We start from the raw sequence: 56,590 nt of genomic DNA on the forward strand, positions 1-56,590 counted from the left end.
AGAACATCCAGCGCCACATCGAGAAGGGCAGGCCCCGGATCGAGGCGGCGCTCCTCGGCTCGCGCGAGGTCGGCTTCACCGTCATCTCCATGAGCCTGTCGCTCGTGGCGGTGTTCCTGCCGATCCTCCTGATGGGCGGCATCGTCGGGCGCCTGTTCCAGGAATTCGCCGTCACGCTCTCGCTGGCGATCCTGATCTCGCTGGTGCTCTCGCTCACCACCACGCCGATGATGTGCGCACTGCTCCTGCGGCGCGAGGCCCCCCACGAGACCGTGCGGCCGAACGGGTTCGTGCGCGTCCTGGAGGCCGGGTTCGACGGGATGCTGAGGGGCTACGAGCGCACCCTGCGCATCGCCCTGCGCCATCGTCGGCTGGTCGCCCTCTCGCTGCTCGCAACCGTGGGCCTGAACGTCTACCTCTACGTCATCGTGCCGAAGGGCTTCTTTCCCGAGCAGGATACGGGACAGATGATGGGCGGCATCCAGGCCGACCAGCGCATCTCGTTCCAGTCGATGAAGCAGAAGCTGGAACAGGCCACCGCCATCGTGCAGGCCGACCCCGCCGTCGACAGCGTCGTGGGCTTCACGGGCGGGCGCGGCACCAACTCGGCCAACGTCTTCGTGGGCCTCAAGCCCCGGGGCGAGCGTGAGTCGATCACCGCCGTGATGGCACGCCTGCGCCCGAAGCTGTCGCAGGTCGCCGGCGCCCGCCTCTACCTGTTCCCGCGCCAGGACCTGCGCATGGGCGGCCGCCAGAGCTTCGCCCAGTATCAGTACACCCTCCAGGGCGACACGGCGGAGGAGCTCTACGCCGCCGCGCCGAAGCTGGTGCAGGCGCTGCAGAAGAACCCGATCTTCGCCGACGTCACCTCCGACCAGCAGGAGGGCGGCCTCGAGAGCCGACTCGTGATCGACCGGGCCAGCGCCTTCCGCTACGGCCTGACCCCAGACAAGATCGACAACACGCTCTACGACGCCTTCGGCCAGCGCCAGGTCTCGACAATCTACAACCCTCTGAATCAGTATCACGTCGTGATGGAGATCGCGCCGCGCTACCTCCAGAGCCCCGACACCCTGAAGATGCTCTACGTCTCGACCTCGGGCGGCAAGGCGCGGGGCTCGGCCACCACCAACGCGGTGGCCGGCACGGTGGCGGGCGCCCCGACCGGAGCCGCGGCGACCGGCGCCGTCGGCGCGACGGCGGCCGCCGACGCCAGTGCCGCCTCCATCGCCACCGATTCGGCCCGCAACGCCGCCGCCAACGCCATCGCGGGCGGCAAGGGCGGCGCCTCGTCGAGCGCGCCGGTGTCGAGCGCCAAGGAGACGATGATTCCGCTCTCGGCCTTCGCCCGCCTGGAGACCGGCAACGCGCCCGTGCAGGTCAGTCACCAGGGCCTGTTCGTCGCCACCACGATCTCGTTCAATCTCGTGCCCGGCAAGAGCCTGTCCGATGCCACCGCCGCCATCGAACAAGCCATCACCGACCTGCGCCTGCCCGCCACCATCCACGGCGAATTCGCGGGTTCGGCCAAGAGTTTCCAGGAATCGTCCTCACGCCAGCCCTTGCTGATCCTGGCCGCGCTGCTGGCGGTCTACACGATCCTCGGCATCCTCTACGAGAGCTTCATCCACCCCGTCACGATCCTCTCGACGCTGCCCTCGGCCGGCATCGGCGCGCTGCTGGCGCTTCTCGTGTCCGGCACCGAATTCACCGTCATCGCACTGATCGCGGTCTTCCTGCTCATCGGCATCGTCAAGAAGAACGCCATCATGATGATCGACTTCGCCCTGGATGCCGAGCGCACGCGCGGAGCCTCCCCGAAGGAGGCGATCTTCGAGGCCTGCCTCTTGCGCTTCCGCCCGATCATGATGACAACGCTCGCCGCGATGCTCGGCGCCTTGCCCCTCATCCTCGCCGGCGGGGAGGGCTCCGAACTGCGGCGGCCCCTCGGCATCGCCATCGTCGGCGGCCTGATCGTGAGCCAGATCCTGACCCTCTACACCACCCCCGTCGTGTACCTGTATCTCGACCGGCTGCGCCGCCGCGCGCCGGCGGCCGGCGCGGCCCTGAGCCCGGCCGAATGAGGCTGCGCCCCGGACTCTTCGCCCTCTTGGGCCTGCCCGGGCTCGTGTCCGGCTGCATGGTCGGGCCGGACTACGCGCGTCCTTCGGTGGAGACGCCCCTGGCGTTCAAGCAGGGGGGCACCCGCGAGGACAGCGCCGCCTACGCGGCGAGCCGCAAGGGCTGGCGTCCGGCCGCGCCCAACGACGGGGCCGAGCGCGGCGACTGGTGGCGGGTGTTCCGCGATCCCACCCTCGACCGCCTAATCCGCCTCGTGGATGTCGACAACCAGAGCCTGCGGGTCCAGGTGGCCGCCTACGAGCAGGCGCGCGCCTTCGTCGCCCAGGCCCGCGCCGCCCTGTTCCCCACGGTCACCGGCGCCCCCAGTGTCTCGCGGTCCCGCTCCCTCGGGATCGAGCGCACCAACGTCTCGCTCCAGGGTCAGGCCAGCTGGGAACTCGACCTGTTCGGCCGCATCCGCCGCAACATCGAGAGCGAGGTCGCCACGGCCCAGGCCAGCGCCGCCGAACTCGCCCTGGTGCGCCTGACGCTCCAGTCCGAGGTCGCGACCAATTACCTGACGCTGCGCTACCAGGATTCGCTCCAGCGCGTGCTCAACGAGAACATCGAAGGCTACAAGAAGAGCCTCGCGATCACCGAGAACCAGTACAATGCCGGCGTCGCCGCACGCTCGGACGTGATCACGGCCCAGACGCAGCTCCAGACCACGCAGGCCCAGGCCATCGCCATCGGCCTGCAGCGCGCCACCTTCGAGCACGCCATCGCGCTCCTCGTGGGTCGGCCGCCGTCGGAGCTGAGCCTGCCGGTGGCGCCGCTCGCCGCGCGCCCGCCCGCCGTGCCGGTCGGCATTCCCTCGACGCTTCTCGAGCGGCGCCCCGACGTCGCGCAGGCCGAGCGCAACGTCCAGGCCCAGAGCGAGCAGATCGGCGTCGCCGTGGCGGCTTTCTACCCCACCGTGACGCTCTCGGCCTCCGGCGGTATCTCGGGCAACCCGGCCAACGGCCTGCTCTCCGCCGTCAACCAGGTCTGGTCGGTGGCGGCCGCCGGCACGGAGGTGTTCTACGACGGGGGCGCCCGCGCGGCGGCCCTGCGCATCACCCGCGCGGCCTATGACGCCAGCGTGGCCAATTACCGCCAGACCGTGCTCACCGCCTTCTCGGAGGTCGAGAACGGCCTTGCCGGCGTGCGCATCCTTGCCCGGCAGCAGGTGGCCCAGGACGAGGCCGTGGCCTCGGCCCGCCGCGCCGTGGAGATCACCCTGAACGAGTACCGGGCCGGAACGCAGAACTTCACCACCGTGGTCACGGCCCAGGCGCTCGCCCTGAACAACGAGGTCGCCGCCCTGCAGATCCGCCTCAACCGTTTCACCACCGCGGTCTCGCTGATCCGCGCGCTGGGCGGCGGCTGGGACGTGCGCAGCCTGCCGAGCGGGGAGGACCTCAAGGAAGCCCGCCTGCCGGTGGATTCGGGCCAGGCCATCCGCACCGACGAATAGGGACCGGCCCCGCGTCCCGGTCGGGTCAGCCCACGCGATCCGGCACGACCTTGGCCGGAACGTCGCCGGGGCGCCGCAGGTTGACGAGCGGATTTTTCCGGCGCGCCGCGCCGCAACCGTGAGTGGAGGCCGTGGGCCATGGACCAGATACCCCCCGCCAAAGCACCCGCCGCGACACCCGAGCATCAGCCCGTTCCGGCGGCCCCCCCCTGCACGCTGGTGATCTTCGGGGCCGCCGGCGACCTCACGAAGCGGCTGCTGATGCCGGCGCTCTACAACCTCGCGGCCGGCGGCCTGCTCGACCCGGCGTTCCGCATCATCGGTGTCGACCACAACGCCAACACCGACGAGGGTTGGCGCGATGCCCTCTCCGAGACGATGCAGTCCTTCACCACGGACCGGACGTCGGAATTCCACCCCGACCACATCGATTCCAAGGCCTGGGGCTTCATCAGCGAACGCCTCAGCTTCCGCCAAGGGGACTTCACCGCCGCCGAGACCTTCACGGGCCTCGCTCAGGCGCTGTCCGGCAACGTCATCTTCTATCTCGCGGTCTCGGCCCGCTTCTTCGGCCCGATCGTCGATGCCCTGGGGGAGGCGGGCCTGCTGAAGGAGCAGGCGGGCGTCTTCCGCCGCGTCGTCATCGAGAAGCCGTTCGGCAGCGACCTTGAATCGGCCCGCGCCCTGAACGCACGCATCCTCGAGCAGGGCACCGAAAGCCAGTTCTTCCGCATCGACCACTTCCTCGGAAAGGAGACGGTTCAGAGTATCCTGGCGATCCGGTTCGGCAATGGCCTGCTGGGGCCGGTCTGGCATCGCGACCACGTCGATCACGTGGAGATCACCGCGGCGGAGACCATCGGGGTCGAGGCGCGCGGCGCCTTCTACGAGCCCACGGGCGCCTTGCGCGACATGGTGCCGAACCACCTGTTCCAGCTGCTCTGCATGGTGGCGATGGAGCCGCCCAGGAGTCTCGACGCCGAGGATGTCCGCGACGAGAAGGCCCGGCTCATCCAGGCGGTGCAACCGGTCCAGCCCGCGCAGGCGGTTCGCGGCCAATACGCGGCGGGTCAGGAGCACGGGCACGCGGTGCCGGCCTATCGCAATGAGCCCGACGTCGCCCGCGATTCCCACACCGAGACCTACGTCGCCCTGAAGCTCGCCATCGACAACCCGCGCTGGAAGGACGTTCCGTTCTACCTGCGCACCGGCAAGCGGATGACCGACCGCGTCACCGAGATCGCCCTTCATTTCCGGCCGCCGGCGCACTCGCCCTTCGCGACGCCGGATGCGCCCGTAACCCCCGACGTCCTGCGCTTTCGCATCGACCCCGAGCAGGGGATGGACATCGAGATGAACGCGAAGCGGCCCGGGCCACGCCTGGATCTCGGCCGGGTCACCGCCGCCTTCGACTACGGGGATTTCTTCCGCGAGACGCCGAGCGTCGGTTACGAGACGCTGCTCTACGATTGCCTCATCGGCGACGCGACCCTGTTCCAGCGGGCCGACAGCATCGAGGCAGCCTGGGCGGTGGTGGATCCGCTGCTCAAGGCCTGGACCGATGCGCCGGTGGAGCCCTACGCCGCCGGAAGCGACGGGCCGGAGGGCGCCACCGCGCTCCTGGCCGCGCAGGGCCATCGCTGGCTACCGCTCGGCGAGGGATGATCGCGGGGGACGAACCGCGCGCCGCTTGGCGCCGGGCGGCGGGGCGACCGGCGGCGCGGGCTGCAATTCGGCGAGGGCGTCGTGGTGCAGCAGCCGGACGCCGGTGGCGGCGGCGAGCTTGCGCGCCGCTGGGGTGAACCCGGCATTCGAGACGACCGCCGCCATGTCGGCGGACCAGTAGCGCATCGCCGCAGCGATCTCCTGCACGGCGCCGTTGCCCACCGGACGCCCGTAGCGCTTGCACTGGACCACGAGACGCGTCCCGGCCTGCTCCGCGACGATGTCTGCGCCCTGATCGCCGCTGGCCTGGGTGGCGCGCGCGTTCCAGCCTGCCTCGCGCAGACGTCCCGCGCAGTAACGCTCGTAGGCGATGCCCTCCTCGGGCGCCTCGCTCTCGTCCGGCAATTGCACTCCATCCGCCACCCGTTCGATGATGGCGAGGATGTCGTCCCAGGCTCCGTCGATCTCGTCGCCGCGGCCACGGGCCTCCAACTGCGGCACCACCGTGCGCTCGGCGAAGTAGGTTCGCTCGCGCTCCCAGCCGTCGCTGATCAGGTTGCCGTAGGCATCGACGAAGCATTCCTGTCGCCGCCGCAGGGCCAGAGTCGGCGCATGGGGGCGTGCGATCCTCCGGATCAGCCGGCGCAGACGCCGCGGCCGGTCGAGATGGTGAAGGACGACACCGGCCCATGCCAGTCCGGCTCCGATGGCGCCGGGCTGCCCGAACCAGAGGGCGCAGCCCCCTCCGAGCACGGACGTCCAGAACAGGCGCGCCACGAGCTGCGATCGACCCGACATGTGGTGGTCCCAACCGGAAGAGGGCCGGGATCGTTCGACCCTCGACCGCGGTGGACCCGACCGTGGCAGCGGAGGGTTGCGCGTTCTCTAACGCCGTCCGGGTCGCGGAGGGGAGAAAGTGCTCCGGATGCTCGGAGATCTTGCGGGTTAGCGCGCCGGATCGACCTTCCCGCGGCATCGTGCCGGTTCGAATACCGACCCGATCTGTAAAACGCGTTGTTTCACCGGATCTGCCAAGATCAGTGCAGGAGCAGTCGACAAGCTGTGGACAAGACGAACGAGGCCGAGGCGATGCGCCTCGGCCTCGTTCGTCATCCCTCCGGCGTCAATCGCGTTCCGGCGCCAAGCCTGCGCGTCCTGGCGTCAGGCCTGAGCCGCCACCTTGGGCCGACGCCCGCGCGGAGCCGACTCCGCCTTGGCCTCGGTCTCGACGGCCACGCTCTCCTGCTTCCGACGCTGCTGGCCGAGACCCATGTTCTTGGCCAGCTCCGAACGGGCGGCCGCGTAGTTCGGGGCGACCATCGGATAGTCGCTCGGGAGGTTCCACTTGGTGCGATACTGCTCGGGCGTCATCTCGTAGCGCGTCCGCAGGTGACGCTTGAGAGACTTGAACTTCTTTCCATCCTCGAGGCAGACGACGTAGTCCGGCGTGATCGAGCGCTTGATGGACACGGCCGGAGTCAGAGGCTCCGCCTTCTCCTCGGTCCCGACCTGGTTGAGCTTGCTCAGAGTGGCGTGCACCGAGCCGATCAGCGCCGGCAGGTCAGCGATCGGAACCGAGTTGTTGCTCACGAATGCGGACACGATGTCGGCCGCGAGCTCGATGTAGTCCGGCAGGATTCCGTTCTCGGTGCTCATTCTGAATCTCTCGTTGCGTTCTGAATACCACCCACCCCGAGGGCGTCGTGCCGGTTGGGAGGTTTGGCTGCCGCGTCATGGTTGTGACTTGCTGCTTGCTATGATGAAGCAAAGCAAAAGGCAAGAGCCTCATCAGGTCTCGTATAGGTCGCATCCGGTCGATGTCTGGTGAACTGGAATAGACCAGCAACCACTGCCATTCCGACGAACTGGACTAAATTTGCGCGATTTTGCCTGTTCCTGCACGGACTGGGCGACTGGGCGCCCTAATGCCTCACGGTTCAGATCGGGGAACCGGAAAAATAATTTTCTACGGGAGGAAATATGATCTCTTACAGACCAGGTCTGCATCGAAATTTGAGCTAAAGCGGACCTCTAGGGCCGATTACCGGCAGAGTCGGCCGGAGCGCTAAAATGGCTCTTGAATACAAAATCTAGACGCGAACCGGCTCGTACAGACTGTGGAGGCCGCGTGTTTTTATCCGCGGCCACGCACGGACCTGCGTAAAAATTTACGCAGGTCCGCCCGAAAAGGTCCGGAACGGACGATTTCGACACCTGTCCCGGGCCGTGCGAGACCTGATCACCCGTCCGTTCGGCTGCGCGGACCGTAAGATTTGAACCGTTCCACCGTTCTCCAGATCTCGTCGTCTGGCAGCACCACGGGATTTCCGACCTGAAGCGCCACCGCATATTGGCGGCAGAGCGCTTCCACCTCCACCGCGAGCCAGAGGGCCTTTCGAAGATCGGTTCCGACGGCAATCATGCCGTGATTGGCCAGGAGGCAGGCCATCCGTCCCTCCAGGGCGTTGAGGGCCGCCGCCGACAGGGCTTCGGTGCCGTAGGGCGCGTAGGGGGCACAGCGCACGGTCGGTCCGCCGGCCGCCGCGATCATGTAGTGCACCGCCGGAATGTCCTGCCCGCAGATCGCGAAGGCGGTGCAGTGGGTCGGATGCGCGTGGACCACCGCGTTCACCTCCGGACGTGCCGCGAGGATGTCGCGGTGGAATCGCCACTCGGAGGAGGGGGCGAGCGGGTGCGCGAAACTGCCGTCGAACCGCATCGCCACGAGATCCTCCGGCCGCAGCGTCTCGGCCGGAATGCCGGACGGCGTGACGAGGAAGCCGTCGCCCGCCCGCACCGACACGTTGCCGGAAGTGCCCTGGCTCAGACCGAGCGTGAGAAGGTCGCGCATCGCGGCGACGATGTCGGCACGGATCGCTCCGTCCGTCGATTCGGTGGCGGGAGAGGGAGGCTGGGACGGCATGCGGGTCTCCGGACGCGAACGCCCTACCGGTCGGGCGCAGGCGGTCTATAACACCGCCTGCCGGACGCGTTCGCGATCCGACCCGGTTACCAAGCCGGCGACGCTCCTGCTGCCGGGACGGTTCAGGAGCGACCGCCCCGTCACCCGAGCAGAGGCAGGTCGGCCGATGAGTACGTACCGCTTCGAGGCGTTGGTCGCCCCGCGCGCGATCGCCCTGGTCGGCCTCCGGGCCGGGCCGGATGGGCTGGCCGAGGCGGCCCTGGCCAATCTCCGTCGCGGCGGCTTTCCGGGGCCGATCCATTGCCTCGGCTCCGATGCGGCCGCCGGTCAGATTCCGCGCTTCGCCGATCTTCCCGAGGTGCCGGACCTCGTCATCCTGGCGACCCCGGCCGAAGCGATTCCCGAGCAGATCGCGGAGGCCGGGCTGCGCGGCGCGGCCGGTGCCGTCATCCTGACGCCGGATGTCGGCGATGCGGTCTGCGAGGCGGCTCGGGCGGAGGCGCGCCGCCACGGCCTGCGCCTCCTCGGGCCCGGCAGCATCGGCCTCTCCGTTCCCGGCGCCCACCTCGATGCGAGTCTCCTGGCCCGGCCCCCCAAGGTCGGCGACCTGGCGCTGGTCTCGCAGTCGGGCACCGTCGCCGCCGGCATCGTCGAATGGGCGGCGCGCCGGGACGTGGGCTTCTCGGCGGTGCTGTCCCTCGGCATCGCCTGCGATATCGACGTCGCGGATTGCCTCGACCACTTCGCGGCCGACATCCGCACCCGGGCGATCCTGCTCTCCCTCGATGCGGTCGTGGATGCGCGCAAGTTCATGTCGGCGGCGCGGGCGGCCGCGCGCGCCAAGCCGGTCGTGGTGCTGCGAGCGGGGCGCCACCGGGCCCCGGCCCGGCACGCCGCAACCCATACGGGCGCGCTCGCCCGGCCCGACACCGTCTACGAGGCGGCCTTCCGCCGCGCCGGACTGCTCGCGGTGGAGAGCCTGGATGCGATGTTCTCCGCGGTGGAGACGCTCGGGCGCCAGCGCCCCTTCCCGGGGCATCGCCTCGTGATCCTGGGCAACGGACGCGGGATCGGCGCCCTGGCGGCCGACCGGCTCGCGGATCGCGGCGGCACCCTGGCGGCGGCCGGGACGCTCGGCAATCCCGTGGATCTCGGCGTCGCCGCCGGACCGGAGGCCTATGCCGACGCCCTCGCGCCGCTGCTGGCGGATCCGGGCAACGACGCGGTGCTTGCCGTCCACGTGCCCACGGCCCGCTCGGACGGCACGGAGGTCGCCGGAGCGATCGCCGACACCGTGACCCGGATCCGTCGGAACGGCGCACGCAAGAAGCCGGTCTTCGCCGTGACCATCGGTGAGGAGGCCGAGGCGGTCGGACGCCTCGCCGCCGCGGGCATCCCACGCTTCTCCACCGAGGACGCCGCCGTCGAGGGTTTCCTGCACCTCGTGCGCTATCGCGAGGCGCAGGACGACCTGATGCGCACGCCGGATTCGCTGCCGCGCGACTTCTCGCCGGACGTCGAGGCGGCCCGCGCCGTCGTCGCACGCGCCGTGGCTCAGGGGCAGACCTGGCTCGACCCCGTCGCCGTGGCCGACCTCCTCGCCGCCTACCGCATCGACAGCGTGCCGCTGGCGCTGGCGCCCGACATCGATGCGGCCGCGACGGCCGCATGGCCCATCATCGCGCAGGGCGGCGCCGTGGCGCTCAAGGTCGTCTCGCCCGACATCGTGCACAAGTCCGACGTCGGCGGCGTGCGCCTCGATCTCACCAGCGAGGCCGACGTGCGGGCGGCCGCCGCCGACATCCTCGCCCGGGCCCGGCGGCTGGCGCCGGAGGCGCGGATCACCGGTTTCGCGGTCCAGCCGATGATCCGGCGCGGCAAGCAGCGCGAGCTGATCGCCGGGCTCGCCGAGGACCCGACCTTCGGGCCGGTGGTGGTGTTCGGGCGGGGCGGCACGGCGGTGGAGGTCATCGACGACCGGGCCCTCGGCCTGCCCCCCCTCGACCTGCGCCTCGCCTCGGAGCTGATCGACCGGACCCGCGTCGCCCGGCGTCTCGCCGCCTATCGCGACGTGCCGGCGGTGAACCGCCACGCGGTGGCGCTGGTCCTGGTGAAGCTGGCGCAACTGGCGGCCGACTGTCCCGAGGTGCGCGAGCTCGACATCAATCCGCTCCTCGCCGATGAGACCGGCGCCCTCGCCCTCGATGCCCGCGTGATGGTGGCGGCCGAGACCGCGGCCGGCCGCCGCGCCCGGGGCGCCTACCATCCGCGCTTCGCGATCCGACCCTATCCGGTGGAGTGGGAGCGCACCCTCCACCTCCGGGGCGAGACCGTCACGGTGCGGCCGGTGCGGCCGGAGGACGAGGCGCTGTTCCTCACCTTCTTCCAGTCGGTCAGCGCCGAGGACCTGCGCTTGCGCTTCTTCGCACCGGTGCGGGACTTCAACCACGCCTTCCTCGCCAAGCTCACGCAGCTCGACTACGCCCGCGCCATCGCCTTCGTGGCGATCGACGCGGCCACCGGAATGATGCTCGGCGCCGTCCGTCTCCACGCCGATGCCAACCATGAGAGCGGCGAATACGCCATCCTGATCCACGGCGACCGGAAGGGAACAGGCCTCGGCCACGCCCTGATGAGCCTGATGATCGACTGGGCCCGGGTCGAGGGGCTCTCCCGGGTCGAGGGGACGGTCCTGCGCGAGAACCGACCCATGCTCGCGGTCTGTCGCCAGCTCGGCTTCACGGTCCGGCCCGACACCGAGGATGGCGCCGTGGTCAAGGTCGCCCTCGCCTTGTAGCGCGTCCGCCGATCCGCTTCACGCCCGCTCGCTGATCCGCCGGACGCCGCCGGGATCGGCCCTGGCGCTGAACTGCGACGGCGTCATCCCGTAATGCTGCCGGAACAGCCGGCTGAGCTGGGCCGAGCTGCGAAACCCGACCGCCTCGGCGAGCACGGCGATGGGGTGCGGTTGCGCCGGCGCGCTGAGCGCCGCCTTGATGCGCTCCAGCCGGGCGGAGCGGATGAAGCACTCGACGCCGCCGACGGGCTGGAACATCGCGAAGAGCCTGGAGCGCGAGGCGCCGATGCTGCGCGCGACCTCCGCGGCGCTCAGGTCGGGATTGCCCAGATTCGCCTCGATATAGAGACGGGCCTTCTGGTGCAGCCGCGCCGGATCGTTGAGGGACGTGCCGTGACCCAGGGCGGCGGTGATGGCCTGGGCCATCAGGGTCGCGGTCTGGGCGACGGCCTCGGCGTCGAGGGCGGTCCAGTGCGGCAGGCGGTCGCGCAAGCGCAGGAGATGGGCGGTGTAGGGCGCGGCGATGTCCGGCGGAATGACGAGGCCGTGGATCGCATCCAGGGGGCCGAACCAGCGGCGGGCGAAGGCGCGCGGCATACCGACGAAATTGCGGCGTTGCCGGGGGATGTCCGGAGCGTCGCGGATGAGTACGGGCCGGGAGAAGTCGATGGCGTAGACGGACCCGGCGCCGGTGCGCACGTCACGGCCATCGAAGTTGGCAACGATATTGCCGGTCTCGACATGTTGGAGAACGATCGCGTCGAGGCCATCGAAGCCGAGCTTCTGCGCCGTCCGGTGAAAGAGGAACGGAACGCCATCCATGAAATGAAACCGCAGGTGTTCCGACCAGAAACTGGTGATTTCCACGTGGAAGGGCGTCGCCAGGGGCGTCACCAGCGCAGAGCTGGCAAACATCAATTGATAGATCTGAGCGGCGTCTTCCTGGGGGTAATCGCCGCTTGAGAACTGCACGCTCCGGAGTGGGAAAGTCCCGTCTGGAGGGTGTTGGACGGATGGCGAAGCGTGCAAGGCCGGGTCACGACTGTTGGGCGCGGGATCGATGTCGTTAATAGGAATGGCGTCATCTGGTTCCGCCCCGGCGGCCGGATCGTACGGCAGGCCGCGGACCTGCCGGAGGCGCTGCGGTCGGCACGACCCGCGCCCACGGATCTGGACCGCACGGACCCCATGCGAACGATGCCCCTGGACCAGAATCTCGAGGGGGTATTCCGCGAAGAAAGCGAGAGATACACCCGGCCGGCACAGATATTTCGGCTGCGGGATTTGCGTCCCGTGCCGCGGGATTTGAAATTCGATTTGCTAATCGGCCGCGAAGCGCGTAGAGATTAGCGATCAATTCAACGGCTGAACCTCGATGGCGCGGTTTCGTTATGAAATCGTGTGCCAGAGAGCTCTGTCTTGAACTGATGACGGAGACGGCCGCGCATGATCGCGTGGACCTCCGGTAGATGAAGCCCGCAAGGGCGAAGGAATACGATGGCTGTCGGTACTGTTAAGTGGTTCAACGAGACAAAGGGTTTCGGTTTCATCCAGCCGGATAACGGCGGAAGCGACGTGTTCGTGCACATCTCGGCCGTCGAGCGCGCCGGCATGCGCGGCCTCGCGGAAGGCCAGAAGGTCTCCTACGAGATGGAAACCGACAAGCGCAGCGGCAAGCAGTCCGCCGGCAGCCTCCAGACCGTCTGATCACGGCGGGCTCCCGTGTGGAGCCCAACCTGTTTCGAGAGCCGCTTCCCGGATGGGAGGCGGCTTGCTTGTGTTCTGAGACCCGATTCCAGGGGAGCGCGCCGTCGGCGGCCTCCCGCATGACAGGATCCTGTGTGAGCCAATTCAACCCGAACTCGATGACCGACCGCCTCAAGGCCGCGACCGAAGCCCGTGCCGCGGCGCTGGCCCGCTTCCGTGACCGCCCGGCCGCGGATGATCCGGTCGTGGTCGCCCGCAAGGCCGAGCGGGCTCAGATCGCCCGGGAGCGCGAGATTCGCGTCGCGGCCCGCGAGCAGGCCCGGCTCGAGGCCGAGGCGCAGCGCGCCGCGGAGGCCGAGGCCGAGCGCGAGCGTCAGGCCGCCGAGGAAATTCGCGCCGCCGAGGAGAAGGTGGCGCAGGCCGCTGCCGCACGCCTGGAGCAGAAGGCTCAGCGCGATGCGCGCTACGCCGCCCGCAAGGCCAAGGCGCGCCGCTGACGGTTTCCGTCGTCGGGATCGTTCGATCCCGCGACCCCACGGCGGATTCGGCGCGGATCCGCCCGACGGTTCCGTCCCTCGGGACGAGACCGCATCACCGGGGCCGCCGCGACGGGCGGGCCCACCTCAGGCGCGACGTCAGTCCGCCGAACCTCCACCGAGGAGACAAGCGCCATGTCCCACAAGTTCAAGATCGGCCAGCGCGTGCGTCGCGCCCAGATCGGCTACACCGCCCCGAAGAGCGATATCTCCGACGTCTTCGAGATCGTCCGCCTCGTCCCCGAGGATCAGACCGGCGAGCCGTTCTACCGGATCAAGTCCGGGAGCAGCGAGCGCGCGGTGCGCGAAGGCGAGATCACCGAGGCCTGAGCGGCCCGCCTCCGCGCCCGGCGCGGAGCCCGCACCGTCAGGGCGAATATGCAGGCCGCGGCCTCCCCCTTCACGACGTGAGGGGGAGGCCGTTTTCCGTCAGCTCAGCACCACCACGCGTGAGCCGATCTCGACGCGGCCGTAGAGATCGATGACGTCCTGGTTGATCATCCGGATGCAACCCGACGAAACGCTCTTGCCGATCGACTCCGGCTCCAGCGTCCCGTGAATGCGGTAGAGCGTGTCCTTGTTGCCCTGCCACAGGTAATGGGCCCGGGCCCCGAGGGGATTGTGCGAACCGCCGGGCACGCCGAGACCGCTCTGGAGCTGGGAGACGGAACGCGCCAGCTTCGGCGTGCGGGCGATCATCTCCTTGGGCGGATACCAGTCCGGCCACATCTGCTTGGAGTTCACCGTCGAGGCGCCGGCCCACGAGAAGCCCTGCTTGCCGACGCCCACGCCGTAGCGACGCGCCCGGCCATTGGGCTGGACGAGGAAGAGGTGATGGGCCCGCGGGTCGACCACGATCGTGCCCGGGGTTTCCGAACCCGTATAGGCGACCTCCTGGCGCAGGAAGGACGGGTTCGCCTTGCGCCAGTTGAAGGCATAGACGGGGAAGGGCTCGTCGGTGACCGCCGCGTAGGCGCGGTTGAAGTCGATGGGACCATCGTCGACGGGCTTGGCCGGAGCGGCCTGCTGCACCGAGGCGGGCGGCACCTGCCGCGGGGCGTAGAGATCCGCATCCGGATCGTCCGCCACGGCGCGGCCGCGCTGGCTGCGCGCCGGTTCGAACCCGCGGTCCGATCCACGCTCGGAATAGGGCACGTACTGGCCGCCCCGGCGACGGTAGAGCCGTCCCTCCTCGTCGCGATAGAGGCGCTCATCGTCGTAGGGGCCATTCCCATCGATGGCGCCGCCGAAGAGGCCGCGCCCCTGCGCGAGGGCGGACCCGACGGGCGTGAGAAGCGCGAGGCTCGTCGTCGCCCCGGTGAGAAGCGTGCGGCGGGTCGTCTGAGGCATGGACGTTGCTCGGGAAGTCGTCGGAGATGGGTCGTTCGAGCCCGGGCCTAGCAAGTCGACGCAGAGCCGTCACGTCATCTGAACGACGGGCAGCCCTGCAGGGGCACCAAAGTTCGGGGGCGATGCAGTGCGGGCACAATCATAGGGGCTGGAAACCATCCGGAAAACCTTCCGAAGACCCGCGCGAATACGCCGGCATCGTGCTTTCACCATGTCTATGAAAAAGCGGTGATCAGCCCCCGGCCGGGATGGGCGATCGATTGCAATGTGCCGCGTCGTGCCGACATAGGTGATCCTCCGCCAAGCCCCCTCTCGAATACATGGAACGCGACCCGTGCCGGTCCCCCCGCGTCCCCGTCACCGCGCGCGCCCTGCGGCGCTCGCGGTCCTCCTGCTCGTCTTCCTCGTGCCCACGGACGGGCAGGCGGCCCGCAGCCGAACCGCGCGCGTCGCGGAGCCCGCCGCTCCGGTGACGAGTTGGACCTCCAGCGAGCCGGAGAACCCCACCTGCCAGCGCACCCGGCGCAAGCTCTGGCAGGCCGACGAGGGCTGGGTGGTGCGCAGCATCACGGTCTGCCGGTAAGGCGTCCCGCGCACCGCCCGAATGCATCCGTGCAAAATTCATTTGCGCGAAATTGATGATCCGCCGGCGGTTGAACGTAGGACAATCGCCCGCGCTTCGCTAAAGCTTGCGGGGCACGGGTCGGATCGACCGTCGTCGGTCCTGTGCGAGGATCAAGGGTGCAGGATCGTCCGAGCCGAAGGGCATCGGGGGGAGCGTGGCCGGAGGGACGATTGAGTAGGACCGGCGATGCGCCCGAGACGGGGCCCGAGGCTCTGGCGCGCTACGACATCCTGGATACCGCGCCCGAGGACGCGTTCGAGGACATCGTGACGCTCGCATCCCGGCTGCTGGAGATGCCGGTCTCCCTGGTCTCCCTGGTGGATACCGATCGCCAATGGTTCAAGGCCCGGGTCGGCTTCGCGCGCCCCGAGACCGCGCTCACGGAGTCGATCTGCGCCCACGCGGTGCGGCAGGACGGGCTCTTCGTCATCCCCGACACGACGCGGGATTCGCGCACCGCGGAAAATCCCCTCGTCACCGGCGAACCGCACGTCCGGTTCTACGCCGGCATGCCCCTGCGCACGCCGGAGGGGACGGCCCTGGGGACCCTCTGCGTCCTCGACACGCGGCCGCGCGAGCTTTCCGAGGCGCAGGGCTTCATCCTGCGCACCCTCGCCGGCCAGGTGATGACCGAGCTCAACCTGCGGCGCGCCTTGAAGGAGCGCCGCGCGAGCGACCGACACAATGCGGCGATCATCGGGAGCGCCATCGATTACGGCATCGTCACCCTGGATCTCGCCGGCCGTGTCACGAGCTGGAATCCAGGCGCCGAATGCGTCCTCGGCTGGAGCGAGGCCGAGATTCTGGGCCAGCCCGCCGACTTCTTCTTCACGCCGGAAGACCGGACGCGCGGAATACCCGATCACGAGATGCGCGTCGCCCGCGATCTCGGCCGGGCCAACGACGAGCGCTGGCACATGCGCAAGGACGGCTCGCGCTTCTGGGGCATGGGCGAGATGATGCCCCTCAAGGATGAGGCGGACCGGCAGGTCGGCTATCTCAAGATCCTGCGCGACCGCACGGCCCAGCGCCAGGCCGACGAGGCCCTGCGCAAGCAGACGGCCCTCCTGCAGACCGTCACCGATCACCTCAGCGAGGCGGTGTTCCGCCTGAACGAGGACGACGTCGTCATTTTCGCCAATCCGGCCGCCGAGGCGATGCTCGGCTGGCCCCGCGGCAGCCTGATCGGCCGCAACCTCCACGACACGGCCCATCACCACCATCCCGACGGGCGGCCGTTCCCGCGCGAGGACTGCGAGGTCGTCCGCTCCCTTCGCAGCGGCGTCGCCCTGCGCGACCGCGAGGCGACCTTTTTCCGACAGGACGGGTCGCCCATCGACGTCATCACCAGCAACGCCCCCATCGTCGAGGACGGGGTGGTGCAGGGCGCCGTCGTGACCCTGACGGACATCACCGAACGGAAAACGGCCAATGCCCGGCTGCGCCGGAGCGAGGAGCGCCTGAGCCTCGCCCTCAACGCCTCAGGCATGATCGGCACCTGGGACTGGGACCTGCGCGACGACGTGGTCTATGCCGATCCGAACTTCGCGCGGATCTACACCGTGGATCCGGAGCGCGCCGCCCTGGGCGCGCCCCTAGCGGACTACATCCGGAACTTCCACCCGGACGACCTGCCGCGATTCCAGGAGGAGCTCGACCGCCTCTTCGCGGGGGCCAAGGAATTCGCCTGCGAGTATCGGATCCTCCAGCCGGATGGCTCCCACCGCTGGGTGATCGCCCGCGGAAGCCTGGTGCGCGCCGCCGACGGGACGCCGCTGCGGTTTCCGGGCGCGTCGGTGGACATCACCGAGCGCAAGCGCGCCGAGGAGCGTCAGGCGGCCCTGGTCGAGCTCGGTGAGCGCCTGCGGGAGTTGCAGGATCCCGGCGAAATCGCGTTCGTGGCCGCCGAGATCGCGGGTCGGACCCTCGGCTTGACCCGCGCCGCCTACGGTGTCCTGGACGATTCGGGCGTCTATCTCGACATCATCCGGGACTGGACCGTGCCGGGGGCGAGCTCCCTCGTCGGGCGCCACCGCTACGCCGATTACGGCTCCTACCTGTCGGAGCTGCGCCAGGGGCGCGACGTCGTCATCGCGGACGTGGAGACCGACCCCCGCACCGCCGACCGATTCGAGGCTTTCCGCGCCCTCGACGTGCGCACCGTCATCAACCTGCCGCTGATGGAGCGCGGGCAGCTCGTGGCGGTGTTCTGCCTGCACGATTCGAAGCGGCGGGACTGGACGCCGGACATCCTCGATTTCGTGCGCAACGTGGTCGACCGCACCCGCGCCGCCGTGGCCCGCCTGCGGGCCGAGGAGCAGCAGGAGCTGGTCAACCGCGAACTCAGCCATCGGATGAAGAACCTGCTGGCGATGGTGCAGTCGATCGCGACCCAGACCATGCGCAGCGCCATCGATGTGGACACGGCCAAGGAGGTGCTCGCCGGCCGCCTCATCGCCCTGGGCCAAGCCCATGACCTGTTGATGGGCGGCGCCCTCGGCAGCACCCTGATCGGCCCGGTGGTGCGTGGCGCTTTGAAGCTGCACGAGGATCGCGCGGGCCGTTTCCGCCTCGACGGGCCGGACCTGGAGATCGGTGCCAAGCCGGCCCTGTCCCTGGCGCTGATGCTGCACGAGCTCGCCACCAACGCGGCCAAGTACGGGGCGCTCTCGGATGAGGATGGCCACGTGGCGATCCGCTGGGAGGTCCGCGACGAGGCCGGCGAGCCGACCCTCGCCTTCTCCTGGGCCGAGATCGGCGGCCCCCCGGTGACGCGGCCGATCCGCAAGGGGTTCGGCTCGCGCTTCATCGAGCGTGGGCTCGCCGGCCAGGTCGGCGGCACCATCGCCCTCGATTTCCCCGCCGACGGCGTCACCTGCGCCATCGCCGCGCCCCTGGCGGCCTTCCAGGCCGACGGCTGAGACGGGCTGCGCTCGATCGAAGCGGTCCCCGGATCGGCACGCCTGCGCGGCGCTCGAGCCAAGCCCGGATCCGCCCTCCGGAAGGGATCGAACGACTTTCGTATGAGTCGCCGCATGCCTGCGCCTCGACCCTGGACATTTCCTGGGCAGTGCCGTCTCGCGCGGCAATCCGGCGCCGTGGACCGCCGCAGGCGAAGGCCTGCGCATCGGGTCGGCGTGGCGAGGAACGGCATTCCGAAAAACTGGCACGTTCGGTGCTTGGCTCGATCCGTCGCCGGTCGGCGACGCGCGGAGCAAAGGCGCTCCGCATGCGGACGGCGTGAGTCCGGATCCCTTGGCATGAGCGGCCGCCCTGCAGCCGCGAACCTCGAGACGCACTCCATGGCCAGCTTCAAGACCGTGATGAAATCCGGTCATCCTCCGACCCTGTTCGCCGCCTTCCTCTACTTCGATTTCTGCTTCGCGATCTGGGTGCTCAACGGCGCCATGGGTCCGTTCATCACCGAGACCTACAAGCTGACCCCGGCCCAGACCGGATTCATGATCTCGCTGCCGATCCTGGCCGGTGCGATCATGCGCTTCCCGCTCGGGGTGCTGGCCCAGTATATCGGCCGCAAGAACGCCGCCATCACCGAAATGACGGTGATCATGTTCGCGATGGCCTTCGGCTTCTTTTACGTGAACACCTACGACGAGGTGCTCGCCATGGGCGTGCTCCTCGGCATCGCCGGGGCCTCCTTCGGCGTCGCCCTGTCCCTCGGCTCGGGCTGGTTCCCCAAGGAGCACAAGGGCCTCGCCATGGGCATCGCCGGGGCGGGCAATTCCGGCACCGTGCTGGCCGTGCTGTTCGCGCCGCCCCTGGCCCAGGCCTATGGCTGGCAGACCGTCTACGGCTTTGCCGGCTGCGTCATGGCGATCCCGCTCATCGTCATGATCGTCTTCGCCAAGGAGCCGCCGGACGCGGAGCACCAGTCCTTCCGGGAGCACGTCTCCTGCCTGTTCCAGAAGGACGGCTGGGCCTTCAACCTAATCTACATCATCACCTTCGGCGGCTTCATCGGCCTGTCGAACTTCCTGCCGACCTTCTTCTACGAGCAGTTCGCCGTGACCAAGGTCGAGGCCGGCCGGTTGACCATGCTGGCGGCGCTGATGGGATCCGGCATCCGCGTCGCCGGCGGCTACTTCGCCGACCGCCTCGGGGGCATCCTGGTGCTGTCCGTCGTGCTGATCGCCGCGGTGGGCTCGTTCCTGCTCCTGACCGCGTCGCCCTCCCTGGCGCTGACCACCGCCCTGTTCATGCTGTGCTTCGCCGCCCTCGGGGCCGGCAACGGCGCCCTGTTCCAGCTCGTGCCCCTGCGCTGGCCCGCCAACACGGCGGTGGCCGGCTCGATGATCGGCGAGGTCGGGGCCCTCGGCGGCGCCATCCTGCCCAACGTGATGGGCCTGTCGAAGCAGTATACCGGCTCCTTCGCCCTCGGCTTCGTCGGCTACGCCGTCTTCGCCGCGCTCGTGCTGGTCTGCCTGTTGGTGTGGCAGCGCAAATGGGTCGGCACCTGGGTCGGCCCGCGCGGCAAGGTGCTGACGCCGGGCACGCCGGAGCCCGCCGAGGCCGGCCGTCTCGGCCCGCTGACGGCCTGAACCGCGCCCCTCAGCCGATCTCCTCCGCCACCAGCGCGAAGGTCAGGACATCCACCGCCGCCGCGCCACCGCGCAGGAGCGCCCGCGCGGCGGCGTTGGCCGTCGCGCCGGTGGTCATCACGTCGTCGATCAGGAGAATGCGCCGCCCCTGAAGCCGGGGGCGCATCGACTCCGGCACCTGGAAGGCGCCCTGGAGGTTCGTCGCCCGGGCCACCCGGCTCAAGCCGACCTGCGGGCGCGTCGCCTTCACGCGCGCGAGGGCGCCCGGCTCGAAAGGCCGCCCGGCGAGCCGGCCGATCCGGCGCGCCAGGAGCGCGGCCTGATTGAAGCGGCGGCGCCACAGGCGCCAGCGGTGGAGCGGCACCGGCACGAGGCAATCCGCGCGGGCGAGGAGCGCCGCGCCGGCCCCCGCCATCATCCCGGCGAGGACGGGGCCGAGATCCAGGCGGTCCTCGTATTTCAGCCGGTGCACGAGGTCGCGGGCGACGCCCTCGTAGAGCGCCACCGCCCGCGCCTGTGCGAAGACCGGGGGATCGGCGATCGCGCGGGGGGACAGCAGGGCGCCGGTTCCGTGATCGACGGCGAAGGGGGTCCCGAAACGATCGCAGCAAGGCGGCGCGATCAGGCGCAGCCCCGACCAGCAGCGGGCGCAGAGGGCGTGCGGGTCGGCAATGGCGCCGCCGCAGCCGGGGCAGGTCGGCGGATAGACGAGGGCGAGGCCGCCGCGGAGGGCGGCCCGCAATCCCGTGGTGACGGCGCGGGCGGCAGGAGCCATGACGGCCACCCTACCACCCGCACCAAGCGGATGCGACCCCTGGTTGTTTTCAGCGGGTCTGCGGCTGCGGCTGGGCCGGGTTCTGCTCGCGGTCGCGCTTGTTGGCCTGGTGGCGGCCGACGGCGCAGCCGGCCGCGGCGCCGAGGACGCCATGACCCGCCACGTGGCCGGCGACGCCGCCCACGAGGGCGCCCTTGATGCAACCCTTGGCCTCGGCTCCGGTGGTGGCAAGGCTGATGCCCGCGAGGGTGAGGGCCGCGCCGAACAGGATGGACTTCATGGCGTCTGATCTCCTCGATTCGTCGTTGAATCGCTGGGCCTCAACAGCGAGGGACGGAGACACGTTCCGTCCCGGTAGCGGCTGGCGCCCGCGCCGTCGGCGCTCCATCTAGATCGTGATGACCGCGCCTCCGCTGTTCGATACGGGCCTCGCCCGCCGCCGCCTCGCCCGTGCCCACCGGGCCGGCTATGCCGACTTCCTGCTGCGCCGGGTCGTCGACGATCTCGACGACCGCCTCGGCGCGGTGCTGCGGACCTTCACGGAGGCCGTCGACCTCGGCACCCCCGCGTCCCTCGCCGCCGAGCGCCTGCGCGTCTCCGGCCGGGTCGGGCACGTCACCCGTCTGGCACCCCGGGCGGAGGCCGGCGCGGTGCTGGCCGACCCCGAAGCCCTGCCGCTGGCGCCCGCCCGGTTCGACCTCGCCGTCTCGCTCCTCGCCCTGCAGCACGTCAACGACCTGCCGGGTGCCCTGGCGCAGCTGCGCCGGGCTCTGCGCCCCGACGGGCTGTTCATCGGCTGCCTCCTCGGCGGCCGGACCCTGACCGAGCTGCGCCAGGTCTTCGGGCAGGCGGAGAGCGAGGTGGAGGGCGGCGTCAGCCCGCGCGTGGCCCCCTTCGCCGAGGTCCGCGAGATGGGCAGCCTGCTTCAGCGGGCCGGTTTCGCCCTGCCGGTCACCGACGTCGAGACCGTCACGGTGCGCTACCGCGACCCGTTCGCGCTCATGCACGACCTGCGTGCCATGGGGCTGACCAACGTCCTGGTCGACCGCCGCCGGACCCCCCTGCGCCGCGACACGCTTCTGCGGGCCGCCGCGCTCTACGCCGAGCGCTTCGCCGATCCGGACGGGCGCCTGCGTGCCAGCTTCGAGATCCTGTGGCTTTCCGGCTGGGCTCCGCACGAGAGCCAGCAGAAGCCCCTGAAGCCGGGCACCGCCCAGACGCGCCTCGCCGAGGCCCTGGGCACCACCGAACGCAAGACCGAGGGACAGGAATCATGAGAGAGCCCGGACCCGACCATCCGATCACCGTCGCGCCGCATCCGGGGAAGTTGCGTCTCCGGCTCGCGGGGACGCTCATCGCGGAGACCGAGTCCGCCCTTGTGCTCACCGAGGCGAACTATCCGCCGGTCTTCTACATTCCGCGGGCCGATGCCCGATGGGCGCACTTCACCCCGAGCACCCGCCGCAGCCATTGCCCCTACAAGGGTGACGCCCGCTACTTCACGCTGACGACGCCGGACGCCACCCGGCCGGACGCGGTCTGGAGCTACGAGGCACCCTATCCGGCGGTGGCCGCCATCGCCGGGCATCTCGCGTTCTATCCGGACAAGATCGACCCGATCGAGCAGGACTGAGCAGGCTCGGCCCTCAGTCCCGGACCTGGGACCAGAACGCGGCCTTGCGCCCGTGCAGCCGGCGCAGCGTGCCGCGGTAGGCCTCCGGATCCTCCGTCAGGCCGTCGAGGGCCTGGAGGTAGCGGGCGGCGTGGCCGTAGGCGGCGCTGCGCCCGTGCTCGAGGATGGAATCGATGAGCAGGCGGTAGAGCTCGGCCGCCGCCTCCGGCTGCGTCCGCTCCAGGGCCTCGGCGGCGGGTGCCAGGATCTCGTAGCGGCTCCCGTCCCAGCTGCCGCGATGGGCCATGACCAGACGAGCGGCGCGGGTCGAATTCGGCCAGTGGGTGAGGAAGGCGAGCGCCCGGTAGCGATCGGGATGAGCCTGCGCCTGATCGAAGGCCCGATCCAGCGCCGCGTCGTCCTCGAAGTCGGGCAGCTTGGCGAGGTAGGCCCGCAGCATTGCGGGGTCGAGGTTGCGCCCGAAGGCCTCCCAGCGCAGGGCCTGCGCGGCCTGCGTCTGGCCGAGGCTGTCCAGGATGCGGATCTCCACGGCCTGTCGCGCGCGTTCCGGGGCATCGGGGTCGAAATGCCCGGTGAGCAGTGCCTCCCGGGTGACCACCACCGGTCCCCGCTTCTGCGGACGGCGAATCCAGTCCAGGGCCTCCGGGGTCCGGCCCGCCGCCAGCAGACGCTCGGCGATCCGCACCCGGTCCGGCTGTTCGGGCGACACCGCCTGCTCGAAGGCGATGAAGGCGTCGACGTCGCCGGCCCGGTCGGCGAGGGCTTGGCGCATGCGCACGAGGCGGCTGCGAGCGAGCTGAGACGCCCACGCCTTCTCGCCGCCGGTCCGGACTTCCGAAGCCGGGGGCGTGGCGTCCGCGAGGGCCGCGTCGAGGGGGGGCAGGGCTGCCTCCGGCAGCCGCGGGATCAGGTCGTGCAGCAGGGTCTCCACGAAGCCGTACCCGTCGGCGCCGAGGCGGATCACCAGCCCCGTGGCGACCCCGGCCGCCGCCTCCGCGGGGAGATCGACGATGAGGGAAGCGGCCGCGTCGACCGCCCGTTCGTAGACCCCGTGGATGCGCCCGCTCGAATCCTCCGCGCGTCCGAGGACATCGTTGGCCCCGCCGAGGAAGCGGATCAGCCGGTCGAGGGCCGCCCGCGGGTCCAGGGCGGCGAGCTCGGTCACCACCGTGGTGAGCATGGCGTCGAGATCGGCGGCGAAGGCCCGCTGCTTCTGCCAGTCGATGTAGCCCTGGCCCCGCTCCAGGGCGGTGAGCCGCCGGTCGATCAGCGCCGCGATGGCGTCCGGCCCCTGCAGGCTCGCCACCGCCGCGGTCACCAGCTTTTTGAAGGTCGGGTTCCGCGCCGTCTCCGACAGGACGAGGCCGATCAAGCGCTCCAGTCCGAGCGCGGTCAGGGTCTCGGGGCTCGGCGTGGTCTTTCGCGAGGCGCGCTTAGGCTTGCTCGCGGCGCGCTTGGGCTCGCTCGCGGCGCGCTCGGGCTTGCTCGCGGCGCGCTCGGGCTTGCTCGCGGGGGACGTGTCCGCAACGGGCGGCCGAACGGCCGCCGCCTTCGTCGCCGGTTTCGCCGCTGCCCTGCGTGCCATGCACCGTTCTCCCTCTCCCGACGGGACAAGTCGTTTCCCGACAGGGCAGATCGCGCCGGACGGGATCTGCCCGTCAGAACTGGATCAGGGTCCGAGCAGATCCAGCAGGAAGGGAATCAGCGGCGCATCGGCCGGCGGCATCGGCTGGTCCTTGAGGTCGCGCGGACGCACCCACTTCAGCGCCTGCCCCTCCATGGAGCGCGGCAACCCGTCCCAGCGCCGGCAGATGTAGAGCGGCATCAGGAGGTGGAAGTCCGGATAGGCGTGGCTCGCGAAGGTGAGGGGGGCGAGGCAGGCTTCCTGCACGGTGATGCCGAGTTCCTCGGAGAGCTCGCGGATCAGGGTCTCCTCCGGCCGCTCGCCCGGGTCGACCTTGCCGCCGGGAAATTCCCAGAGGCCGGCGAGCTGCTTGCCGGGCGGGCGCTGGGCGAGGAGCACGCGTCCATCGATGTCGACCAGCGCGACGGCGACGACGAGGAGGAGGCGCAGGGGCGCGGGCGTCGCCGGCGTCATGGGGCGATCGCGAAGGTCGCGGCGACATCCGCGGCGGTCTCGATGGTGCCGGCGACGAGGGGCACCGGCGTGCCGCCGCGCTTGGCGCGCATCGGCGCGGGCGCCGCGAAGGCGATCGGCGGCCCCGAGGCCGTCGCCGGGGACTGGATCGACACCACCCGCCCGAGGGTGACGCCGGCCGCCTCGGCCAGCCGTTCGGCCTGGGTCCGCGCATCCTTCATCGCCGCGCTGCGCACGGCGCTTTCGGCCGCGTCGGGATCGCGCAGGCCGAAGCCGACGCCGTCGATGCGGTTCGCCCCCCCGTCGAGGGCCCGCCGCATCAGGTCGCCGAGGCGCCCCATATCGGCGAGGCGCACCCGCACCGTGTTGGCGGCGCGGTAGCCGTCCGGCTTCTCGGCGAAGGACCCGTCCGCCTGTCGGACCGAGCGGGTGACCGGCTGCAGCGTCACCGCGGAGGTGCCGAGATCCGCCTCCGGCACCTTGAAGTCGGCGGCCAGCGCGAGGATCGCCTTCGCGGCGGTGCTGGCGCCGTCGAGGGCGGCGGCCGGGGTCGCGCCCCTGGCCTCGACGCCGATCTCCACCGAGGCGAAGTCCGGTGCCACTTCGGAGCGGGCGCGTCCGACGACGCTGATCCGGCCCTCGGCGAGCCCCGGCCTGTCCTCGGCCCGCGCCGCGCCCGGGACGTCGAGCAGGACGAGCGCCAGGAGGGCGGAGAGGGCGACCGCCTGGGTGCGCCTCATGAGCGGTAATCCCCGTTGATCTCGATGTAGAGCTTGGTCAGGTCGCAGGTCCAGACGCGTGCGCTGCCCTCGCCGAGACCGAGATCGACCCGCACGGTGACGTCGGACTCGCGCATCACGGCGCTCGCCGCCGCTTCGCTGTAATCGGGATCGCGGGCGCCCGCGCGCGCCACGCGCACGTCGCCGAACCAGATCGCGAGGCGGTCGCGGTCGGCCGGCTCGCCGGCCTTGCCCACCGCCATCACCACCCGGCCCCAGTTGGCATCCTCGCCCGCGATGGCGGTCTTCACCAGGGGCGAGTTGGCGATCGACATCGCGATGCGGTGGGCCGAGGCGTCGCTGGTCGCCCCCGTGACCCGCACGGTGACGAATTTGCGGGCCCCCTCGCCATCCCGGGCGACGAGCTGGGCCAGATCGACCAGGAGGTCGTCGAGGGCGGCGCGGAACCCGGAGAGGCGCGGATCGCCGGCGTCGGACATCGCGGCGTTGCCGGCCGCACCCGTCGCGAACAGCATCAGGGTGTCGGAGGTGGAGGTGTCGCCGTCGACGGTCACGCAGTTGAAGCTGGTGGCCGTGCCGGCGGAGAGGAGCGCCTGGAGCACCCCCTGGGGCAGGGCGGCATCGGTGAAGACGAAGCTCAGCATCGTCGCCATGTCGGGGGCGATCATGCCCGCGCCCTTGGCGATGCCGTTGAGGGTGACGGTGACGCCGTCGATGGTGGCCCGGCGCGTGGCGAGCTTGGGGAAGGTGTCGGTGGTCATGATGGCCTGGGCGGCCGCGGCCCAAGCCTCGGCGCCGTCCCGGGTCCGCCCGGCGCAGTCAGCCAGCACGCCCTCGAACTTGGTGGCGTCGAGGGGCTCGCCGATCACGCCGGTGGAGGCGATGAAGATCTCCTCCGGCCGGCACCGTGCCGCCTCGGCGGCGATCCGGGCCGTCAGTGCAACGGCCTCGCGCCCGCGCAGGCCCGTGAAGGCATTCGCGTTGCCGGAATTCACCACGAGGGCTCGGGCACCCGCACTGCCCAGCGCCTCGCGGCACCAATCCACCGGAGCGGAGGGGCATTTCGAGCGGGTGAACACGCCGGCCGCCTGCGTGCCCGCGGCGAGCGCCACGTAGAGCACGTCGGTCCGCCCGGAATAGCGGATGCCCGCCTGCGCGGTCGCGAGCCCGACGCCGCGAATCGCCGGGAGCTGCGGTTGTGTCTGGGGCGCCAGCGGCGAGACGGGGGGGCTCTTGGCAGACGACATGGGCGAGGGCTCCGGATCTCCGCGGCCGTCTCGGGCGCGCGGCGAGGCCGGTGTTGCCCCGCGCGCGCCGTCCGCGTCAACCGCGACCACCGTCATCCCCCTGTCGCATCGGACGCGCCGGCCACGAGTCCTGTCAGACCAGGGACTTGTCCAGGGGATCCGCTTGCAGACCTGAGCCAGTGCTGCGGTGCAGCATCGTGTCGTGCGGGAGTTCTCCGGGTCGACGGTCCGGGACATTGGACGAAGGCGGGCCCGAAAGACACTCGCCTCGGCAGGATGGGGGGCTTGTCTGTACGAGCGAACGTGACATAGCATGCTGCGACGCACAGTTTCCGAGGTGATCGGCACGGATGTCCAGGCGCGAGGGGGGAGTCTCGACTATGGAACGACCGACTTCGCCAGGTGGCGCCTACGGCGTTCAGGTTCTGATCGCCGGTCGCCAGAAGCATTGGCGCGATGAGGTGACGTCGCAGATTCGACGAGCGGGCTTCGCGGCCACCACGGTGGATTGCGGCGTCGACGCGATGACGGTCCTGGCCCTCGGCCTTCCCGTCGATGTTCTCGTGACGGACGTCAGCCTGCAGGGCAAGCTCTGCTGCCAGAAGCTGGCCTTGGAAGCCCGTGCTCTGCGCCCGGACCTGCGCATCGTCTTTGCCAGCGACCTGGAATCGCTGGCGAGCGAAGACGATCCGACGCCGTGGCTCGAGGAGCTGTTCGACGCCCAATTCCCCGACGACCGCGACGGCCTGATCGCGGTCCGGCGCATCGACAACGTCGCCAGCACGGTGCGGGACGCTCTGCGCAGCCCTGCCTGATCTCATCGGCCTTCGCTGCACGCGACCGGCTCTTCGAAATAATCCCCTTCGGGATCGACCGGCGGTGCCGTTGGGCTCCGATTGGCGAGCCGAATACCCCAACGACGTGACGGTTTTCTGACGGTCCGGTGCGGGTCAGACCTGCGATGCCCGGAAACGAAAAACGCCCTCGCAGGGATGCGAAGGCGTCCGTTCAACCCATCCGGGGCCGGATCACTGCGCCTTGGGGGCGTCCGCCGGCTTCGGATTGGCATCCGTGTTCGTCTTGGTGGCATCCGCATTGGGCTTGGCCTTGCCGAGGTAGACGTATTCCGGCGCGGCGCGGAGCTGGTCCTTGTTGGTGTCGATGGTCGCCTTCAGGGTGGTGTCGTCGACGCGGACGAGCTTCATGGCGCTCGGGTCGATGGCCACGTACTTCGTGCCGATCCCGAGGAAGCCGCCGACGCCGACCACCCACGACTTGACCGTATTCTTCTCGTCGAGCACGACGTCGGCGATCTCACCGATGGTCTCGTTGGCGGCGTTCTGGATGGTCAGGCCAACCAGCTTCGACGTGACCATGTCGCTCTTGTTCTGCACCACGAAGGTGGGGCGCAGATCGTTGGCGAGGGTCGCGGGGGCGGCCTGGACCGGTGCCGGCGAGGCGGCGGGCGCGGTGGCATCCGGCGACTGAGCGAGGGCGAGGGTGGCGCTGGCAGCGAGGAGAGTCGTGCCGAGCAACAGGCTGCGCATGGACGAAGTCTTTCGAAAGGTCGGGCCGAAGGGCGAACGAGGGGGGCCGTGGTGCCACAGCTCAAATTCAAGCTTCCGCCAAAGGTTCCCGCGATCCGGCATGGTGAATGGACGAACGCCGGTCGGGCCTTAGATTTCTCGGTCCAAGGGGCGGCGGAACCGGTCCGCGCGCCCATAACGGGGTGCCGCACCATGTCGAACGTCCTGCTGCCCAACGCCCGGCCCGCCAACGCCCGGCTCGCGCGGTTGCCGCGCCGTCACGCCCTCGCGTTGCTCGGTGGGGCCCTCGTCTGCGGTGTCCGCCCGGCCGTGGCCGACGCCAGGAAGGCGGGCGACTTCGCCTTCGAGACGCCGGAGGGCGGAACCCTGCCGCTCTCGGCCTATGCCGGTCGGCCCATCTTCGTGGTCAATACCGCCACGGCCTGCGGCTATGCCGGGCAATTCACGGGGCTGCAGGGCCTCTGGACCCGCTTCGGTGACCGGGGCCTCACCGTCATCGCGGTGCCGTCGCCCGATTTCGGCAACCAGGAACCCCTGGACGGCGTCGCCATCGCGGAGGCCGCCCGCAAGAACCATGGCGTGACCTTTCCGGTCACCGCCAAGACCCATGTCCGGGGTCCCGCCGCGCATCCGTTCTATCGCTGGGCGGCCGCCGAGAAGCCCGGCAGCACGCCCGGCTGGAACTTCCATAAGTATCTGGTCGACCGCGACGGCAGCCTGATCGGCGCCTTCCCGTCCTCGGTCGAGCCCAACGATCCGCGCATCGTCACCGCGATCGCCAACGCGCTGCCCGCCGCCTGAGCGTTCAGCGCGGGATGTCCCGGGGCGGACGCAGGGACCCCGGTGGAGGCGGTGCGCGGCGGGGGCGCCGGGCCCGCTCCGACGTCCCGCGCACCGGCGGCGAGGCGTAGTTCGAGGCGAAGGGATTGGCCGGGGTGCGATCGGCGCTGCCGAACAGGCTGAACTCCGCCCGGGCGCCCTGGTCCGCGCCCAGCAGCGTCAGGAGGAGAGCGAGGCAAAGGCGGCGCATGCGTGTTCCCGGGGTCGGCTGACTGCCTTGTCCCGATATCGCAAACCCCCACATCCCGCGAGAGGCCGCCCCGGAATCACCCTGAGATCCGGGCTGGCGCGGGACGGGTCGAGGAACGGGATGATGAAGCCGCACCGGTTCGAGCAGGCGGGTATCGTCTTCGAGATCGCCTTCGAGCGGGCGCCGGAGGGCTGGGTCGCCCATATCCGCCGCTCCGACAGCGAAACCACCCACGCGATCGGGTTTCCCGATGGGCCGGGCTACGACCCCGCCGATGTGCGCGGTTCGCTGATCGCGGGCTGCGCGGCGGCGCTTCCCAACCTGTCCTGGGCGAGCCCGACCCGACACTGAGCGGAACCTCCCGAACCGCCCCGTGTTCGCCCTCCCGGATGCTGCGCTCGCAGACGCGCGGGTGCGTGAAACGGGAAGGAACAGCCGATGTCCGAGATCACCTATCGCATCGTCGAGCACGATGGCGGCTTCGCCTACAAGGTCGGCGACGTGTTCTCAGAGACCTATCCGAGCCATGACGAGGCCCTGCAGGCGGCCCAGGCCGCCGCGGCCGAGCAGCAGGTTCCGGGTTCGACGGAGGGCATCCGCTACCAGGACAGCCAGGGCGCCTGGCACGACGAGACCGCCCAGGGCAACGATCGTCCGACGGCGCGCGTGGTCGATTGACGTCCGGTCCCGGTCCGGCGGCGCTCAGGCCGAGCGTCGCCGGGGCGGGGTCCCACCGGCCGGCCAGGCGGCCAGGGCCGGCTCGACCTCGAGGCCCGGTCCGGTCCCCGCGCGAGGGGGCGCGCCCTCGCATTTGGTGCGGTTGCGCCCCGCCGACTTCGCCCGGTAGAGCGCCGCATCGGCGGCCTCCACCAGGGCGGCCGGGGTCTCCGCGCCGTCCGGGCTCGCCGCGACGCCGACGCTGACGGTGACGTGGTCCAGGCCGTCGCCGCGCCCGGCATGGGGCAGGGCGAGGGCATTGAGCGACTGGCGGACCCGCTCCGCCAGGACGATGGCCGCCGCGCTGTCGAGGCCCGGCAGCAACAGGGCGAATTCCTCGCCGCCGTAGCGCGACACGAGGTCGGTGGTCCCGCTGACCCGGGCGGTCAGCAGCCGCGAGATCTCGCACAGGCAAGCATCGCCCGCCCCGTGTCCGTAATGGTCGTTGAAGCGCTTGAAGTGGTCGACATCCACCAGCATCAGGGCGAACGGATCGCCGTCGCGGGAGGCCTGCCACAGGGCTTCGAGACGCTGCGAGAAGGCCCTCCGATTGGCGAGGCCCGTGAGCGGGTCCGTGGTCGAGAGACGGGTCAGCCGGGCGTTGGCGACCACGAGCTGCTGCGCCCGCAAGGATTCCCGCAGCGTGTAGAGGTAGTTGCGTCGGTTGGCGCTCTCGATCTCATGCGCGGCCCCCAGACTGAAGGCGATGCCGATCAGCATGTCGAGCCGGACCAGGCCCGCCAGATCCGGGGCAATCTCCGGGTGGGCGGCGATGGCGAGGCCGCCGGCGAGCGCGGTCGTGCCGGAGACGATGCAGGCCCAGGTGAACCGGAGCGCCAGGGAGATGTTGGCGAAGATCACCGTCAGCCAGATCGCCGTGGTCGCGTGGGCGACGTTGGGTCCGTGGCCGAGCCAGAGCGTGAGCACCGGGATCGTCACCGCCGCCAGGACGCCGAGGCCGCACAGGGCCTCCCGAATGGGGGCGCTCACCCGGCTCAGGCCCACGAAGATCCCGATGGCCAGCGGCGTCATCACGGCGAACCGCAGGACCAGGTTCAGCATCGCGACGTCGGGCGTGGTGACGAAGGCAACCCAGGCATAGAGGTGGAAGACCGCGAGGCCGATGAGGGTGGTGCGCCGCAGGTGCCGAACCCGCCGGCGTCCGGTCTCCGCCTCGAACCGGCTTTCGAGTTCGGCCGGGAAGACGAGGCGCCAGCGCGTCGCCTGCAGCGTCCGTTCGATGAGCACCAGCAGACGGTCGCTGGCGCGAAACGACAGGGAGCCCGGATCGTCGGACGATCGGGCAGCAGACGAAGCGATCACGCGCGGAAAAATCCATGGGCAAGCGGGCGGCGGGCAGGCGGGCAGGCGGGCGACGGGCAGGCGAGCCACTTCGGCTCCCGGGCGAAGAGTTCGGCTCCCGGGCGAAGAGTTCGGCCCCCGGGCCAAGAGTTCGGCTTCCGGGCCAAGAGTTCGGCTCCCGGGCCAAGCGTTCGGCCCCACGGGCAAGAGTGACCGCAACTCCTGTCGGCATGCTTGCCCCGATCGCTAAAATCCGAGCGATCGATGGCACAGAATGACCAGGACGTGTAAAAATGTGACTGACAATCATGGGATGTGACGGTGCCCGACCGAATGGACGATTGCCTCCCGGGGGCCACCTCGTGCATGCCTCGTCCAGATCCGGGCGCGCGCCGCCGCGGACCGCGTTCGGGGCTGCCCGTCGCCACCCCTCGACCCGGATCTCTACGCCTTCTGGAGCCTGCCCGTGACCCTCTCGAACCCACGCCAGCCCGACCACGACATCGATCCGCTCTTCCTCGAGCGCTGGTCCCCGCGCGCCTTCACGGGCGAGGCCGTGCCGGAATCCGAGCTTCTGCGGATGATCGAGGCCGCCCGCTGGGCGCCGTCCTCCTACAACTCCCAGCCCTGGCGCTTCGTCTACGCCCTGCGCGGAACCCCCGCCTGGGAGACCTTCCTCGACCTGCTGGTGCCGGGAAACCGCAAGTGGGCGGAGGGGGCCGGCGCCCTCGTCATCCTGGTCTCGAGCAAGCTGATGAAGACCGGTGACGGCCTGACGCCCTCGGCGAGCCATTCCCTCGACACCGGGGCCGCCTCGGCGAACTTCCAGCTCCAGGCGATCCGCCAGGGCTGGCACGTGCACGGCATGGGCGGGTTCGACAAGGCGCGCTCCGTCACCGTGCTCAACGTGCCGCCGGACCATCAGGTCGAGGCGGCCTACGCCGTCGGGCGCGCGGCGAACCCGGCCGATCTCACCGAGGAGCAGCGGGCCAAGGAGGTGCCGAACGGCCGGCGGCCGATCACCGACTTCGCCTTCGCCGGTGCCTTCAAGGCCCGCGAAGCCTGAGTCGTCCGCCGTGCTGAGATCCGCCCCCGATTATGCCGGGCTCGTCGCCGGGTTCGCCTGGGACATCCCGGAGCGGTTCAACATCGGCGTCGATGTCTGCGACCGCTGGGCTCTGCGCGCGCCCGATCGGGTCGCGATCCAGGAGCTCGTCGGGGCGCGGGTCTCGGACGTCACCTTCGGCCACCTGAAGGATCGCTCCGATCGTCTGGCGGCCGGGTTGCGGGCCCGGGGCGTGGTGCCCGGCGACCGCGTCGGGGTCCTGCTCCCGCAATCGGCCGCCGTGGTGATCGCCCATGCGGCCGCCTACAAGCTCGGGGCGATCGCGCTGCCGCTCGCGGGCCTGTTCGGGCCGGACGCCCTGCGCTACCGCCTGGCCGATGCCGGGGCCCGCGTCCTGATCACCGACGCGGCGGGCCTTTCCAAGATCGAGGCCCTCCGCGCCGACCTGCCGGACCTCGACCTCGTCGTCTGCGTGGACGGCGCGCGGGGCGAGGCCCTCGGCTGCGATGCCCTGCTCGCCGAGGCGCCGGGCGGGTTCGTGCCGGTCGACACCCGGGCCGACGATCCCGCCCTGATGATCTACACCTCCGGTACGACCGGGCCGGCCAAGGGCGCGCTGCACGCCCACCGGGTGCTCCTGGGGCATCTGCCGGGCTTCTGCATGATGCACGATTTTCCGCCGCAGGCCGGCGACCGGATGTGGACGCCGTCCGACTGGGCCTGGGCCGGCGGCCTCCTCAACGCGACGCTGCCGAGCCTGCATTTCGGCGTGCCGGTGCTGGCCTGCCCGAATTTCCGGTTCGAGCCGGAGGCCGCGTTCCGGCTGATCGCCGAGCGGGCGATCAGCCTCGCGTTCCTGCCGCCGACGGCCCTGCGCATGCTGCGCGGCTTCGCCGATCCGCGCGGGCGCTTCGACCTGTCCCGCCTGCGCAACATCGCCTCCGCCGGCGAGGCCCTGGGTCCGGAAACCTTCGACTGGGCGCGGCGCGAACTGGGGCTCACCATCGGCGAGGCCTACGGCCAGACCGAGTGCAACCTCGTCCTGGCCGCCTGCCGGGCGGCCGGGGTGGCGCGGGCCGGCTCCACCGGACGCCCGGTCCCCGGGCACCGGGTCGCGATCCTGCGGCCGGACGGCAGCGAGGCCGCCGCCGACGAGCCCGGCGAGATCGCCGTCGCCCGGCCCGACCCCGTGATGTTCCTGCGCTACTGGAACCAGCCCGAGGCGACGGCGAAGAAGTTCTTCGGTGACTGGATGCTCACCGGAGACACCGCCCGGCGCGACGCCGACGGCTACGTCCACTTCGTCGGGCGCGAGGACGATCTCATCACCTCGGCCGCCTATCGCATCGGTCCCACCGAGATCGAGGATTGCCTCGGCGCGCACCCGGCCGTGGCCCTCGCCGCCGCGGTGGGCAAGCCGGACCCGCTCCGTACCGAGATCGTGAAGGCCTACGTCGTCCTGCGCCCGGGCTACGAGGCCTCGGATGCCCTGGCCGCCGAGATCCAGGCCTTCGTGCGCACCCGCCTCTCGGCCCACGAATACCCGCGCGCGATCGCGTTTCGCGATCATCTGCCCATGACCACCACGGGCAAGATCATCCGCCGGCAGCTGCGCGACGAGGGGTGAGGCTCACCGCACCGTCACGCGGTAGCGGACGCGGCTGACATTTCCCACGGGATCGACCAGTTCGAGCGCAAACGCGTCGCGGCCGGTATAGCCGGGCGCCGCGGTGTAGAACACGAAGGTCGCGGGCCGCTTGCGGGCATTGCAGTGCGCCCGCGCATTGAACATCGGGAAGCTCGGAAAATCCTGTCCCTGCGCGATCTGCACGCGGCCGTCATGCGGTGCTTCGATCAGGCTGATCGTCATCGGGCCGAGAGACTTGCACGTCGGATCGAGCGAGGAGAACGAGGCGGCCGTGAGCCGGCTGCTTCCGAACACGACCTTCTCGAACGTGGCCACGTGCATCGGGCTCGCCTGGGCGGTCACGCCCGAAGCGAGACCGATGGCGCTGGCCAGGACGACGTGCCGGATCATGGGGGCTGCCCCGCTCTTGGGAACACTGCGCCGGAGCATGCCCGAGTCGCAGGCCCGGCGCAGACACAACCGATCCCTAAAAGACACGTTCTGCGGGATTTATAACGCGCGGGCGACCGACCGGCCCAGGCGGGACCGACTGGAATCATTCGCATAAAGACATCTTTATATCTTGATTGCCTCTGGCCCGGCGCCCTGCTATAGGCCTCGCCGAGACGCAACGAGAGACGGAGCAGTTACGAAATGGCCCAAATTTCCCCGGCCCAGGATTACATCGTCAAGGACATCGGTCTGGCCGAGTACGGCCGCAAGGAGATCTCGATCGCCGAGACCGAGATGCCGGGTCTGATGGCCACGCGCGAGGAATTCGGTCCGTCGCAGCCCCTGAAGGGCGCGAAGATCGCCGGCTCGCTGCACATGACGATCCAGACGGCCGTGCTGATCGAGACCCTGAAGGCGCTGGGCGCCGACATCCGCTGGGTCTCCTGCAACATCTACTCGACCCAGGACCACGCCGCCGCCGCCATCGCGGCCGCCGGCATCCCGGTCTTCGCCATCAAGGGCGAGACCCTGGAGGAGTATTGGGACTACACCTCGAAGCTGTTCGACTGGCATGACGGCGGCCTGCCGAACATGATCCTCGACGACGGCGGCGACGCCACCATGTTCGTGCACCTGGGCCTGCGCGCCGAGAACGGCGACACCGCCTTCCTCGACAAGCCGGAATCCGAGGAGGAGGAGATCTTCTTCGCGCTCCTGAAGAAGAAGCTCAGCGAGAAGCCGAAGGGCTGGTTCGCGGGCCTCGCCGACTCGATCAAGGGCGTCTCCGAGGAGACCACCACCGGCGTGCACCGCCTCTACAACCTCGCCAAGGAGGGCAAGCTCCTCTTCCCGGCGATCAACGTGAACGACGCCGTCACCAAGTCGAAGTTCGACAACCTCTACGGCTGCCGCGAGTCGCTGGTCGACGGCATCCGTCGCGGCACCGACGTGATGATGGCCGGCAAGGTCGCCATGGTCGCGGGCTTCGGCGACGTGGGCAAGGGCTCGGCCTCGTCGCTGCGCCACGCCGGCTGCCGCGTCCTCGTCTCCGAGGTCGATCCGATCTGCGCGCTCCAGGCCGCGATGGAAGGTTACGAGGTCGTGACGATGGAGGACGCCGCGCCGCGCGCCGACATCTTCGTCACCGCGACGGGCAACAAGGACATCATCACCATCGAGCATATGCGGGCGATGAAGGACCGCGCCATCGTGTGCAACATCGGCCACTTCGACAACGAGATCCAGGTCGCCGGCCTGAAGAACATGCAGTGGTCGAACATCAAGCCGCAGGTGGACGAGATCACCTTCCCCGACGGCCACCGCATCATCCTCCTGTCGGAGGGACGCCTGGTGAACCTCGGCAACGCCACCGGCCACCCGTCCTTCGTGATGTCGGCCTCCTTCACCAACCAGACCCTGGCCCAGATCGAGCTCTGGACCAACCCGGGCAAGTACGAGAAGCAGGTCTACACCCTGCCGAAGGCCCTCGACGAGAAGGTGGCGCTCCTCCACCTCGAGAAGATCGGCGTGAAGCTCTCCAAGCTCCGTCCCGACCAGGCCGCCTATATCGGCGTCTCCGAGAACGGCCCGTTCAAGCCCGACCACTACCGCTACTGAAGACCGCTCCGGCGCCCCTCGCGGGGCGCCGCGACGACCTCCGATCGGCTCCTGCGAAGCCCGGCCCCGTGCCGGGCTTTCGCGCGTCCGGTCCCTGCTGGACGCGCCGTCGCAGTGTGGCTTTTCTGCGCTCCTGCGCGGCCATCGCCTCCGAAGCCTCTAAAGTTAAGCTTAAGCCTCTTCCGGGACGATTCCGCCTCGCGCTAGTGTGGGCTGATTCCTCAGATGGAGTGGCTCGCAGCCGGCCTCCGGCCGGTTGCGGGATGGGCGCCTTTCGGCGTCTCATCGAAGATTCGTGGAGGCGGGACGGATCATGAGGGTCGAACGAACGGCGCGCGCCCTGCTGTGCGCCGGCTCTCTCGCCGTCGCCGTGGCCGGTCCCCCGGCGCGGGCGGCCGGGACGGGGCTGGATGCCGGCGCTGCCGTCTCGGGGTTCGGGCAACACACGCACAACGCGGCCGGTCTCGCCATCCTGATCGGCCTGACGGTGTTCGCCACCATCGTGGCCCTGCTGCACATGCGCGAGCGCAGCCGTTGGACCCGGCGCGAGCGCGACCTCGTGACCGAGCTGTCGGCCCTGCGCGAGTCCCACGACCGCGCCGAAATGCTCCTGAACGCCGAGCGCCAGGTCCTCATCACTTGGTCGGGCCGCGGCGCGCCGACCATCGAGGGCGATCTCGGCCTCATCGATGGCCGGCGCGCGCCCGGCGACGCCGATCCCGGCCTGCCCGGCTTCGAGACCTGGCTGCATGCGGTCGACGCCGACGCCCTGAACACGGCCGTCGAGGCGCTGCGCGCCCGCGGTGCCGGCTTCCGCCTGAGCCTGCGCACCCAGTCGGGCCGCTTCATCGACGCGCACGGGCAGGCCCTGTCCGGCCGCGCGATCCTGCGCCTGCGCGAGACGACCGACGAGAAGCGCGAACTCATCGACCTGCGCCTCACCCTGTACGAGGCCAAGCGCGGCCTTTCGGCGCTCGGCAGTCTCCTGGACGCGATCCCGCATCCGGTCTGGCGCCGCAACCGCGACGGGGCGCTCGCCTGGGTCAACCTCGCCTACGTCGCGGCGGTGGAGGGGGGCACCCGGGAGCACGCCCTCGAGGCCGGCGTCGAACTCCTCGACCGGCAGGCCCGGGACCTCATCGCCCGCGACGAATCCGGCCGCCTGGCCACCGGGGGGCGCGTCCCGCATCGTCTCTCCGCCGTGGTGGCGGGCGGCCGGCGGACCCTCGACGTCACCGAGAGCGCCATCGAGACCGGCCGCGTCGGCATCGCCGTCGACGTCTCGGAGCTCGAGAGCGTCCGCGCCGACCTGCAGCGGCAGATGGATGCCAACGTCCGCACCCTCGACCAGCTGCCCACCGCCGTGGCGATGTTCGACGCCCGCCAGCGCCTGATCTTCCACAACGCCGCCTACCGCCAGCTCTGGGACCTCGACCCGGCCTTCCTCGACGGCCGCCCCCTCGACGGCGAGATCCTCGACCGGCTGCGCGCCGCCCGGAAGCTGCCCGAGCAGGCCGACTTCAAGTCCTGGAAGGCCGACGTGCTCGCTGCCTACCGCGCCGTGGAGGCCAACGAGGCCTGGTGGTACCTGCCCGACGGGCGCTCGCTGCGCGTCGTCGCCGATCCCAACCCGCAGGGCGGCCTGACCTACCTGTTCGACGACGTCTCGGAGAACATGAAGCTCGAATCCCGCTACAACGCGCTGATGCGGGTCCAGGCCGAGACCCTCGACACCCTGAAGGAGCCCGTGGCGGTGTTCGGCGCCGACGGCCGGCTGACCTTCGCCAACCGTGCCTTCGCGACCCTGTGGCGCCTCGATCCCGAGACCCTGCGCGAGCGCCCCCGGGTCGATGCCGTCATCGCCGCCTGCCAGACCCTCTCGCCCGACGAGGACCCGTGGATCGACATCCGCGGCGCCATCACAGGCCTGGAAAGCCGCGCCGGCCTGACCTGCCGCCTGGAGATCGTCGACGGCACCGTGCTCGACTGCGCCGCCCAACCGCTGCCCGAGGGCGCGACGCTGCTCACCCTCATCGACGTTACCGCCAGCGTGAACGTGGAGCGCGCGCTCACCGACAAGAACGACGCCCTGGAGCGGACCTCGCAGTTGCGCGACACCTTCGTGAACCACGTCTCCTACGAGCTGCGCTCGCCGCTCACCAACATCATCGGCTTCACCCAGCTCCTCGGCGACGAGACGGTGGGCGCCCTGAACGAGCGCCAGCGCGAGTATTCCGGCCACATCATGCGCTCGTCGGGCGCGCTGCTCGTGATGATCAACGACATCCTCGATCTCGCCTCCATCGATGCGGGCTCCCTCGAGCTCACCCGCGAGGTGGTCGACGTCCGCGCCACCGTCGATGCCGCCGTGCGCGGGCTGGAGGACCGGCTCGCCGATTCCGCCATCGCCCTCGATCTCGACGTGCCCGACGATGTCGGCACCTTCGTGGCCGACGGCAAGCGCGTCCGCCAGATCCTGTTCAACCTCCTGTCGAACGCCGTCGGTTTCTCGGCGCCGGGCCAGCAGGTCCGCGTGGAGGTCCGCCGCAACGCCTCGGAACTGACCCTGGCGGTGGCCGACCAGGGGCAGGGCATGCCGCCCGACGTCGCCGCGCGGGTCTTCGACCGCTTCGAGAGCCACACCCTCGGCACCCGCCATCGCGGCGTCGGCCTCGGCCTGTCGATCGTGCGCTCCTTCGTGGAACTGCATGGCGGACGCGTCGGCCTGGACTCGGCCCCCGGCGCCGGCACCCGCGTCACCTGCACCTTCCCGATCACCGAGCCGACCGCGCGGCGGGATGCCGCCGAGTAGGGGCGCCGGACGGGGGCGTCCCCATGGAGCCTTCGGTCCGTCCGCGATTTGGTTAAGGATGCTCCGGTATGACAGCGGGGCTCCGCGCGATCCGGGTCCGGCCGGGGCGGCGCACGGCCATGGAGGAGTTGGGCGTTGAACGAGGATGGTGCCGACACGCCCCAGCGTGAGGTGAAATCGGCCTGGGAGATCATGCTGCCGGAGGAGAGCGCCACCGAGGATCTCGGCCGCTTCCTCGCGGGGCTCCTCGTGCCGGGGGACATCGTCGCCCTGTCCGGCGGCCTCGGCGGCGGCAAGACCACCCTCGCGCGCGCGCTGATCCGGGAACTCGTGGGCGACCCGGACCTCGACGTGCCGAGCCCGACCTTCACGCTGATCCAGCCCTACGAGGCCGCCGACGGGCGGGCCATCGTGCATGCCGACCTCTACCGCCTGCGCAGCCCCGACGAACTCGTGGAGCTCGGCTTCGACGAGATGGCCGAGACCGCCATCACCCTGGTGGAGTGGCCCGAGCGCCTGGGACACCGCGACGCGCCGATGCTGACCGTCGACCTGTCCCTGCGGGCCGAGTTCGGGGACGGGGCGCGCTTCGCCCGCATCGACGGCAGCGGCGGCATGGCCGCCCGGCTCAAGCGGGCGCGCGCGCTGCGCCTCCTCCTCGTCCGCAGCGGCTGGGACGAGGCCGCCCGCGTCAACATGCAGGGCGACGCCTCCTCGCGGGCCTACGAGCGGCTCGTGAAGCCGGACGGCAAGACCGCCGTGCTGATGATCTCGCCGCCCCGCGCCGACGGCCCCCCGGTCCGCAACGGCCGCCCCTACAGCGCCATCGTCAAGCTCGCCGAGAGCGTGCACGCCTTCGTCGGCATGGATCGCGGCCTGCGCGCCCTCGGTTTCTCGGCGCCCCGCATCTACGGCGAGGACCTCGCCGAGGGTCTGCTGATCCTGGAGGATCTCGGCACCGAACCGGTGGTCGACGCCAACGGGCCGCGCCCGGAGCGTTACGCCGAGGCGGTGCGCCTCCTGGCCAAGCTCCACGCCACCGAGCTGCCGGGCGTCCTCCCCGTGGCCGACGGCATCGACCACGTGCTGCCGCCCTACGACCTCGAAGCCCTGGTGTTCGAGACCGAACTGCTGCCCGACTGGTACTGCCCGGCGATCCGCGGGGGCGAGCTGCCCCACGCGGCCCGGTCCGAATTCGTGGCCCTGTGGGCGGAGGTGCTCGACAGCATCAAGCCCGACCGCCCGACCTGGACCCTGCGGGACTACCACTCGCCGAACCTGATCTGGCTGCCCGAGCGCGAGGGGCTGGAGCGCATCGGCGTCATCGACTTCCAGGATGCGGTTCTCGGCCATCCGGCCTACGACGTCGCCTCGCTCCTCCAGGACGCTCGGGTGGACGCGACCGCCGAGTTCGAGCTGCGCCTCCTCGGCCTCTACGTGCGCGAGCGCCGGGCCCGCGAGCCCGACTTCGACATGCAGGCCTTCGCCCGGGCCTACGCGGTGCTGGCCGCCCAGCGCGCCACCAAGATTCTCGGCATCTTCGCCCGCCTCGACCGGCGTGACGGCAAGCCGGCCTACCTCGCGCACCTGCCGCGCATCGAGGGCTACCTCGCGCGCAACCTCAACCACCCGGCCCTGACCCATCTGCGCCTCTGGCACGAGGCGCACCTGCCGCACCTCGTGCCGAAGGCCGGGGGCGAGCCGGCCGAGGGCGGCTGAAGACCCGCGATGCCCGCGGGGAGGCTGCCGGAGGGCGGCCGCGCCCGCCCGAGACCTCTCCGACGAGACGAACGCCATGTCCGACACAGCCCCCATCACCCGCGCCTTCGTCCTCGCGGCGGGCCTCGGCAAGCGCATGCGCCCGATCACCGCGACGGTGCCCAAGCCCCTGGTGGAGGTGGCCGGCCGGGCGCTCCTCGACCACGCCCTCGACCGGGCGGCGGAGGGCGGCATCACCGAGGCGGTGGTCAACGTCCACTACCTCGCCGACCTGATCGAGGGGCACGTGGGCAAGCGCCGGACCGCCCCGGCGATCGTGCTCTCGGACGAGCGCGACGCCCTGCTGGAGACCGGTGGCGGCGTGAAGAAGGCCCTGCCGCTCCTCGGCGAGGACCCGTTCGTGGTCTTCAACGCCGACTCGTTCTGGCTGGAGGGCCCGGAGTCGAATCTCGGCCGCCTCATCGCCGCCTGGGACCCGGCGGCGATGGACATCCTCCTCCTCGTCGCCCCGACCGCGACGAGCCTCGGCTACGAGGGCAACGGCGACTTCGCGATGGATTCGTCCGGGGCCCTAGAGCGCCGCGGCGAGCGCGAGGTGGCGCCGTTCATCTATGCCGGCGTCGCCATCCTGAAGCCCGGCCTGTTCGCCGGGACCCCGGAAGGGGCCTTCTCCCTCAACCTCCTGTTCGACCGGGCCATCGCGGCCGGCCGCCTGCATGGCCTGCGCCTCGACGGGCAATGGCTCCACGTCGGCACGCCGGAGGCGATCACGGCGGCCGAGGCTCGGGTGAAGTCCACGGCGCCGACGCTCTGAGCGCAGGTCGGCGATTCCGCGGGGCATCGCATTCCCGGGCCGGGGATTTGGTGGCATGGAGGGTGGGATGCCGACCTCAGACGTCCCGACCGCCCACGTCTTCTCGATCCCGCCCGGCGCGCCCTTCCTGCCGACCCTCGCCGACGCCCTGATTTCGGGGCGCCTCGTGGGCGCGATCGGCGACGACCCCTTCGCGCTCGCCTCCGTCACCCTCTACCTGCCGACCCAGAGGGCGGTGCGGGCGCTGGCCGCGATCCTCGCCGCGCGCCTCGGTCACGCCGCCCTGCTGCCCCGGATGGTCCCCCTCGGCGAGGCCGACGAGGCGGAGCTGGATCTCGCTGCCAACCCGCTCCTCGAGAACGGTCCCGACCGTCTCGCCCCGGCGATGCCGCCTCTGGAGCGCCGCCTCATCCTCGCCCGCCTCGTTCAGGGCTGGGCCGAGGCGGTGGACCGCACGCTGCTGCCCATCGACGACGACGTGCCCTTCCTGGTGCCGTCCTCCCCCGCCGACGCGATCGGGCTCGCCGCGGACCTCGAACGCCTCATGGACGCGCTCACCGTCGAGGGGCTGCCCTGGGACGAGATCGGCGGCGCCGTGGAGGCCGAGTACTCGCGCTATTTCGGCCTGACCCTGGATTTCGTGAGGATCGCCGCCGAGGCCTGGCCCGGGATCCTCGCCGAGCGCGGGATGAGCGACCCGGTCTCGCGCTCGCGCCGCCTCGTCCTGGCCGAAGCCGACCGGCTGATGCGGGATCGGCCCGCCGACCCGGTGATCGTGGCGGGCTCGACCGGCTCTGTGCCGGCCACCGCGAAGCTGATCGCCGCGGTGGCCGGGTTGCCCCGCGGCGTCGTGGTTCTGCCGGGCCTCGACTCCGAGCTCGACGGCGACGGCTGGGACGCCATCGAGACCGGCGAGGGCTTTTCGCGCGAGATCGCCCACGGCCATCCGCAGGCGGTCCTGCATCGCCTCCTCGGTCCGGCCGGTCTCGACCGCGACCGGGCGCAGGTGGCGACCCTCGGAGAGACCTCTGCCGAGTCCCACGCCCGCTTCGGGCTGCTGTCGCAGGCCCTGCGCCCGGCCGAGACCACCGAGGCCTGGGCCGCCCTGGACCCTGCCGACCGCGCGCGGCTGGCGGAGGAGGGCCTGCGGGGCCTCGCCGTGGTCGAGGCCAGCGACGAGCGGGAAGAGGCGCTGATCATCGCCATCGCCCTGCGCGAGACCCTGGAAACGCCGGGCGCGACCGCGGCCCTGGTGACCCCGGACCGCGCCCTGGCCCTGCGCGTCGCGGCCGAACTCGCCCGTTGGGGCATCGTCGCGGAGGATTCCGGCGGCGAGGCCCTGTCGCGCAGCCGGGCCGGGCGCCTGGCGCGGCTCGCCGCCGAGGTCGCGGCCGATCTCCAGCCGGCCCGGCTGATCACGCTCCTGTCCCATCCCTATGTCCGCCTCGGCCTGCCGCGCAGGGACGTGGTCCGGGCCGCCGCCGCCCTGGAGATCGGCACCCTGCGCGGGCCCGCCCCGGCGCCGGGCTTCGCCGGGTTGCGGCAGGCCCTGGCCGACCAGCGCAGCGCCACCGGGCGACGGCCCCGCGCCAAGCGCCGCCTGACCGAGCGCGACTGGGACCTCGCCGCCGGACTCCTGGACCGGCTGCAGGTGGCCTTCGACGGCTTCCTCGACGCCGATCACCGCGGCGTCGGCAACCTCGTCGCCTATGCCGCCTGCCACCGCGCCACCTTCGACCGGCTGATCGACGCGGCCGAGGGCGAGGCCGTCGACGACGCCTCGCTCGGCGTGCTCGACACCCTGTTCGACGACCTCGAGATGGCCGAACCCGGCCTGCTGCCCGGCCGCTTCGGCGACTACCCCGCCTTCTTCACGGCGCTCGCCCGCGAGCGGCTGGTGGCCTGCAGCGACGGGCGCCCGCATCCGCGCCTGCGCATCCTCGGTTTGCTGGAGGCCCGGCTGATGAGCGTCGACCGGGTCGTGCTCGGCGGCCTCGACGAGGGCGTCTGGCCGATGAAGACCACCACCGACGCCTTCCTCAACCGGCCCATGCGCGAGCGCATCGGCCTCAACCCGCCCGAGCGCCGGATCGGCCAGAGCGCCCACGACTTCGTCCAGGCCCTCGGCCACCACGACGCCCTCATCACCCGGGCGGCCAAGCGCGAAGGCGCACCGACCGTGCCGTCGCGCTTCCTGCAGCGCCTGCGCGCCTTCACGGGCGACGCCGGCTGGAACCGGGCGTTGGCCGCCGGGCGCCGCTTCTCGGCCTACGCCGCCGCCCTCGACCAGGGTACCGGCCCGGCGCAGGCCCGTCTCAAGCAGCCCCGTCCGAAGCCGGATCCGGCCCTGTTCCCGCGGTCCCTGAGCGTCACCGAGGTCGAGACCCTGGTGCGCGACCCCTATGTGATCTTCGCCCGGCACGTCCTCGGCCTCGATCCGCTGGATCCGGTGGCGGCCGAGCCGGGGGCCGCCGACCGCGGCACGCTGATCCACGAGATTCTCGGAGATTTCGCCGAGCGCTACCCGGATTCCCTTCCGGACGGCACCTTGGCAGCAGAGGTCTTGGCCGGCATGGCGGCGAACGCCTTTGCGTCGATCAACGATACCTACCCTTCGCTGTACGCGGAATGGTGGCCCCGCTTCGTGAGGTTGTCGGAAGAATATCTCGCCTGGGAGGGTGAGCGCCGGGCGCAGCTGGGCCGGGTGCATCCGGAAATCTCCGGCAAATGGGTGATCCCGATGGGCACCGAGACCTTCACCCTGCGGGCGCGGGCCGACCGGATCGAGCGGCGCCGCGACGGCGGGGCCTGCATCGTCGACTTCAAGACCGGGCTGCCGCCGAGCAACAAGGAGGTCTTCGCCGGATTCTCGCCCCAGCTCACCCTGGAGGCGGCGATGCTCATGGCCGGGGCCTTCGACGGCTTCCCCGCCACCACGCTGACGCCGGACCTCCTCTACGTCCACGCCTCGGGCGGCCGCAAACCCTTCGAGCCCCTGGCGGTGAAGCCGCCGCGGGGCGACGAGCGCGAGGTCGCCGCCATCGTGGCCGAGCACGTCGCCCGCTTCCGCGGCCTCGTCGCCCGCTTCCTCACGGGCGAGGCCGCCTACACCTCCCGACCCTACCCGAAATACGCCAAGTCCTACGGCGACTACGACCACCTCGCCCGGGTGCTCGAATGGTCGCTCGGCGGCGAGGGGGAGGGCTGAAGGACCGCGCGGGACAAGCCGGATTTCGCTCTTGACCGATATCGCCCGCAATATCATCCTGAGAAGATGATCGTCGTCGATGCCAACGTCGTGCTCGGCGCGCTGCGATCCCGCAACGGCGCATCCCACGCCGTGCTGCGGGGGCTGCTCACCCGCCGGTTTTCGTTCGCGCTCTCGCCCGCGATGGTGTTCGAGTACGAGGATGTCCTCAAACGTCCGGGGCTCCTGGGGCCTACGCCCTGGATCGAAGAGGCCGGGATCGACACGATCCTGGACGCTTTGTGCGCGACCGCGGTCCTGACCCTGCCCTGGTTCCGCTTCAGGCCGTTCCTGGATGATCCGAAGGATGATCTCTACGTCGAATGCGCCCTGGCCGCCGGAGCCGAATTGATCCTGACCGACGATCGCCACTTCCGAAAGCCGGTCCTGTCGGCTTTCGGTCTTCGGGCGATGACCCCGCAAGCCTACCTGACCCGCTGACAGATACGAGGATGGGCCATGCCGAACTTCGCACTCCGCCTGCCCGACCACGTCATGTCCCAGGCCAAGACGGCCGCTGACGAGGACAACGTCTCCATCAACCAGTTGCTCGTCGCCTTCATCGCGGAGGGCCTCGGGCACCGTCGCGGCCTGAAGGCGCTCCAGGCGCGGGCCGAGCGCGCCGACGTGGAGGCGGCCCTGGCCCTGCTCGACGGGGCCCCCGACGTCCCCCCCGAGGCGAAGGACCGGATGAGGTCGGATCGATGAGCGCCGCGACCGTCCGAGAAACCTTCGTCGTCGACGACCTCACCAAGGCGGCGCAGCGCCAGGCCGCCGATCCGCGCGCCTCGGCCTGGGTCTCGGCCAATGCCGGCGCGGGCAAGACCAAGGTCCTCACCGACCGGGTGGTGCGCCTGCTTCTCGACGGGGCGCCGCCCGCCCGCATCCTCTGCCTCACCTTCACCAAGGCGGCGGCGGCCAACATGTCGATCCGGGTGTTCCGGGTCCTCGGCCGCTGGGTGACGCTGGACGACGCCGCTCTCTCGGCCGAACTCACGGAACTCACGGGGGAGCGCCCCGCCCGCAAGACCCTGCAGGTCGCCCGTCGGCTGTTCGCCCGCGCGGTGGAGACGCCGGGGGGTCTGAAGATCGAGACCCTGCACGCCCTCTGCGAGCGCCTGCTGCACATGTTCCCCTTCGAGGCGAACGTGCCGGCGCGCTTCGTGGTGCTGGACGAGACCCAGGCCGGGGAGGCCTTCCGGATCGAGACCGGCAACGTGCTCGCCGATGCCATCGGCGGCGGGCATCGGCCTCTCGGCGAGGCCCTCGCCGTCGTCGGCCCCGAGGCGACGGGTGACGCCCTGCGCAAGGCGATCCGCAGCGCCATGCGGGCCCGCGACGTGCTCGACAGCCGCGTCGGCCTCGACGGCCCCTTCGCCGCGCTGGCCGACACCCTCGGCGTCCGGCCCGGCGACAGCGCGGCGGCGATCGAGGCACGGATGCTGGATGGGGGCCTGGGCGATCTCACCGCGTTCGCCGGCCGCCTGCGCACCGGCAAGGCCACCGACGACGGCATCGCCGACAGGCTGCTCGCGGTGGCGGCGGCCGCGCCCGCCGAGGCCTTGGAGACTTACCTCGGGGTCTTCTTCACCAAGGAGGGCGCCCCGAAGGCCGACAGGAGCCTCGGCACCAAGGCTGTGCCGGAGGATGCCAAGCAGGCCCTGTGCGACGAGCGCGACCGCCTGGAGCCGCTGCAGGACGCCCTGCGCGGCGTGCGCGCCCTGGAACGCACCCGCGCGCTCTTCACCCTCGCGGGCGAGATCCACCGCCGGGTCGAAGCCCAGAAGGCCCGCCTCGGCGCCCTCGACTTCGACGACCTGATCCACAAGACCCTGGACCTCCTCGGCCGGGTGGATTCCACCTGGGTACTGTACAAGCTCGACCGCGGCGTCGACCACGTGCTCATCGACGAGGCGCAGGACACCAACCCGCACCAGTGGGAGATCCTGCGCCGCATCACCGCCGAGTTCGCCTCCGGCGAGGGCGCCCGCGAGGTCGCCCGGACCCGCTTCGCCGTCGGCGACCCCAAGCAGTCGATCTACAGCTTCCAGGGGGCCGAGCCCCGCGAGTTCGAGACCACCCGGCGCGCCTGGCAGCGGGCGGCGGCCGGCGCCGATCTCGCTTTCGAGGACGTCCACCTGAACCTGTCGTTCCGCTCGGCCGGCGGGGTCCTGCGGGCCGTGGACGCCACCTTCGCGATCCCCGAGCACTACGAGGGCCTGTCCTTCGAGGACGCGGCCGTCGGCACCACCCACAGCACCGCCCGGGTCACGGCGCCCGGCACCGTCGAACTCTGGCCCATCGAGGAGCCGGCGGACGAGCCCGAGCCCGATGCCTGGGCCGCCCCCGTCGATGCGCCGGAGACCAACGCACCGGCCATCGTCACCGCACGCCGGGTCGCCCGGGCGGCCCTGACCTGGATCACCGCCGGCGACGAGACCGGCCGGGTCTGGCGCCCCGGCGACATCCTGATCCTGGTGCGCAAGCGCTCGGCGGCCTTCGAGGAGGTCATCCGCGCCATGAAGGCCCTCGGGGTGCCCGTCGCCGGCCAGGACCGCCTCGACATCGCCGCCCACATCGCCGTCAACGACCTCGTGGCGGTGGGCCGCGCCGGCCTCCTGCCGGCCGACGACCTGACCCTCGCCGGCGCGTTGAAGACGCCCCTGGTCGGACTCGACGACGACGACCTCGTGCGCATCGCCGGACGGCGCGACCTCGACGAAACCCTGGAGGATTCCCTCGCGCGCCATGCGGCGGCCGGCGACCCTGCGGCGATCCGCGGCCACGCGGCCCTCACGTCCTGGATCACCCTCGCGGCCTGCGAGGGCCCGTTCGGATTCTACGCCGCGCTGCTCGGGGCCCGCGGCGGCCGCCGCGCCCTGGTCTCCCGCCTCGGCGGCGAGGCCGGCGACGCCATCGACGTCTTCCTGATGACGGCGGCCCAGGCCGAGCAGGCGCCCGACGCGCCCTCGCTCGGCGGGTTCCTCGCCCGCTACGACACCGTTCCGGGGCGCGGAGAGGGCGGCCACACGGTCAAGCGCGATCTCGATTCCGGCCGCGACGAGGTCCGGGTGATGACGGTGCACGGGGCGAAGGGGCTGGAGGCCCCGGTGGTCGTCGTCATCGACGGCTGCGAGGCCCTGGGGCGCAACGACCCGCCGCTCCTGCCGCTCGTGCCGGGGGCACAGCGGTTCGGCCAGGGCGCCGCGCTGCTGCCGCCGGTCTGGGCCGGGGCCAAGGCCGGCGACTGCGAGGCCGTGACACAGGCCCGCGCCACCCTGCAATCCCGGGCCCGCGAAGAGCACAACCGCCTCCTCTATGTGGCGATGACCCGTGCCGCCGACCGCCTCGTCATCGCGCCCTATCGCGGGCACGAGGCCCCGAGCGAGGCCGCCTGGTGCGAGATGGTCCGCACCGGCCTGGAACGGTCCTTCGGGGCCGGGGAGGTCCTGGAGACCCCCCACGGCCCCGCCACCCTATGGCGCGACGGCGGCGCGGCGGAGCCGGCGGCCCCGTCCCCCTCCGCGGCGGAGGGGCCGCCGACCCTGCCGGCCTGGCTGGAGGCCCCCGTCCCGGCCGAGGTCGAGGCCGCCCCTCCGGTGACGCCGTCCGGCGCCCTCGGGGCCGCCGACACCCGCCGCCAGCCGGGCCAGCGGCAGGCCGACAGCGAGGCGCGCCGGCGCGGGACCCTGATCCATTCCCTGGTGGAGCACCTGCCGCGGATCGACCCGGCCCAGCGGGAGGCCGCCGCGACCGCCTTCGTGCGCGCCCGTGCACCCGGATTCGACCGTGCCAAGCAGGACGGCATCGTGGCCGCGACCCTGCACCTGTTCGCGGAGCCCGACCTGGCGCTGCTCTTCGCGCCGGAGGCACGGGCCGAGGTGACGCTGTCGGGGCGGGTCGTGGTCGGTGGCGTCTCGCGCCCGGTCTTCGGTCGTGTCGACCGCCTGGCCATCGCCCCGGACACGGTCTGGGTCGCGGACTTCAAGACGGGCCGGCCCCCGCGGGACGGGGCGCCTCTGCCGCGCGCGGAAGCCGGGCAGATCGCTCTCTATGCCGCACTCCTGGCGGAGATCTACCCGCGCCACCGCGTGGTGCCGATGCTGGTCTGGACCTCGGGACCCGTCATCCGCCGGCTCGATGCCGACGCCGTCGCGGCCGCCCTCGACGCGCTGGCGCAGAGGGCAGCGTGAGCCCGAGAGTCTGTCCGGTTCATCCTGAACCGGACAGACTCCCTAATCCTTTCTCAGCGTGAGTCTTTTCCGGGTAACCGGTTCCCCCTTATCCCTGACACACGCTACCGCCGCCCGCCGGCGGCCCGCTTCTGCGGCGCCGACGTGCCCGAATCCTCCTCGAAGAGTTCGGCGAGCTTTTCCGTCATGGCGCCGCCCAGTTCCTCGGCGTCGATGATCGTCACGGCGCGGCGGTAGTAGCGCGTCACGTCGTGGCCGATGCCGATGGCCAGCAGTTCCACCGGCGAACGGGTCTCGATGTCCTCGATCATCCAGCGCAGGTGGCGCTCGAGGTAGTTGCCGGGATTGACCGACAGGGTCGAGTCGTCGACCGGCGCGCCATCCGAGATCACCATCAGGATCTTGCGCTGCTCCGGCCGGGCCAGCAGGCGCTTGTGCGCCCAGTCCAGCGCCTCGCCGTCGATGTTCTCCTTGAGCAGGCCCTCGCGCATCATCAGCCCGAGGTTCTTGCGCGCCCGGCGCCAGGGCGCGTCGGCGCTCTTGTAGACGATGTGGCGCAGGTCGTTGAGGCGCCCCGGCGTGTTCGGCTTGCCGCCGGCGAGCCACGCCTCGCGCGACTGTCCGCCCTTCCAGGCGCGCGTGGTGAAGCCCAGGATCTCGACCTTGACGCCGCAGCGCTCGAGGGTCCGCGCCAGGATGTCGGCGCAGGTCGCCGCCACCGTGATCGGGCGCCCGCGCATCGAGCCGGAATTGTCCAGCAGGAGCGTCACCACGGTATCGCGGAAATTCGTGTCCTTCTCGCGCTTGAACGAGAGCGGCTGGAACGGATCGGTGACCACGCGCACGAGGCGGGCGGGATCGAGCTGGCCCTCTTCGAGGTCGAAGTCCCAGGCCCGGTTCTGCTGGGCCAGGAGCCGGCGCTGCAGCCGGTTGGCGAGGCGCCCGACCACGCCCTGGAGATGGGCGAGCTGCTTGTCGAGATAGGTCCGCAGGCGCGCCAGCTCTTCGGCGTCGCAGAGATCCTCGGCGTGGATGATCTCGTCGAAGCGCGGGTTGAAGACCTTGTATTCCGGCCCGCGCGGCTCGTTCGCCCGCTGCGACGGCGGCCGCCAGGCCTCCGACGCTTCCTCGGATTCGGCGTTCTCGGCCTCGTCGGGCAATTCGCCCGAGGGCGCATCGGCGGCCTCGGTGGCGCCCTCCTGCAACTCGTCGGAGGCCTCCTGCGAGGTCTCCATCTCGGAGCGGTCGCCCTGGGACTGCTCCTCGGCTTCGCCCTCGCTCGGGGTCTGCTCGTCGTCCTGGGCCTCGTTGTCGTCCTCGTTCTCGTCGTCCTCGGGATCGAACGGCGTCTCATCCGCCATGTCGAGGGAACTGAGGAGGTCGCGCACCGAGCGGGCGAAGGCGCGCTGGTTCTCGATCGAGCCGATCAGCCCGTCGAGGTTGGGGCCGGCCTTCTCCTCGATGTGGGTGCGCCAGAGGTCGACGATCTTGCGGGCCGCCTCCGGGGGCGCCGCGCCGGTCAGGCGCTCGCGCACCATCAGGGCGACGGCATCCTCCATCGGCGCGTCGGCCCGGTCGGTGATGTCCTCGTACTTGCCGCCGCGATGGTAGCGGTCCTCCAGCATCGCCGAGAGGTTCGCGGCGACGCCGGACATGCGGCGCGAGCCGATCGCCTCGACGCGGGCCTGCTCGACCGCGTCGAATACCGCCCGGGCGCCGGCATTCTCCGGCGCCAGCCGGCGATGCACCGCCACGTCGTGGCAGCCGAGCCGCAGGGCCATCGAGTCGGCGTTCCCGCGCAGGATCGCGACGTCTTCCGGCGTCAGCTTGCGCGGCGGTTCGGGGAGGCGCGCCTTATCACCCGTCAGCGCCGGGCGGTCGCTGGCATAGACCACCTCGATCTCGGAGCGCTTGGCGATGGCGCGCAGGCAGCCCGCCACCGAGCGCTTGAGCGGTTCGGCGACGGGCTCGCGCCGGTCGCCGGGCTTGCGGTTGGAGATCGACATGCGGGTCGACGGTTCCTCGAAACGGACGGGAGGGGGTCAGCTCAGGGCGACGTTCGAGGCGCTCTCGGGCAGGTCCTTGCCGAAGGCGCGCTGGTAGAACTCCGCCACGAGGGTGCGCTCCAGCTCGTCGCACTTGTTGAGGAAGGTCACCCGGAAGGCGAAGCCGATATCCTGGAAGATGTCGGCGTTCTCGGCCCAGGTGATCACCGTGCGGGGGCTCATGACCGTGGAGAGGTCGCCGTTCATGAACGCGTTGCGGGTCAGGTCCGCCACGCGCACCATGCGGTTGACGATGTCCCGGCCGCCGTCGCGCTGGTAGTGCGCCGCCTTCGACAGCACGATGTCGACCTCGCGGTCATGGGCGAGGTAGTTCAGGGTGGTGACGATCGACCAGCGGTCCATCTGGCCCTGGTTGATCTGCTGGGTGCCGTGATAGAGGCCGGACGTATCGCCGAGGCCCACCGTGTTGGCGGTGGCGAAGAGGCGGAAGGCCGGGTGCGGGCGGATCACGCGCTTCTGGTCGAGCAGCGTCAGGCGGCCCGAGAGTTCCAGCACGCGCTGGATCACGAACATCACGTCGGGGCGGCCGGCATCGTACTCATCGAAGACCAGGGCGACGTTGTTCTGCAGCGCCCAGGGCAGGATGCCGTCCTGGAACGCCGTGACCTGCTTTCCGTCCTGCAGCACGATCGCGTCCTTGCCCACGAGGTCGATGCGCGAGACGTGGCTGTCGAGGTTGATCCGGATGCAGGGCCAGTTGAGGCGTGCCGCGACCTGCTCGATATGGGTCGACTTGCCCGTGCCGTGGTAGCCGGTCACCATCACGCGCCGGTTGCGGGCGAAACCCGCCAGGATCGCCAGGGTGGTCTCCCGGTCGAAGATGTAGTCCGGATCGAGGTCCGGCACGTGCTCCTCGCTCTGCGAGAAGGCCGGGACCCGGAGATCGAGATCGATGCCGAACGCTTCTCGGACGGAGACTTCCCGGTCGGGGAGCGAGGCGGGCGAGACGTCAGAAAGCATAAGGACCTCGTCGGGGCGCGGGTGCCGCGGGGGTGTCACGGAACACGCGGGCTATGTCGGACTTCGGGGTCTCGCGGCTCGGGGACGATGAGCCGCGCGCGACCGCCATCTAAAGGTCGGCGCCGGGCGGCGCCAAGGGGTGTCAGGACTGCATATAGGGCCTCACGCGGCAATTGCCGCCCCATCCTGAGCAGGGGAGAGCCAGAAAACGTGCATCGATCGTGCCGGAACCTCGGGCCGGCGTCGATCGCCGCGTCAGCAGAGGCCGGCGGCGCGCAGGGCATCGTGCGCCCGGATGATGTCGCGCAGACGCTCCTCGAACGAGCGGTCGCCGCCATTGGCGTCGGGGTGGAAGCGTTTCACCAGGGTCTTGTACTGCGCCTTGATGGCCGCCGAATCCGCGTTCTCGTCGAGGCCGAGTACGTCCAGAGCCTTGAGGGTCGCCGCCGAGTGCCGGGGTCGGCGCGGCTCGGGTGCGGCCTTGCGCCGGGCGGTCTCGCCGACGCCCTCGGCCCGCAGGATGTCCAGGGGATCGACATAGGCCCAATCGCGCTTCGGCGCCGCCTTGCCGCGCTCCCCCGCGGTGGCCGGGTTCACGCCCATCGCCCAGGTCGGGCGATGCCCGATGATCGCGTCCTTCTGGAAGGCCTGCACGGCCGCGTCGTTCATGCCGTCGAAGTAATTGTACGTGGCGTTGTAGGCGCGCACGTGATCCATGCAGAAACGCCAGTACTGCCCCTCCGCCTTGCGGCCCTTGGGCGCGCGGTAGAGGCCGGGGTTCTTGCACCCGGGCGTCTCGCAGGTCTGGGCCGCGGCCGTCTTCGGCTCGTCGCAGGACGGTTTGATGCGGATGCTGTCGAACAGGGGCGAGTTGAGATCCATGATGGGGCGATTATGAGGGGGTGGGTCGGAGACACAAGAGCGGCGGGCCTGATGCCGCATGCGGTGTTCGGGGGTTGACGCGTGAGACCGGACGCCGGCGCTTGACCGCAGTCCAAAAACGAGGAGACGCCCGCGATGACCGAGACCGTGACCCTGAAGGACTGGATCACCGACACGCTCCGGGTGCAACTGGCGCCGCAGGACTTGGCGGTGATCGACGAATCGCACCTGCATGCGGGCCATTCGGGAGCGCGGCCCGAAGGAGAGACGCACTTCCGATTGGACGTGGTCGCGGCCGCCTTCGAGGGCAAGAGCCGCGTCGAACGTCATCGCCTCGTCAACGCCGCCCTCGAGCCGGCCTTCCAGCGCGGACTCCACGCCCTGGCGGTGCGCGCCCGTACGCCCGCCGAAGCAGCCTGAACGCGGCGACCTGATCCCAGATCCTGCGAGAGATTCCGCCGTGGCCCTTCAATGCACGCCCCACATCGCCATCGACGAGGCGGAGCTGGAGGAAACCTTCGTGCGTGCGTCCGGCCCCGGCGGACAGAACGTCAACAAGCTCTCGACGGCGGTGCAGCTGCGCTTCGACGCCCGGCGGTCGGCCGCCCTGCCGGACGCGGTGGCCGTCCGCCTGATGCGGCTGGCGGGGCGGCGCCTCACCGTCGACGGGGTGATCGTGATCAGCGCCCAGCGCTTCCGGACCCAGGACCGCAACCGGGCCGATGCCCGCGAGCGGCTGGCCGAACTCGTGGCCGAGGCGGCGGTGCCGCCGACGCCCCGGCGCGCCACGCGCCCGACGCTGGCCTCGAAGAAGCGCCGCCTCGACGAGAAGTCGAAGCGGAGCGCCACCAAGCGCCTGCGCGGCAGCGGCCTGGATTAGGGGCCGCGCCTCGGATCTCCACTCAGATCTTGGCCGCCGCCGTACCATCCGGCGGATGCGTCTCGACCTCTCCGCTGACGTAGCGGCTGCCCGGCTTCATGATCGTCAGCACCAGGGCGATGAGGGCGAGCAGCGCCGAGACCGCGGCCGGAAACAGGAACGCATCCTCGCCGTAGCGCATCTGCAGGAAGCCGCCGATGACCGCACCGGTGCTCAGCGCCGCCCAGAGGGGGGCCTGGATCCAGAACGAGGGGGCCACCGTGCCGAGCATCAGGTTGGCGAGCCCGGTTCCGAACCGCACCACCGCGCCGGTGACGTAGGTGAGCGCGAGGCTGCGCCCGCCCTCGTCCTGCAGCGTCGCGTTCTGGAGGCCCAGAGCGATGACGATCGGGTAGGCGTGGAGCGGGAAGGCGAAGGTGCCGTGGGGGACGATGAGCCCGATGGTCAGGAGCACCGACTGCAGCAGGAGCAGCACCGAGAGGCGCCAGCGCCCGACCCAGGCGGCGATCAGGGTGCCGGCGAAGGCGCCGAAGCAGAACAGGACGATGACCGAGGCGACCCGCGACGTGCTCTCCCAGTCGAAGCGGCTGACCGAGACGCCGAATCGGGTCGTGTTGCCGCTCATGAACGACATGAAGAGCTGCGAGAATTCGAGAAAGCCGATGGAGTCGGCGCAACCGGCCACGGCCGAGAGGGCCAGCGCGAAGGGGATGCGCGTCGCGGCACTCGCCGGAAACGACTTGTTCTGCGTCTCTGCCATAGGGTTGCTATCCTCCGTCCCGTGCGGCGGCTGAACTACGGTGGCGTAAGGCCGATACGCTCGGTGCACCGCCGGACCTCGACGTCAGGTCCCGGGCGGGGTGCTCCGATGCGTCCGGGGCAACAGTCACGCTCCCGTTTGGTTCAACCGCGTCGTGCGCTGGCGCTCAAGGGCGGCGACGGACACGTGAATGTTACCGCCGCCGGGCGACGATGACTTGGCCGGGGACGTCGGCGCCGTTTTCCCGTCGCACGACGGCCGGCTCGGCGCGTTCGAGGGCGAGCCCCGCCCCCGCCAGGGCCTCCCGCACCAGCGCGTCGCCATGGGCGTAGCGCGCATCCGCTCCCAGGATGAGTCCGTCGCCCGGATGGGACTGCACCGTGAAGGCGAAGCGCCCGCCCGGGCGCAGGACGCGGGCGCTGCCGGAGACCACGCCGGCGAAATCGCCCACGTAGATCATGACGTCGGCGGCCGTGACGCAATCGGCCGAGGCGGGGGGCTCGGCACCGAGCGCCGCCACCAGCTCGCCCTCCACCAGCCGGTGATAGCCGCCGCGCCGCCCGGCCTCGGCCAGCATCCCGGGCGAGAGGTCGATCCCGGTCAGGAACTGCGCCCGGCCGGCGAGGGCGGCCCCGACGAGCCCGGTACCGCAGCCGAGGTCGATTACCCACCCGAGGGGCGTGGCCGGACCTGCCGATGCCTCGAGCGCATCGGCGACGAGCGTATGCCCGCGATAGGACAGGCCCTCCACGAGGTGGCGGTCGAAGCGCGGCGCGTAGGCGTCGAACAGCGCCCGGACGTAGCCCGGCGAGATCGCGCTGGCGGCCTCGCCGGCGCCGATGCGCACCAGGGCGAGGCGGGCGCCCTGCGCGTCCTCGGGGTCGAGGTCGAGGGCGCTGGCGTAGGCGCGCAGGGCCGCGTGGTGATCGCTGGCCCGCCCGCTCTGGGCGTACCGGCCTTCGCGGGCCCGGCCGAGGAGGAACCAGGCCGGGGCGAAGCGGGGGGCGATCTCCAGGGCCTGCTCCGCCATCTCGGCGGCAGCGTCCGGATCGCCGTCGTCGAGGCAGCCCTGGGCGTAGGCGTAGCGCCGGTCGGCGCGAAGGTCGCCGGAGGTGATCGTGCGGGACATGTGGCTGCGCATGGGCGTCGGGCGCCCTATATGCCGCGCCAATGAGTTTCAGCGCCAGCGATCTTCTCACCCTGACCCGCGAGGGCCTGTACTGCCCCCTCGGCGGCTTCCACGTGGATCCGACCTGGCCGGTGCCGCGCGCCCTCATCACCCACGGCCATGCCGACCATGCCCGGGCGGGGCACGGGCGCGTGATGGCCACGGGCGAGACCCTGCGCATCATGGCGGTGCGCTACGGCGCCGATTTCTGCGCGAGCCGGCAGGAGGCCCCCCTCGGCGAGGCGATCCGCATCGGCGACGTCACCGTGCGCTTCGCCCCCGCCGGGCACGTGCTCGGCTCGGCCCAGATCGCGATCGAGGCGCAGGGCGTGCGGGTGGTGGTGTCGGGCGATTACAAGCGCGCCGACGACCCGACCTGCCTGCCCTTCGAGGTGGTGCCCTGCGACGTCTTCATCACCGAGGCGACCTTCGGCCTGCCGGTGTTCCGGATGCCGGACACCCGCGACGAGGTGCAAAAGCTCCTCGATTCCGTGGCCCTGTTCCCCGAGCGCGCCCACATCGTCGGCGCCTACGCGCTCGGCAAGGCGCAGCGGGTGATGGCCCTGCTGCGGGAGGCCGGCTACGACCGGCCGATCTACCTGCACGGCGCCATGGAAAAGCTGACCGAGCTCTACAAGCAGGAGGGCATTCCGCTCGGCGAGACCCCCAAGGTGGTGGCCACCGAGCGGGCCAAGCTGCACGGCGCCATCGTGCTCTGCCCGCCCTCGTCGATCCAGGACGTCTGGTCGCGCAAGTTCCCCGACCCCGTGACGGCCTTCGCCTCGGGCTGGATGCGGGTGCGGGCCCGGGCCCGGCAGAAGGGGGTCGAGCTGCCCCTCTGCATCTCCGACCATTCCGACTGGCCCGATCTCTGCCGCACCATCCTGGAGACCGGGGCCGGGGAGGTCTGGGTCACCCACGGGCAGGAGGACGCCCTGGTGCACTGGTGCGGGACGAAGGGCATCAAGGCCAAGCCCCTGCACCTCCTCGGCTACGGCGACGACGGCGAGTCCGAGCCGGTCGCCCCGCCGGAGGAGGCCGTCGCATGAACGACTTCGCCCACCTCCTCGACCGCCTCGCCTACGAGCCGCGCCGCAACGCCAAGCTGCGCCTGCTGCAGGACTACTTCACCCACGCTCCCGACCCGGAGCGCGGCTACGCGCTCGCCGCGATGACCGGCGGCCTGACCTTTCGCGAGGCCAAGCCGGCGATGATCCGGGGCCTGGTCGAAGCCCGCGTCGACCCGGTGCTGTTCGGGCTGTCGCACAACTACGTGGGCGATCTGGCCGAGACCACAGCGCTGATCTGGCCGGCGCCCGTGCCCTCGGATGGCGAGCCGGTCATCGGCCCCGGCCACAACAATCCTCCCCCGCACGTGCCGACGCTCGCCGAGGTGGTCGAGACGCTGGGCACGGTGAAGAAGGCCGACCTGCCCGCCCGCATCGCCGCGTGGCTCGATGCCCTCGACGAGACCGGGCGCTGGGCGCTGCTGAAGCTC

General features: G+C 70.9%; 50 protein-coding genes (2 of these 50 only partly in view). 30 read left to right on the top strand and 20 right to left on the bottom strand.

The annotated features are described in order from the left end of the window. From ASG51_RS13515 to zwf, 3 genes are all read left to right on the top strand, one after another. On the top strand, positions 1-2,084 hold the 3' portion of the coding sequence (locus ASG51_RS13515; RefSeq protein WP_056381329.1) for an efflux RND transporter permease subunit. Its footprint begins 1,222 nt before the window's first position; the window shows 2,084 of its 3,306 coding nt (coding positions 1,223-3,306); its start codon lies beyond the left edge, outside the window; the stop codon is at positions 2,082-2,084. Further along, positions 2,081-3,577, top strand: a complete 1,497-nt coding sequence (locus ASG51_RS13520; protein ID WP_156389710.1) for an efflux transporter outer membrane subunit — start codon at positions 2,081-2,083, stop codon at positions 3,575-3,577. The genes ASG51_RS13515 and ASG51_RS13520 overlap by 4 nt, the downstream gene beginning before the upstream one ends. Before the next feature lie 138 nt (positions 3,578-3,715). Next, positions 3,716-5,242 (top strand): glucose-6-phosphate dehydrogenase, encoded by a 1,527-nt coding sequence (gene zwf, locus ASG51_RS13525; RefSeq protein ID WP_082514002.1) that lies wholly within the window; start codon positions 3,716-3,718, stop codon positions 5,240-5,242. Here the strand turns inward: zwf and ASG51_RS13530 are convergent. The 3 genes from ASG51_RS13530 to ASG51_RS13540 form a co-directional block, all read right to left on the bottom strand. Next, positions 5,222-6,040 (bottom strand): restriction endonuclease, encoded by an 819-nt coding sequence (locus tag ASG51_RS13530; RefSeq protein ID WP_082514003.1) that lies wholly within the window; start codon positions 6,038-6,040, stop codon positions 5,222-5,224. The genes zwf and ASG51_RS13530 overlap by 21 nt on opposite strands. Before the next feature lie 363 nt (positions 6,041-6,403). Then, on the bottom strand, positions 6,404-6,898 hold the full coding sequence (locus ASG51_RS13535) for a MucR family transcriptional regulator (protein ID WP_056214905.1): 495 nt from the start codon (positions 6,896-6,898) through the stop codon (positions 6,404-6,406). Between the two features lie 583 nt (positions 6,899-7,481). After that, positions 7,482-8,165, bottom strand: a complete 684-nt coding sequence (locus ASG51_RS13540) for a class II aldolase/adducin family protein (RefSeq protein WP_056381330.1) — start codon at positions 8,163-8,165, stop codon at positions 7,482-7,484. Positions 8,166-8,331: 166 nt separating this feature from the next. Here ASG51_RS13540 and ASG51_RS13545 point away from each other — a divergent pair, with 166 nt between their 5' ends. After that, entirely contained in the window at positions 8,332-10,962 is a 2,631-nt protein-coding gene (locus ASG51_RS13545; protein WP_056381331.1) for a bifunctional acetate--CoA ligase family protein/GNAT family N-acetyltransferase, read from the top strand. An 18-nt stretch (positions 10,963-10,980) separates the two neighbouring features. On the opposite strand, the gene ASG51_RS13550 is transcribed toward ASG51_RS13545, so the two are convergent. Further along, positions 10,981-11,877: a helix-turn-helix domain-containing protein gene (locus ASG51_RS13550; RefSeq protein ID WP_056381332.1), complete on the bottom strand. Its 897-nt coding sequence runs from the start codon at positions 11,875-11,877 to the stop codon at positions 10,981-10,983. 582 nt (positions 11,878-12,459) lie between these two features. Between ASG51_RS13550 and ASG51_RS13555 the strand changes: the two genes are divergently transcribed. From ASG51_RS13555 to ASG51_RS13565, 3 genes are all read left to right on the top strand, one after another. Next, entirely contained in the window at positions 12,460-12,669 is a 210-nt protein-coding gene (locus ASG51_RS13555; protein WP_055947623.1) for a cold-shock protein, read from the top strand. A gap of 134 nt (positions 12,670-12,803) precedes the next feature. Further along, positions 12,804-13,166, top strand: coding sequence for a DUF6481 family protein (locus ASG51_RS13560; protein ID WP_274534727.1), 363 nt, complete (start codon positions 12,804-12,806; stop codon positions 13,164-13,166). A 174-nt stretch (positions 13,167-13,340) separates the two neighbouring features. Further along, positions 13,341-13,535, top strand: coding sequence for a hypothetical protein (locus tag ASG51_RS13565; RefSeq protein ID WP_055947626.1), 195 nt, complete (start codon positions 13,341-13,343; stop codon positions 13,533-13,535). Between the two features lie 99 nt (positions 13,536-13,634). On the opposite strand, the gene ASG51_RS13570 is transcribed toward ASG51_RS13565, so the two are convergent. Then, positions 13,635-14,555, bottom strand: a complete 921-nt coding sequence (locus ASG51_RS13570) for a L,D-transpeptidase (RefSeq protein ID WP_056381333.1) — start codon at positions 14,553-14,555, stop codon at positions 13,635-13,637. A gap of 334 nt (positions 14,556-14,889) precedes the next feature. Here ASG51_RS13570 and ASG51_RS13575 point away from each other — a divergent pair, with 334 nt between their 5' ends. The 3 genes from ASG51_RS13575 to ASG51_RS13585 all read left to right on the top strand — a co-directional run bounded on the left by ASG51_RS13575 (position 14,890) and on the right by ASG51_RS13585 (position 19,739). Then, positions 14,890-15,138: a hypothetical protein gene (locus ASG51_RS13575; protein ID WP_056381334.1), complete on the top strand. Its 249-nt coding sequence runs from the start codon at positions 14,890-14,892 to the stop codon at positions 15,136-15,138. A 212-nt stretch (positions 15,139-15,350) separates the two neighbouring features. Further along, complete coding sequence (locus ASG51_RS13580; protein ID WP_056381335.1) at positions 15,351-18,101, top strand: PAS domain S-box protein; 2,751 nt, start codon at positions 15,351-15,353, stop codon at positions 18,099-18,101. A gap of 381 nt (positions 18,102-18,482) precedes the next feature. Then, positions 18,483-19,739: an MFS transporter gene (locus ASG51_RS13585; RefSeq protein WP_056275699.1), complete on the top strand. Its 1,257-nt coding sequence runs from the start codon at positions 18,483-18,485 to the stop codon at positions 19,737-19,739. A 10-nt stretch (positions 19,740-19,749) separates the two neighbouring features. On the opposite strand, the gene ASG51_RS13590 is transcribed toward ASG51_RS13585, so the two are convergent. Together ASG51_RS13590 and ASG51_RS13595 are read right to left on the bottom strand one after the other, a co-directional pair. Beyond that, positions 19,750-20,514, bottom strand: a complete 765-nt coding sequence (locus ASG51_RS13590) for a ComF family protein (protein WP_056381336.1) — start codon at positions 20,512-20,514, stop codon at positions 19,750-19,752. Positions 20,515-20,563: 49 nt separating this feature from the next. Beyond that, a complete protein-coding gene (locus ASG51_RS13595) occupies positions 20,564-20,794 on the bottom strand; it encodes a hypothetical protein (RefSeq protein WP_056275445.1) in 231 nt (76 codons plus the stop codon). A 115-nt stretch (positions 20,795-20,909) separates the two neighbouring features. On the opposite strand from ASG51_RS13595, the gene ASG51_RS13600 reads away from it, so the two are divergent. After that, on the top strand, positions 20,910-21,791 hold the full coding sequence (locus tag ASG51_RS13600; protein ID WP_056381337.1) for a methyltransferase domain-containing protein: 882 nt from the start codon (positions 20,910-20,912) through the stop codon (positions 21,789-21,791). Then, positions 21,788-22,147, top strand: a complete 360-nt coding sequence (locus ASG51_RS13605) for a DUF427 domain-containing protein (protein ID WP_056381338.1) — start codon at positions 21,788-21,790, stop codon at positions 22,145-22,147. Before ASG51_RS13600 ends, ASG51_RS13605 begins: the two co-directional genes overlap by 4 nt. A gap of 13 nt (positions 22,148-22,160) precedes the next feature. On the opposite strand, the gene ASG51_RS13610 is transcribed toward ASG51_RS13605, so the two are convergent. The 4 genes from ASG51_RS13610 to argJ all read right to left on the bottom strand — a co-directional run bounded on the left by ASG51_RS13610 (position 22,161) and on the right by argJ (position 26,232). Further along, a complete protein-coding gene (locus tag ASG51_RS13610; RefSeq protein ID WP_244480148.1) occupies positions 22,161-23,732 on the bottom strand; it encodes a DUF6880 family protein in 1,572 nt (523 codons plus the stop codon). 84 nt (positions 23,733-23,816) lie between these two features. After that, complete coding sequence (mutT, locus tag ASG51_RS13615; protein WP_056381339.1) at positions 23,817-24,245, bottom strand: 8-oxo-dGTP diphosphatase MutT; 429 nt, start codon at positions 24,243-24,245, stop codon at positions 23,817-23,819. Then, positions 24,242-24,985, bottom strand: coding sequence for an SIMPL domain-containing protein (locus ASG51_RS13620; RefSeq protein ID WP_056381340.1), 744 nt, complete (start codon positions 24,983-24,985; stop codon positions 24,242-24,244). Before ASG51_RS13620 ends, mutT begins: the two co-directional genes overlap by 4 nt. Then, positions 24,982-26,232: a bifunctional glutamate N-acetyltransferase/amino-acid acetyltransferase ArgJ gene (gene argJ, locus ASG51_RS13625; RefSeq protein WP_056381341.1), complete on the bottom strand. Its 1,251-nt coding sequence runs from the start codon at positions 26,230-26,232 to the stop codon at positions 24,982-24,984. The genes ASG51_RS13620 and argJ overlap by 4 nt, the downstream gene beginning before the upstream one ends. Before the next feature lie 380 nt (positions 26,233-26,612). On the opposite strand from argJ, the gene ASG51_RS13630 reads away from it, so the two are divergent. After that, a complete protein-coding gene (locus tag ASG51_RS13630) occupies positions 26,613-27,047 on the top strand; it encodes a hypothetical protein (RefSeq protein ID WP_056214943.1) in 435 nt (144 codons plus the stop codon). A gap of 213 nt (positions 27,048-27,260) precedes the next feature. Here ASG51_RS13630 and ASG51_RS13635 read toward each other — a convergent pair whose 3' ends face one another. Beyond that, entirely contained in the window at positions 27,261-27,779 is a 519-nt protein-coding gene (locus ASG51_RS13635; RefSeq protein WP_056214946.1) for a PRC-barrel domain-containing protein, read from the bottom strand. Positions 27,780-27,971: 192 nt separating this feature from the next. Here ASG51_RS13635 and ASG51_RS13640 point away from each other — a divergent pair, with 192 nt between their 5' ends. After that, positions 27,972-28,580: a glutathione peroxidase gene (locus ASG51_RS13640; RefSeq protein ID WP_056381342.1), complete on the top strand. Its 609-nt coding sequence runs from the start codon at positions 27,972-27,974 to the stop codon at positions 28,578-28,580. 4 nt (positions 28,581-28,584) lie between these two features. On the opposite strand, the gene ASG51_RS13645 is transcribed toward ASG51_RS13640, so the two are convergent. Further along, complete coding sequence (locus ASG51_RS13645; RefSeq protein ID WP_056275463.1) at positions 28,585-28,809, bottom strand: hypothetical protein; 225 nt, start codon at positions 28,807-28,809, stop codon at positions 28,585-28,587. A 120-nt stretch (positions 28,810-28,929) separates the two neighbouring features. On the opposite strand from ASG51_RS13645, the gene ASG51_RS13650 reads away from it, so the two are divergent. Next, positions 28,930-29,160, top strand: coding sequence for a hypothetical protein (locus tag ASG51_RS13650; protein WP_244472713.1), 231 nt, complete (start codon positions 28,930-28,932; stop codon positions 29,158-29,160). Between the two features lie 87 nt (positions 29,161-29,247). Then, positions 29,248-29,487, top strand: coding sequence for a hypothetical protein (locus ASG51_RS13655; protein WP_056275467.1), 240 nt, complete (start codon positions 29,248-29,250; stop codon positions 29,485-29,487). Positions 29,488-29,511: 24 nt separating this feature from the next. On the opposite strand, the gene ASG51_RS13660 is transcribed toward ASG51_RS13655, so the two are convergent. Then, positions 29,512-30,849 carry a diguanylate cyclase gene (locus tag ASG51_RS13660; RefSeq protein WP_056381343.1) on the bottom strand — a complete coding sequence of 446 codons (1,338 nt, stop codon included), beginning with the start codon at positions 30,847-30,849 and terminating at the stop codon, positions 29,512-29,514. A gap of 445 nt (positions 30,850-31,294) precedes the next feature. On the opposite strand from ASG51_RS13660, the gene ASG51_RS13665 reads away from it, so the two are divergent. Together ASG51_RS13665 and ASG51_RS13670 are read left to right on the top strand one after the other, a co-directional pair. Then, positions 31,295-31,894, top strand: coding sequence for a nitroreductase family protein (locus ASG51_RS13665; RefSeq protein ID WP_056381345.1), 600 nt, complete (start codon positions 31,295-31,297; stop codon positions 31,892-31,894). A 10-nt stretch (positions 31,895-31,904) separates the two neighbouring features. Next, positions 31,905-33,521: an AMP-binding protein gene (locus ASG51_RS13670; RefSeq protein WP_056381347.1), complete on the top strand. Its 1,617-nt coding sequence runs from the start codon at positions 31,905-31,907 to the stop codon at positions 33,519-33,521. A gap of 3 nt (positions 33,522-33,524) precedes the next feature. On the opposite strand, the gene ASG51_RS13675 is transcribed toward ASG51_RS13670, so the two are convergent. After that, a complete protein-coding gene (locus tag ASG51_RS13675) occupies positions 33,525-33,857 on the bottom strand; it encodes a hypothetical protein (RefSeq protein WP_156394131.1) in 333 nt (110 codons plus the stop codon). 327 nt (positions 33,858-34,184) lie between these two features. On the opposite strand from ASG51_RS13675, the gene ahcY reads away from it, so the two are divergent. The 8 genes from ahcY (at position 34,185) to addA (ending at position 48,376) form a co-directional block, all read left to right on the top strand. Continuing rightward, positions 34,185-35,591 carry an adenosylhomocysteinase gene (gene ahcY / locus ASG51_RS13680; RefSeq protein ID WP_156389726.1) on the top strand — a complete coding sequence of 469 codons (1,407 nt, stop codon included), beginning with the start codon at positions 34,185-34,187 and terminating at the stop codon, positions 35,589-35,591. Between the two features lie 313 nt (positions 35,592-35,904). Next, positions 35,905-38,403, top strand: a complete 2,499-nt coding sequence (locus ASG51_RS13685; protein WP_056381590.1) for a PAS domain-containing sensor histidine kinase — start codon at positions 35,905-35,907, stop codon at positions 38,401-38,403. Between the two features lie 192 nt (positions 38,404-38,595). Continuing rightward, positions 38,596-40,122, top strand: coding sequence for a tRNA (adenosine(37)-N6)-threonylcarbamoyltransferase complex ATPase subunit type 1 TsaE (gene tsaE, locus ASG51_RS13690; protein WP_082514018.1), 1,527 nt, complete (start codon positions 38,596-38,598; stop codon positions 40,120-40,122). Positions 40,123-40,198: 76 nt separating this feature from the next. Further along, the gene (locus tag ASG51_RS13695; RefSeq protein ID WP_056275476.1) at positions 40,199-40,936 is read left to right on the top strand and encodes a nucleotidyltransferase family protein; all 738 of its coding nucleotides are present in this window, start codon (positions 40,199-40,201) and stop codon (positions 40,934-40,936) included. Positions 40,937-41,003: 67 nt separating this feature from the next. Beyond that, the gene (gene addB, locus ASG51_RS13700; RefSeq protein ID WP_056381350.1) at positions 41,004-44,144 is read left to right on the top strand and encodes a double-strand break repair protein AddB; all 3,141 of its coding nucleotides are present in this window, start codon (positions 41,004-41,006) and stop codon (positions 44,142-44,144) included. Positions 44,145-44,210: 66 nt separating this feature from the next. Continuing rightward, entirely contained in the window at positions 44,211-44,624 is a 414-nt protein-coding gene (locus ASG51_RS13705) for a PIN domain-containing protein (protein ID WP_056381352.1), read from the top strand. A gap of 18 nt (positions 44,625-44,642) precedes the next feature. Further along, a complete protein-coding gene (locus ASG51_RS13710) occupies positions 44,643-44,891 on the top strand; it encodes a hypothetical protein (RefSeq protein ID WP_056275483.1) in 249 nt (82 codons plus the stop codon). Further along, positions 44,888-48,376: a double-strand break repair helicase AddA gene (gene addA / locus ASG51_RS13715; protein WP_056381353.1), complete on the top strand. Its 3,489-nt coding sequence runs from the start codon at positions 44,888-44,890 to the stop codon at positions 48,374-48,376. Before ASG51_RS13710 ends, addA begins: the two co-directional genes overlap by 4 nt. 104 nt (positions 48,377-48,480) lie before the next feature. Here the strand turns inward: addA and cobT are convergent, their stop codons facing one another. From cobT to ASG51_RS13730, 3 genes are all read right to left on the bottom strand, one after another. Then, on the bottom strand, positions 48,481-50,382 hold the full coding sequence (gene cobT, locus ASG51_RS13720; RefSeq protein ID WP_056275490.1) for a cobaltochelatase subunit CobT: 1,902 nt from the start codon (positions 50,380-50,382) through the stop codon (positions 48,481-48,483). A 36-nt stretch (positions 50,383-50,418) separates the two neighbouring features. Then, positions 50,419-51,402: a cobaltochelatase subunit CobS gene (gene cobS, locus ASG51_RS13725; RefSeq protein ID WP_056214992.1), complete on the bottom strand. Its 984-nt coding sequence runs from the start codon at positions 51,400-51,402 to the stop codon at positions 50,419-50,421. A gap of 255 nt (positions 51,403-51,657) precedes the next feature. Next, entirely contained in the window at positions 51,658-52,284 is a 627-nt protein-coding gene (locus tag ASG51_RS13730) for a DnaJ domain-containing protein (protein ID WP_056214996.1), read from the bottom strand. Between the two features lie 135 nt (positions 52,285-52,419). Here ASG51_RS13730 and ASG51_RS13735 point away from each other — a divergent pair, with 135 nt between their 5' ends. Both ASG51_RS13735 and arfB read left to right on the top strand, forming a co-directional pair. Then, a complete protein-coding gene (locus ASG51_RS13735) occupies positions 52,420-52,704 on the top strand; it encodes a BolA family protein (protein ID WP_056215000.1) in 285 nt (94 codons plus the stop codon). 40 nt (positions 52,705-52,744) lie between these two features. Further along, positions 52,745-53,164 carry an alternative ribosome rescue aminoacyl-tRNA hydrolase ArfB gene (arfB, locus tag ASG51_RS13740; RefSeq protein ID WP_056215003.1) on the top strand — a complete coding sequence of 140 codons (420 nt, stop codon included), beginning with the start codon at positions 52,745-52,747 and terminating at the stop codon, positions 53,162-53,164. Between the two features lie 22 nt (positions 53,165-53,186). Here arfB and ASG51_RS13745 read toward each other — a convergent pair whose 3' ends face one another. Continuing rightward, on the bottom strand, positions 53,187-53,924 hold the full coding sequence (locus ASG51_RS13745; protein ID WP_056215006.1) for a YoaK family protein: 738 nt from the start codon (positions 53,922-53,924) through the stop codon (positions 53,187-53,189). A gap of 193 nt (positions 53,925-54,117) precedes the next feature. After that, the gene (locus ASG51_RS13750) at positions 54,118-55,053 is read right to left on the bottom strand and encodes a methyltransferase domain-containing protein (RefSeq protein WP_056381591.1); all 936 of its coding nucleotides are present in this window, start codon (positions 55,051-55,053) and stop codon (positions 54,118-54,120) included. Between the two features lie 41 nt (positions 55,054-55,094). Between ASG51_RS13750 and ASG51_RS13755 the strand changes: the two genes are divergently transcribed. Together ASG51_RS13755 and ASG51_RS13760 are read left to right on the top strand one after the other, a co-directional pair. Further along, positions 55,095-56,141 (top strand): ligase-associated DNA damage response exonuclease, encoded by a 1,047-nt coding sequence (locus tag ASG51_RS13755; protein WP_056215010.1) that lies wholly within the window; start codon positions 55,095-55,097, stop codon positions 56,139-56,141. Further along, on the top strand, positions 56,138-56,590 hold the beginning of the coding sequence (locus ASG51_RS13760) for a cisplatin damage response ATP-dependent DNA ligase (protein ID WP_056381355.1). The gene runs 1,272 nt beyond the window's last position; 453 of the gene's 1,725 nt are visible here — the first part of the coding sequence; it begins with the start codon at positions 56,138-56,140; its stop codon lies beyond the right edge, outside the window. Before ASG51_RS13755 ends, ASG51_RS13760 begins: the two co-directional genes overlap by 4 nt.

This window comes from Methylobacterium sp. Leaf465, assembly GCF_001424705.1.
Classification (GTDB): Bacteria; Pseudomonadota; Alphaproteobacteria; order Rhizobiales; family Beijerinckiaceae; genus Methylobacterium.

What these genes read in the sequence shown, in the direction of transcription:
- ASG51_RS13520 (WP_156389710.1), top strand. Translation starts at nt 2,081, where the DNA reads ATGAGGCTGCGCCCCGGACTCTTCGCCCTCTTGGGCCTGCCCGGGCTC.
- zwf (WP_082514002.1), top strand. Translation starts at nt 3,716, where the DNA reads ATGGACCAGATACCCCCCGCCAAAGCACCCGCCGCGACACCCGAGCAT.
- ASG51_RS13530 (WP_082514003.1), bottom strand. Translation starts at nt 6,040, where the DNA reads ATGTCGGGTCGATCGCAGCTCGTGGCGCGCCTGTTCTGGACGTCCGTG.
- ASG51_RS13535 (WP_056214905.1), bottom strand. Translation starts at nt 6,898, where the DNA reads ATGAGCACCGAGAACGGAATCCTGCCGGACTACATCGAGCTCGCGGCC.
- ASG51_RS13540 (WP_056381330.1), bottom strand. Translation starts at nt 8,165, where the DNA reads ATGCCGTCCCAGCCTCCCTCTCCCGCCACCGAATCGACGGACGGAGCG.
- ASG51_RS13545 (WP_056381331.1), top strand. Translation starts at nt 8,332, where the DNA reads ATGAGTACGTACCGCTTCGAGGCGTTGGTCGCCCCGCGCGCGATCGCC.
- ASG51_RS13550 (WP_056381332.1), bottom strand. Translation starts at nt 11,877, where the DNA reads ATGTTTGCCAGCTCTGCGCTGGTGACGCCCCTGGCGACGCCCTTCCAC.
- ASG51_RS13555 (WP_055947623.1), top strand. Translation starts at nt 12,460, where the DNA reads ATGGCTGTCGGTACTGTTAAGTGGTTCAACGAGACAAAGGGTTTCGGT.
- ASG51_RS13565 (WP_055947626.1), top strand. Translation starts at nt 13,341, where the DNA reads ATGTCCCACAAGTTCAAGATCGGCCAGCGCGTGCGTCGCGCCCAGATC.
- ASG51_RS13570 (WP_056381333.1), bottom strand. Translation starts at nt 14,555, where the DNA reads ATGCCTCAGACGACCCGCCGCACGCTTCTCACCGGGGCGACGACGAGC.
- ASG51_RS13585 (WP_056275699.1), top strand. Translation starts at nt 18,483, where the DNA reads ATGGCCAGCTTCAAGACCGTGATGAAATCCGGTCATCCTCCGACCCTG.
- ASG51_RS13590 (WP_056381336.1), bottom strand. Translation starts at nt 20,514, where the DNA reads ATGGCTCCTGCCGCCCGCGCCGTCACCACGGGATTGCGGGCCGCCCTC.
- ASG51_RS13595 (WP_056275445.1), bottom strand. Translation starts at nt 20,794, where the DNA reads ATGAAGTCCATCCTGTTCGGCGCGGCCCTCACCCTCGCGGGCATCAGC.
- ASG51_RS13605 (WP_056381338.1), top strand. Translation starts at nt 21,788, where the DNA reads ATGAGAGAGCCCGGACCCGACCATCCGATCACCGTCGCGCCGCATCCG.
- ASG51_RS13610 (WP_244480148.1), bottom strand. Translation starts at nt 23,732, where the DNA reads ATGGCACGCAGGGCAGCGGCGAAACCGGCGACGAAGGCGGCGGCCGTT.
- mutT (WP_056381339.1), bottom strand. Translation starts at nt 24,245, where the DNA reads ATGACGCCGGCGACGCCCGCGCCCCTGCGCCTCCTCCTCGTCGTCGCC.
- ASG51_RS13620 (WP_056381340.1), bottom strand. Translation starts at nt 24,985, where the DNA reads ATGAGGCGCACCCAGGCGGTCGCCCTCTCCGCCCTCCTGGCGCTCGTC.
- argJ (WP_056381341.1), bottom strand. Translation starts at nt 26,232, where the DNA reads ATGTCGTCTGCCAAGAGCCCCCCCGTCTCGCCGCTGGCGCCCCAGACA.
- ASG51_RS13630 (WP_056214943.1), top strand. Translation starts at nt 26,613, where the DNA reads ATGGAACGACCGACTTCGCCAGGTGGCGCCTACGGCGTTCAGGTTCTG.
- ASG51_RS13635 (WP_056214946.1), bottom strand. Translation starts at nt 27,779, where the DNA reads ATGCGCAGCCTGTTGCTCGGCACGACTCTCCTCGCTGCCAGCGCCACC.
- ASG51_RS13640 (WP_056381342.1), top strand. Translation starts at nt 27,972, where the DNA reads ATGTCGAACGTCCTGCTGCCCAACGCCCGGCCCGCCAACGCCCGGCTC.
- ASG51_RS13645 (WP_056275463.1), bottom strand. Translation starts at nt 28,809, where the DNA reads ATGCGCCGCCTTTGCCTCGCTCTCCTCCTGACGCTGCTGGGCGCGGAC.
- ASG51_RS13650 (WP_244472713.1), top strand. Translation starts at nt 28,930, where the DNA reads ATGATGAAGCCGCACCGGTTCGAGCAGGCGGGTATCGTCTTCGAGATC.
- ASG51_RS13655 (WP_056275467.1), top strand. Translation starts at nt 29,248, where the DNA reads ATGTCCGAGATCACCTATCGCATCGTCGAGCACGATGGCGGCTTCGCC.
- ASG51_RS13685 (WP_056381590.1), top strand. Translation starts at nt 35,905, where the DNA reads ATGAGGGTCGAACGAACGGCGCGCGCCCTGCTGTGCGCCGGCTCTCTC.
- tsaE (WP_082514018.1), top strand. Translation starts at nt 38,596, where the DNA reads ATGCTGCCGGAGGAGAGCGCCACCGAGGATCTCGGCCGCTTCCTCGCG.
- ASG51_RS13695 (WP_056275476.1), top strand. Translation starts at nt 40,199, where the DNA reads ATGTCCGACACAGCCCCCATCACCCGCGCCTTCGTCCTCGCGGCGGGC.
- addB (WP_056381350.1), top strand. Translation starts at nt 41,004, where the DNA reads ATGCCGACCTCAGACGTCCCGACCGCCCACGTCTTCTCGATCCCGCCC.
- ASG51_RS13705 (WP_056381352.1), top strand. Translation starts at nt 44,211, where the DNA reads ATGATCGTCGTCGATGCCAACGTCGTGCTCGGCGCGCTGCGATCCCGC.
- ASG51_RS13710 (WP_056275483.1), top strand. Translation starts at nt 44,643, where the DNA reads ATGCCGAACTTCGCACTCCGCCTGCCCGACCACGTCATGTCCCAGGCC.
- addA (WP_056381353.1), top strand. Translation starts at nt 44,888, where the DNA reads ATGAGCGCCGCGACCGTCCGAGAAACCTTCGTCGTCGACGACCTCACC.
- cobT (WP_056275490.1), bottom strand. Translation starts at nt 50,382, where the DNA reads ATGTCGATCTCCAACCGCAAGCCCGGCGACCGGCGCGAGCCCGTCGCC.
- cobS (WP_056214992.1), bottom strand. Translation starts at nt 51,402, where the DNA reads ATGCTTTCTGACGTCTCGCCCGCCTCGCTCCCCGACCGGGAAGTCTCC.
- ASG51_RS13730 (WP_056214996.1), bottom strand. Translation starts at nt 52,284, where the DNA reads ATGGATCTCAACTCGCCCCTGTTCGACAGCATCCGCATCAAACCGTCC.
- ASG51_RS13735 (WP_056215000.1), top strand. Translation starts at nt 52,420, where the DNA reads ATGACCGAGACCGTGACCCTGAAGGACTGGATCACCGACACGCTCCGG.
- ASG51_RS13745 (WP_056215006.1), bottom strand. Translation starts at nt 53,924, where the DNA reads ATGGCAGAGACGCAGAACAAGTCGTTTCCGGCGAGTGCCGCGACGCGC.
- ASG51_RS13750 (WP_056381591.1), bottom strand. Translation starts at nt 55,053, where the DNA reads ATGTCCCGCACGATCACCTCCGGCGACCTTCGCGCCGACCGGCGCTAC.
- ASG51_RS13755 (WP_056215010.1), top strand. Translation starts at nt 55,095, where the DNA reads ATGAGTTTCAGCGCCAGCGATCTTCTCACCCTGACCCGCGAGGGCCTG.